Source organism: Acinetobacter sp. YH12254 (assembly GCF_013417415.1).
Lineage (GTDB): Bacteria > Pseudomonadota > Gammaproteobacteria > Pseudomonadales > Moraxellaceae > Acinetobacter > Acinetobacter pseudolwoffii.
In genome coordinates this window covers 115,344-173,014 of the sequence record NZ_VPEB01000002.1, presented here as the reverse complement: position 1 = coordinate 173,014, position 57,671 = coordinate 115,344, and the positions used below count along the sequence as shown (strand labels likewise).

At 43.6% G+C, this 57,671-nt stretch carries 59 protein-coding genes (2 of these 59 cut by a window edge); 46 read left to right on the top strand and 13 right to left on the bottom strand.

Annotated elements, in window-relative coordinates; translation table 11 throughout:
• The 29 genes from FTV29_RS02590 to FTV29_RS02450 all read left to right on the top strand — a co-directional run.
• Positions 1-547, top strand: the 3' portion of a protein-coding gene (locus FTV29_RS02590; RefSeq protein ID WP_180075021.1) for an aminoglycoside phosphotransferase family protein. It extends 467 nt beyond the left edge of the window; only the last 547 of its 1,014 coding nucleotides appear in the window; its start codon lies beyond the left edge, outside the window; the stop codon is at positions 545-547.
• The gene (gene murU / locus FTV29_RS02585; protein ID WP_005170373.1) at positions 548-1,237 is read left to right on the top strand and encodes an N-acetylmuramate alpha-1-phosphate uridylyltransferase MurU; all 690 of its coding nucleotides are present in this window, start codon (positions 548-550) and stop codon (positions 1,235-1,237) included.
• Positions 1,238-1,322: 85 nt separating this feature from the next.
• Positions 1,323-1,955, top strand: a complete 633-nt coding sequence (rsmG, locus tag FTV29_RS02580; protein WP_005097338.1) for a 16S rRNA (guanine(527)-N(7))-methyltransferase RsmG — start codon at positions 1,323-1,325, stop codon at positions 1,953-1,955.
• A 25-nt stretch (positions 1,956-1,980) separates the two neighbouring features.
• Positions 1,981-2,763, top strand: a complete 783-nt coding sequence (locus tag FTV29_RS02575) for a ParA family protein (protein WP_005170377.1) — start codon at positions 1,981-1,983, stop codon at positions 2,761-2,763.
• On the top strand, positions 2,760-3,647 hold the full coding sequence (locus FTV29_RS02570) for a ParB/RepB/Spo0J family partition protein (RefSeq protein WP_180075020.1): 888 nt from the start codon (positions 2,760-2,762) through the stop codon (positions 3,645-3,647). The genes FTV29_RS02575 and FTV29_RS02570 overlap by 4 nt, the downstream gene beginning before the upstream one ends.
• Before the next feature lie 33 nt (positions 3,648-3,680).
• Positions 3,681-4,319 (top strand): MotA/TolQ/ExbB proton channel family protein, encoded by a 639-nt coding sequence (locus FTV29_RS02565; RefSeq protein ID WP_005097334.1) that lies wholly within the window; start codon positions 3,681-3,683, stop codon positions 4,317-4,319.
• 10 nt (positions 4,320-4,329) lie between these two features.
• Entirely contained in the window at positions 4,330-4,752 is a 423-nt protein-coding gene (locus tag FTV29_RS02560) for a biopolymer transporter ExbD (RefSeq protein ID WP_004278885.1), read from the top strand.
• Positions 4,752-6,479 carry a lipid A export permease/ATP-binding protein MsbA gene (gene msbA, locus FTV29_RS02555; RefSeq protein WP_180075019.1) on the top strand — a complete coding sequence of 576 codons (1,728 nt, stop codon included), beginning with the start codon at positions 4,752-4,754 and terminating at the stop codon, positions 6,477-6,479. The genes FTV29_RS02560 and msbA overlap by 1 nt, the downstream gene beginning before the upstream one ends.
• A 3-nt stretch (positions 6,480-6,482) precedes the next feature.
• Positions 6,483-7,487, top strand: a complete 1,005-nt coding sequence (lpxK, locus tag FTV29_RS02550) for a tetraacyldisaccharide 4'-kinase (protein ID WP_180049101.1) — start codon at positions 6,483-6,485, stop codon at positions 7,485-7,487.
• A 12-nt stretch (positions 7,488-7,499) separates the two neighbouring features.
• Positions 7,500-8,261 (top strand): 3-deoxy-manno-octulosonate cytidylyltransferase, encoded by a 762-nt coding sequence (kdsB, locus tag FTV29_RS02545; protein ID WP_180075018.1) that lies wholly within the window; start codon positions 7,500-7,502, stop codon positions 8,259-8,261.
• Between the two features lie 14 nt (positions 8,262-8,275).
• Positions 8,276-9,256, top strand: a complete 981-nt coding sequence (locus tag FTV29_RS02540; RefSeq protein ID WP_180049099.1) for a DNA polymerase III subunit delta' C-terminal domain-containing protein — start codon at positions 8,276-8,278, stop codon at positions 9,254-9,256.
• A 15-nt stretch (positions 9,257-9,271) separates the two neighbouring features.
• A complete protein-coding gene (locus FTV29_RS02535) occupies positions 9,272-9,613 on the top strand; it encodes a PilZ domain-containing protein (protein WP_005170399.1) in 342 nt (113 codons plus the stop codon).
• Positions 9,614-9,640: 27 nt separating this feature from the next.
• Positions 9,641-10,414 (top strand): TatD family hydrolase, encoded by a 774-nt coding sequence (locus tag FTV29_RS02530; RefSeq protein ID WP_074383252.1) that lies wholly within the window; start codon positions 9,641-9,643, stop codon positions 10,412-10,414.
• A 40-nt stretch (positions 10,415-10,454) separates the two neighbouring features.
• Positions 10,455-11,069: a TetR/AcrR family transcriptional regulator gene (locus tag FTV29_RS02525; protein WP_004645466.1), complete on the top strand. Its 615-nt coding sequence runs from the start codon at positions 10,455-10,457 to the stop codon at positions 11,067-11,069.
• A 14-nt stretch (positions 11,070-11,083) separates the two neighbouring features.
• Positions 11,084-11,635: a type II secretion system protein gene (locus tag FTV29_RS02520; protein WP_100329620.1), complete on the top strand. Its 552-nt coding sequence runs from the start codon at positions 11,084-11,086 to the stop codon at positions 11,633-11,635.
• A 106-nt stretch (positions 11,636-11,741) separates the two neighbouring features.
• Positions 11,742-12,143, top strand: coding sequence for a type II secretion system minor pseudopilin GspI (gene gspI, locus FTV29_RS02515; RefSeq protein WP_252721253.1), 402 nt, complete (start codon positions 11,742-11,744; stop codon positions 12,141-12,143).
• The gene (gene gspJ / locus FTV29_RS02510) at positions 12,140-12,775 is read left to right on the top strand and encodes a type II secretion system minor pseudopilin GspJ (protein WP_005170411.1); all 636 of its coding nucleotides are present in this window, start codon (positions 12,140-12,142) and stop codon (positions 12,773-12,775) included. The genes gspI and gspJ overlap by 4 nt, the downstream gene beginning before the upstream one ends.
• 12 nt (positions 12,776-12,787) lie before the next feature.
• Positions 12,788-13,756, top strand: coding sequence for a type II secretion system minor pseudopilin GspK (gene gspK / locus FTV29_RS02505; protein WP_180075017.1), 969 nt, complete (start codon positions 12,788-12,790; stop codon positions 13,754-13,756).
• Positions 13,757-13,909: 153 nt separating this feature from the next.
• A complete protein-coding gene (locus FTV29_RS02500; protein WP_005097321.1) occupies positions 13,910-14,506 on the top strand; it encodes a 6-carboxytetrahydropterin synthase in 597 nt (198 codons plus the stop codon).
• Between the two features lie 46 nt (positions 14,507-14,552).
• Positions 14,553-15,266, top strand: coding sequence for a uracil-DNA glycosylase (gene ung, locus FTV29_RS02495; RefSeq protein ID WP_005170417.1), 714 nt, complete (start codon positions 14,553-14,555; stop codon positions 15,264-15,266).
• Positions 15,263-16,384, top strand: coding sequence for an enoyl-CoA hydratase/isomerase family protein (locus FTV29_RS02490; RefSeq protein WP_100355370.1), 1,122 nt, complete (start codon positions 15,263-15,265; stop codon positions 16,382-16,384). Before ung ends, FTV29_RS02490 begins: the two co-directional genes overlap by 4 nt.
• A 7-nt stretch (positions 16,385-16,391) precedes the next feature.
• Complete coding sequence (gene tadA / locus FTV29_RS02485; RefSeq protein WP_100358124.1) at positions 16,392-16,907, top strand: tRNA adenosine(34) deaminase TadA; 516 nt, start codon at positions 16,392-16,394, stop codon at positions 16,905-16,907.
• 55 nt (positions 16,908-16,962) lie between these two features.
• On the top strand, positions 16,963-17,394 hold the full coding sequence (locus tag FTV29_RS02480; RefSeq protein ID WP_005097315.1) for an SRPBCC family protein: 432 nt from the start codon (positions 16,963-16,965) through the stop codon (positions 17,392-17,394).
• A gap of 17 nt (positions 17,395-17,411) precedes the next feature.
• On the top strand, positions 17,412-18,095 hold the full coding sequence (gene cmk, locus FTV29_RS02475; RefSeq protein ID WP_005170422.1) for a (d)CMP kinase: 684 nt from the start codon (positions 17,412-17,414) through the stop codon (positions 18,093-18,095).
• A 110-nt stretch (positions 18,096-18,205) separates the two neighbouring features.
• Positions 18,206-19,885, top strand: coding sequence for a 30S ribosomal protein S1 (gene rpsA / locus FTV29_RS02470; protein ID WP_005097313.1), 1,680 nt, complete (start codon positions 18,206-18,208; stop codon positions 19,883-19,885).
• Positions 19,886-20,048: 163 nt separating this feature from the next.
• The gene (locus tag FTV29_RS02465) at positions 20,049-20,354 is read left to right on the top strand and encodes an integration host factor subunit beta (RefSeq protein WP_005097312.1); all 306 of its coding nucleotides are present in this window, start codon (positions 20,049-20,051) and stop codon (positions 20,352-20,354) included.
• A 23-nt stretch (positions 20,355-20,377) separates the two neighbouring features.
• The gene (locus tag FTV29_RS02460) at positions 20,378-20,737 is read left to right on the top strand and encodes a lipopolysaccharide assembly protein LapA domain-containing protein (protein ID WP_005097310.1); all 360 of its coding nucleotides are present in this window, start codon (positions 20,378-20,380) and stop codon (positions 20,735-20,737) included.
• Between the two features lie 36 nt (positions 20,738-20,773).
• A complete protein-coding gene (pyrF, locus tag FTV29_RS02455; RefSeq protein ID WP_005097309.1) occupies positions 20,774-21,454 on the top strand; it encodes an orotidine-5'-phosphate decarboxylase in 681 nt (226 codons plus the stop codon).
• A 405-nt stretch (positions 21,455-21,859) separates the two neighbouring features.
• Positions 21,860-22,087, top strand: coding sequence for a hypothetical protein (locus FTV29_RS02450; protein WP_180075016.1), 228 nt, complete (start codon positions 21,860-21,862; stop codon positions 22,085-22,087).
• A gap of 114 nt (positions 22,088-22,201) precedes the next feature.
• On the opposite strand, the gene FTV29_RS02445 is transcribed toward FTV29_RS02450, so the two are convergent.
• Both FTV29_RS02445 and FTV29_RS02440 read right to left on the bottom strand, forming a co-directional pair.
• Positions 22,202-23,110, bottom strand: a complete 909-nt coding sequence (locus FTV29_RS02445) for a lysine exporter LysO family protein (protein ID WP_180075015.1) — start codon at positions 23,108-23,110, stop codon at positions 22,202-22,204.
• Between the two features lie 68 nt (positions 23,111-23,178).
• Positions 23,179-24,678 (bottom strand): flavin-containing monooxygenase, encoded by a 1,500-nt coding sequence (locus FTV29_RS02440; RefSeq protein WP_373683598.1) that lies wholly within the window; start codon positions 24,676-24,678, stop codon positions 23,179-23,181.
• A gap of 141 nt (positions 24,679-24,819) precedes the next feature.
• On the opposite strand from FTV29_RS02440, the gene FTV29_RS02435 reads away from it, so the two are divergent.
• The 5 genes from FTV29_RS02435 (at position 24,820) to FTV29_RS02415 (ending at position 31,916) form a co-directional block, all read left to right on the top strand.
• Positions 24,820-25,827, top strand: a complete 1,008-nt coding sequence (locus FTV29_RS02435; protein WP_005097302.1) for an AraC family transcriptional regulator — start codon at positions 24,820-24,822, stop codon at positions 25,825-25,827.
• Positions 25,828-25,911: 84 nt separating this feature from the next.
• Entirely contained in the window at positions 25,912-27,057 is a 1,146-nt protein-coding gene (zapE, locus tag FTV29_RS02430; protein ID WP_005097301.1) for a cell division protein ZapE, read from the top strand.
• A 371-nt stretch (positions 27,058-27,428) separates the two neighbouring features.
• On the top strand, positions 27,429-29,594 hold the full coding sequence (locus FTV29_RS02425) for a malate synthase G (RefSeq protein WP_005097299.1): 2,166 nt from the start codon (positions 27,429-27,431) through the stop codon (positions 29,592-29,594).
• A gap of 127 nt (positions 29,595-29,721) precedes the next feature.
• Positions 29,722-31,170 carry an aldehyde dehydrogenase family protein gene (locus FTV29_RS02420; RefSeq protein ID WP_180075013.1) on the top strand — a complete coding sequence of 483 codons (1,449 nt, stop codon included), beginning with the start codon at positions 29,722-29,724 and terminating at the stop codon, positions 31,168-31,170.
• Between the two features lie 83 nt (positions 31,171-31,253).
• Positions 31,254-31,916, top strand: coding sequence for an SOS response-associated peptidase family protein (locus tag FTV29_RS02415; protein WP_180075012.1), 663 nt, complete (start codon positions 31,254-31,256; stop codon positions 31,914-31,916).
• Positions 31,917-31,992: 76 nt separating this feature from the next.
• Here the strand turns inward: FTV29_RS02415 and FTV29_RS02410 are convergent, their stop codons facing one another.
• Complete coding sequence (locus FTV29_RS02410; protein WP_005097294.1) at positions 31,993-32,457, bottom strand: MarR family winged helix-turn-helix transcriptional regulator; 465 nt, start codon at positions 32,455-32,457, stop codon at positions 31,993-31,995.
• 739 nt (positions 32,458-33,196) lie between these two features.
• Here FTV29_RS02410 and FTV29_RS02405 point away from each other — a divergent pair.
• Positions 33,197-34,720 (top strand): TerC family protein, encoded by a 1,524-nt coding sequence (locus tag FTV29_RS02405; RefSeq protein WP_005097293.1) that lies wholly within the window; start codon positions 33,197-33,199, stop codon positions 34,718-34,720.
• Between the two features lie 573 nt (positions 34,721-35,293).
• Here the strand turns inward: FTV29_RS02405 and thiM are convergent.
• The 3 genes from thiM to FTV29_RS02390 form a co-directional block, all read right to left on the bottom strand.
• Entirely contained in the window at positions 35,294-36,142 is an 849-nt protein-coding gene (gene thiM / locus FTV29_RS02400; RefSeq protein ID WP_180075011.1) for a hydroxyethylthiazole kinase, read from the bottom strand.
• A 32-nt stretch (positions 36,143-36,174) separates the two neighbouring features.
• A complete protein-coding gene (locus tag FTV29_RS02395; protein WP_180075010.1) occupies positions 36,175-37,335 on the bottom strand; it encodes a hypothetical protein in 1,161 nt (386 codons plus the stop codon).
• 160 nt (positions 37,336-37,495) lie between these two features.
• Positions 37,496-37,753: a hypothetical protein gene (locus FTV29_RS02390; RefSeq protein WP_180075009.1), complete on the bottom strand. Its 258-nt coding sequence runs from the start codon at positions 37,751-37,753 to the stop codon at positions 37,496-37,498.
• Positions 37,754-38,122: 369 nt separating this feature from the next.
• On the opposite strand from FTV29_RS02390, the gene pepN reads away from it, so the two are divergent.
• Positions 38,123-40,729 carry an aminopeptidase N gene (gene pepN / locus FTV29_RS02385; RefSeq protein ID WP_180075008.1) on the top strand — a complete coding sequence of 869 codons (2,607 nt, stop codon included), beginning with the start codon at positions 38,123-38,125 and terminating at the stop codon, positions 40,727-40,729.
• Between the two features lie 216 nt (positions 40,730-40,945).
• Positions 40,946-41,155 carry a hypothetical protein gene (locus tag FTV29_RS02380; protein WP_005097285.1) on the top strand — a complete coding sequence of 70 codons (210 nt, stop codon included), beginning with the start codon at positions 40,946-40,948 and terminating at the stop codon, positions 41,153-41,155.
• A 34-nt stretch (positions 41,156-41,189) separates the two neighbouring features.
• Here the strand turns inward: FTV29_RS02380 and FTV29_RS02375 are convergent, their stop codons facing one another.
• Together FTV29_RS02375 and FTV29_RS02370 are read right to left on the bottom strand one after the other, a co-directional pair.
• Positions 41,190-41,636 carry a universal stress protein gene (locus FTV29_RS02375; protein ID WP_180075007.1) on the bottom strand — a complete coding sequence of 149 codons (447 nt, stop codon included), beginning with the start codon at positions 41,634-41,636 and terminating at the stop codon, positions 41,190-41,192.
• Between the two features lie 135 nt (positions 41,637-41,771).
• Positions 41,772-42,215 (bottom strand): universal stress protein, encoded by a 444-nt coding sequence (locus tag FTV29_RS02370; protein ID WP_005170452.1) that lies wholly within the window; start codon positions 42,213-42,215, stop codon positions 41,772-41,774.
• Positions 42,216-42,530: 315 nt separating this feature from the next.
• Between FTV29_RS02370 and FTV29_RS02365 the strand changes: the two genes are divergently transcribed.
• Positions 42,531-43,481, top strand: coding sequence for an alpha/beta hydrolase (locus tag FTV29_RS02365; RefSeq protein WP_218946038.1), 951 nt, complete (start codon positions 42,531-42,533; stop codon positions 43,479-43,481).
• A gap of 84 nt (positions 43,482-43,565) precedes the next feature.
• On the top strand, positions 43,566-43,913 hold the full coding sequence (locus FTV29_RS02360) for an SMR family transporter (protein ID WP_005097280.1): 348 nt from the start codon (positions 43,566-43,568) through the stop codon (positions 43,911-43,913).
• A 59-nt stretch (positions 43,914-43,972) separates the two neighbouring features.
• Here FTV29_RS02360 and FTV29_RS02355 read toward each other — a convergent pair whose 3' ends face one another.
• From FTV29_RS02355 to FTV29_RS02340, 4 genes are all read right to left on the bottom strand, one after another.
• Positions 43,973-45,148, bottom strand: a complete 1,176-nt coding sequence (locus tag FTV29_RS02355; protein WP_180075005.1) for a benzoate/H(+) symporter BenE family transporter — start codon at positions 45,146-45,148, stop codon at positions 43,973-43,975.
• A 75-nt stretch (positions 45,149-45,223) separates the two neighbouring features.
• Positions 45,224-45,880: a leucine efflux protein LeuE gene (gene leuE / locus FTV29_RS02350; protein ID WP_180075004.1), complete on the bottom strand. Its 657-nt coding sequence runs from the start codon at positions 45,878-45,880 to the stop codon at positions 45,224-45,226.
• Positions 45,881-45,953: 73 nt separating this feature from the next.
• Positions 45,954-46,931 (bottom strand): transaldolase, encoded by a 978-nt coding sequence (gene tal, locus FTV29_RS02345; RefSeq protein WP_100535289.1) that lies wholly within the window; start codon positions 46,929-46,931, stop codon positions 45,954-45,956.
• An 89-nt stretch (positions 46,932-47,020) separates the two neighbouring features.
• Positions 47,021-47,911 carry a LysR family transcriptional regulator gene (locus FTV29_RS02340; protein ID WP_005170459.1) on the bottom strand — a complete coding sequence of 297 codons (891 nt, stop codon included), beginning with the start codon at positions 47,909-47,911 and terminating at the stop codon, positions 47,021-47,023.
• Between the two features lie 99 nt (positions 47,912-48,010).
• On the opposite strand from FTV29_RS02340, the gene aceI reads away from it, so the two are divergent.
• Complete coding sequence (gene aceI, locus FTV29_RS02335) at positions 48,011-48,442, top strand: chlorhexidine efflux PACE transporter AceI (protein ID WP_005097273.1); 432 nt, start codon at positions 48,011-48,013, stop codon at positions 48,440-48,442.
• A 173-nt stretch (positions 48,443-48,615) separates the two neighbouring features.
• A complete protein-coding gene (locus tag FTV29_RS02330) occupies positions 48,616-50,811 on the top strand; it encodes a beta-propeller fold lactonase family protein (RefSeq protein WP_180075003.1) in 2,196 nt (731 codons plus the stop codon).
• Positions 50,812-50,868: 57 nt separating this feature from the next.
• Here the strand turns inward: FTV29_RS02330 and FTV29_RS02325 are convergent, their stop codons facing one another.
• Positions 50,869-52,374 carry an acetyl-CoA C-acetyltransferase gene (locus tag FTV29_RS02325; protein ID WP_180075002.1) on the bottom strand — a complete coding sequence of 502 codons (1,506 nt, stop codon included), beginning with the start codon at positions 52,372-52,374 and terminating at the stop codon, positions 50,869-50,871.
• 240 nt (positions 52,375-52,614) lie between these two features.
• On the opposite strand from FTV29_RS02325, the gene FTV29_RS02320 reads away from it, so the two are divergent.
• The 5 genes from FTV29_RS02320 to dnaX all read left to right on the top strand — a co-directional run.
• Positions 52,615-54,006, top strand: a complete 1,392-nt coding sequence (locus FTV29_RS02320) for a 3-oxoacyl-ACP reductase (protein WP_005097268.1) — start codon at positions 52,615-52,617, stop codon at positions 54,004-54,006.
• Positions 54,007-54,154: 148 nt separating this feature from the next.
• On the top strand, positions 54,155-55,009 hold the full coding sequence (locus FTV29_RS02315; RefSeq protein ID WP_005170469.1) for a MaoC/PaaZ C-terminal domain-containing protein: 855 nt from the start codon (positions 54,155-54,157) through the stop codon (positions 55,007-55,009).
• Positions 55,010-55,080: 71 nt separating this feature from the next.
• Positions 55,081-56,334: a serine hydrolase gene (locus FTV29_RS02310; protein WP_005097266.1), complete on the top strand. Its 1,254-nt coding sequence runs from the start codon at positions 55,081-55,083 to the stop codon at positions 56,332-56,334.
• Positions 56,335-56,412: 78 nt separating this feature from the next.
• A complete protein-coding gene (locus FTV29_RS02305; RefSeq protein WP_034608473.1) occupies positions 56,413-56,856 on the top strand; it encodes a copper resistance protein NlpE N-terminal domain-containing protein in 444 nt (147 codons plus the stop codon).
• 133 nt (positions 56,857-56,989) lie between these two features.
• Positions 56,990-57,671 carry the 5' portion of a DNA polymerase III subunit gamma/tau gene (dnaX, locus tag FTV29_RS02300; protein ID WP_100355356.1) on the top strand. Its footprint extends 1,436 nt past the window's final position, so only the first 682 of its 2,118 coding nucleotides appear in the window; the start codon lies at positions 56,990-56,992; the stop codon falls past the right edge of the window.

The window sequence follows — 57,671 nt, the reverse complement described above, 5'->3', positions numbered from 1 at the left end:
GCCGACTGAATCAGAAAGTGCCTTGATCAAACGTAGCTTTGCGATTCTGGCCAATGCAGCGCTGGCGCAGCCACAAGTGATTGTGCATCGTGATTTTCATAGCCGTAATCTGATGAAAATTGACAATGAAACCGAACTCGGTGTGATTGATTTTCAGGATGCGGTGATTGGTGCGGATACCTACGATCTGATCTCGATTACCCGTGATGCTTATGTGCAATGGAATGCTGATCGTGTCTATCGCTGGTTTGAAGCCTTTTATAATTTATTGCCAGCCTCAGCCAAAGAAGACCGTGATTTTGAGCAGTTCAAGAAAGATGCCGATATGATAGCGATTCAACGTCATATCAAAATTCTGGGTATTTTTGTGCGTCTGTTTGAACGTGATGGTAAGTCCGGTTATTTAAAAGATTTACCACGGGTGATGTGGTATTTATTAGAAGAATCTAAACCTTATCCAGAATTGCAGCCTTTTATGCAGTTTATGCATGAAAAAGTGATGCCGGCTTTTGAAGCAAAATATGGTTCATATGAGGTGGCTGCCTAAATGAAAGCGATGATTTTAGCCGCAGGCCTCGGTAATCGTATGCGGCCTTTAACGCTGCATACCCCAAAGCCTTTGCTTGAAGTCGGTGGCAAGCCGCTGATTGTCTGGCATATCGAGAAACTGGCTGCGATTGGCGTCACTGAAATCGTGATCAATACTGCATGGCTCGGTGAAAAACTGGCACAAGCCCTGGGCGATGGCTCACAGTTTGGCGTAAAAATTCTGTGGTCACATGAAGGTGAAGGTCTGGAAACGGCAGGCGGGATCATTCATGCTTTGCCGCTTTTGGGTAATCAGCCTTTTATCCTATTAAATGGTGATGTCTGGACCACAATGGATTTTGCACCTTTATTAGATGTTGATCTGAACGATAATTTGGCACATCTGGTGTTGGTCGAGAATCCAGAACAACATCCAGAGGGTGATTTCACCCTTGCAGAAGGGAAGGCTTATACCTTCGATCAACAGGTCGAGGGTGAAAACCTGACTTTTAGCGGTGTATCCGTCATCAGTCCAAAAATGTTTGAAGGCTTAGAGGCTGGAAAGCGTCCTTTGGCACCTTTATTAAAGGCAGCGATGCTGAATCATCAAGTGGTTGCCTCTAAACTGGCAGGTATTTGGGTAGATGTCGGTACGCCTGAACGTTTAACGGCACTGGATTTGGCAATCCGTGAAGCTAAGTCTGTTTAAGTGAATATTCACTAAGCACTGCCTACTATGACAAGATATAGAAAACGGTATACTTCCACCTAACTTTTTCGAGCGTAGATTGTTTATGCACATGTTTTTTCAAGAACTAAAGCAGGGTAGCCAGGCTTTGGGTTTAGAGCTATCTGAAGAAGCTTTGAATTTATTACTCAAGTATCAGGACGCTTTGGTGCTGTGGAACAAAGCATATAATTTAACTGCGATCCGTGATCCGAAAGAAATGCTGGTCAAGCATCTGCTGGACAGTCTCAGCATTCTAAAAGATCTGCCAGCGGGCCGTCTGCTCGATATCGGTACGGGTGGCGGTATGCCGGGCATGATCATTGCTTTATGTCAGCCCGAGCGTGAATGTGTATTACTCGATTCAAACGGTAAAAAAATTCGTTTCCTGAAGCAGTTTATTGCCGATCTGAAACTTAAAAATGTCATTGCGGTGCAAACGCGTGTAGAAAATGAAGACAGCATTAACGAGCTGGGTCAATTTGATGTGATTACCAGTCGTGCGTTTGCATCTCTGACTGACTTTGTGGATGCCTCTAAACCGTATATGCATGAACAGACCATTATTGCCTCAATGAAAGGCTTAATTCCTGAAGATGAAGTCACTGCTTTAAAAAATGAATTTAGTTGTGAGATTATTGAACTTAAAGTTCCGCGCTTAGACGAACAGCGTCATTTACTGCTATTAAAACGTATTTAAGAATTTTAAAGGGATTGGGGGCAACATGGCACAAATTATTGCGATTGCAAACCAAAAAGGTGGTGTTGGTAAAACCACAACCGCAGTAAATTTGGCGGCATCTTTAGCTGTGTTAAAAAAGCGCGTTTTGCTGGTCGATATGGATTCGCAAGGCAATGCAACCATGGGGTCGGGCATTCAAAAGAATGACTTGCTCTATTCGGTCACCGATGTATTGCTGGGTGAAGTGCCGATTGAAACGGCGATCGCCAAGGCAGAGGTCGGTTATAAGGTTCTGGGTGCCAACCGTGATCTGGCTGGGGTTGAGCTGGCAATTGCAGATCAAGAAGGACGTGAATTCATCCTGCGTGATGCATTGCAAGAAGTCGAAAAGTCATTTGATTATATTATTGTTGATTGTGCGCCAAGTCTGAGCCTGATTACAGTGAATGCTTTGGCAGCGGTTGATGGTGTGCTGATTCCGATGCAGTGTGAATATTATGCACTGGAAGGTCTGGCTGATTTGACCCAGACCATCGATCGGATTCAGCAAGCATTGAATCCAGACCTGCAAATAGTCGGTGTATTACGTACCATGTATGATGCGCGTAATGCCTTGACCCGTGATGTCTCTGAAGAATTAGAACAATATTTCGGTAAAAAACTGTATGACACCGTGATTCCACGCAATATTCGTCTGGCTGAAGCACCAGCACACGGTTTGCCGGTGATTTATTTTGAAAAAAGCTCAAAGGGTGCAGTTGCTTACTTAAATCTGGCAGCTGAAGTATTAAAGAAAAGCAAAGTGAAAAAAGGAAGTAAAGCATGACCGTCAAGAAACGTGGACTCGCCAAAGGTCGTGGCTTGGATGCCTTGCTGGGATCAATTCAAAAAGAAAAATTACAGATGGAAGCCCAAGGCATTGATCATGGTCAGCTGAAACAGATCGATGTAAACTTGCTCAAGCGCGGTGAATACCAGCCACGCCGTTATATTAACGAGCAGGATTTGCAGGAACTGGCGGCATCGATTGAGAAGCATGGAATCATGCAGCCAATTGTGATCCGACCGGTTGATGATGAGCGCTATCCGTATGAAATTATTGCAGGTGAGCGTCGCTGGCGTGCGGCACAGTTGGCAGGTCTGACTGAAATTCCTGCGATTGTGCGCGAACTTCAGGATCAGGTCGCGATTGCATTGGCTCTGATTGAAAACATCCAACGTCAGGATCTGAATCCGATTGATCAGGCCATGGCTCTGCAACGTTTCCATGAGGAATTTGGTCTAAGCCATCAGGAAATTGCAGACACAGTCGGCAAGGCACGTACTACGGTCAGTAATTTACTTCGCCTGCTCAGTCTGGCTGAAGAAGTGAAAGACTTTATGCAGCAAGGCCTGCTGGATATGGGGCATGCGCGTGCGATTCTAACGCTGAAGGCAAAAGACCAGCTCAAAGTCGCTGATATCGTGATTGAAAAAAGCTTGTCTGTTCGTCAAACCGAGCAGTTAGTCCGTGATTTTAATGCACCTAAACAAGAAAAAGTAAAACAAGCGCTTGCACCGGATATTCAGCAATTGACCCAGCGCCTTTCAGAGCGTTTCAGTGCTGATGTGAAAATTGACTATAACAAACAAGGTAAAGGAAAATTAGTCATTAGTTATCATTCTTTAGAAGAGCTGGATGGCATTCTTTCTATTTTAGAAGATGAATAATTTATATATTTTTTTTATTGGGGAATAAATTAGATGTGGGAATTGGTTAAAGCGGGTGGCTGGCTCATGCTGCCACTGGTCTTGTGTTCTATCTTTATGTTGGCGATTTCGATCGAGCGCCTGATTCGCCTGAAGAGGAAAGCGGTACTTCCGTCTACACTTCTGATGAGTCCAGTGCAAAATGCATCACAAGTCATGCAAAAAATTCAACAAAGTACAGAATTGAAGCACAGTACTTTAGGCCGGGTATTTGCAGCCGGCTATGCCAGCAAGCCGCAGGGCGAACAGTATGCCCGTGCACAAATGGAAGTGATGGCATCACAGGAAATTGGTTATCTGGAAAAGAATATTAACTTTCTGGGAACCTTAAGTGCTGTGGCGCCATTGCTGGGTTTGTTGGGGACTGTGCTTGGGATTATCGAATCTTTTCTGATGATCGATGTGGGGACTGGGAGTGATCCGGTACTGATGATGCCAGGTATTTCCAAAGCCTTGATTACCACAGCAGCCGGGATGCTGATTGCGATTCCGGCACTTTTTGCCCATCGTTACTTCCAGCGACTGGTTCAGGAATATGTGGCGGAGCTTGAACAGCAGGCGACCTTGTTTCATGCGGATCTTTTTTATCGCAATATTGCAGATATAGACCAAGATATGCAAAAAGCCAGCTAGGAGGCGGATGATGAAATTCAAACGCAACCAGGTCGAAGATGTGCATATTAATCTGACCCCTATGATTGATTGTCTGCTGTTTATTCTGGTCTTTTTACTGTTATCGACAACATTTAGCCAAATGAGCCGTATGAACTTGACCTTACCAGATGCGCAGGGTGTTCCGCCTAAAAGTTATGATCAGAAAGTTGAAGTGATTGTGGATGCCAATGGTCATTATGCAGTCAATGGTCAATCCTTGGCCAGTAAAGAAGTCGCAGATTTAAATACTGCAATTAAACAGATTTCTAATGAACGCCGTGATTTAATGTTCGTCATTGCCGCTGACGCGAAAGCCAGCCATCAGGACGTGATTCGCGTTATGGATGTGGCCGGGCAGCTCGGCTTTGTCAATATTAATATCAGTACCAAAGTACCTACCCGAGGTTATTAGTGAAGCACGATTTTAAGGTCTATCTTCGCCTTTTAAGTTATTTAAAACCCTTTTGGGGCATCGGATTGCTTGTCCTGCTCGGTTTTTCTATTAATGCGGCTACAGAAGTCTCTGTGGCTAAATTACTGGAATATATCATTGAGGCCATTCAAGACAAAGACCAGAGTTTCACTTCACTTTTCCCATTTTTAGTGGTTGTCCTGATGTTCTTTCGTGGGCTGGGATTATTCATGGGGGGTTATTTTACTGCGGTGATTTCCCGTAATCTGGTGTTCAATATCCGTCAGGAAGTTTTTGCAAAACTGCTGCGTTTACCGTCTCAGTATTATCTGGACAATACCAGCGGGCATATTACTGCCAAGATCATGTATAACGTGGAACAGCTGACCGCTGCCTCAACAGAAGCGTTAAGAACCCTGTTGCAACAAGGTTTGATTACGATTGCACTATTAGGTTATCTGTTATATAGCAACTGGCGTCTGACCATGTGTATCCTGATTTTTGCACCCGTCATTGGCTATGTGATCAGTAAGGCAGCTAGACGGATGCGTAAATTGTCACAGCAAGTGCAAGATACCATGGGGGATGTCAACCATGTGGTTCAGGAAACGGTCAATGCCAACCTGATCGTCAAGGGTTTTGGCGGCCAAAGTTACGAGCAGGAACGCTTTAAGCAGAACTCGCTGGAAAACTTGCGTCGTGGCTTGAAAATGGTCGCTGTGCAGCAGTTGAACAGTCCTGTGGTTCAGCTGATCATGTCTATTTCACTCAGTATTGTCATGTTTATTGCCTTGCGTCCACAGATCCTTGGCGATACCTCTGCCGGTGAATTTGTGGCTTATATTACGGCTGCGGGCATGTTGGCAAGACCAATCAAGGCTTTAACCGATATCAATGAAAAAATTCAACGGGGTATGGCCGCAGCGCATTCGGTATTTGAATTGCTGGACATGCCCGAAGAAAAAAATACCGGGACTTTAAGCGATAGCTTAAAAGGTAATATTCAGTTTAAAGATGTCAACCTGTTTTATGATGATGGTCATCATGCCATTCGTGATTTTAATTTAGAGGTAAAAGCTGGTGAAACGGTTGCTCTGGTTGGGCGTTCCGGTGCCGGTAAAAGCTCACTGGTGAATTTGCTGGTACGTTATCAGGATACAACGTCAGGTCAGCTTCTACTGGATCAGAAACCGATTGAAGACTTTGAGCTGACTGCTTTGCGTACCCAGATTGCGATGGTGAATCAGCAAGTGGTGCTGTTTAATCGGACTGTGCGAGAAAATATTGCCTATGGTCAGCTCGAAGGTGCGACTGATGAAGACATTATTGCAGCAGCAAAAGCCGCTTATGCACATGATTTTATTATGGCTCTGCCAAAAGGTTATGATACCCAACTGGGTGCTCAAGGTTTAAATCTGTCTGGTGGTCAGCGTCAGCGCATCGCGATTGCACGTGCGATTTTGAAAAATGCCTCTATTCTGATTCTGGATGAAGCAACCAGTGCCCTGGATAATGAATCCGAATACTTTATTCAGCGTGCCTTTGATCAGGCCATGCAAGATCGTACAACCATTGTGATTGCACACCGTTTATCGACGATTGAAAATGCGGATCGTATTGTGGTCATGGATCAGGGGTGTATTGTCGAGCAAGGGACTCATGCAGAACTGATTGCATTGCATGGGGCTTATTATCAGCTGCATCAACGTAATTTTGAGGAACAATAAGTTATGGCATTGGCGCAAATCATTCAGGATGCTTGGAATGCACAGGCAAAGTGGCTGGTGGTGCTGCGTCCTTTGTCATGCTTGTATCGTTTAGGTTTTGTCAGCAATCGCTGGCTGTACCAGAAAGGGATCAAGACAAGCTATAGTGCTCCGGTTCCGGTCATGGTGATTGGCAATATCACTGTCGGTGGTAGTGGTAAAACCCCTTTGCTGATTCATCTGGTTGATTATTTAACTCAACAAGGTGTAAAAGTTGGGGTGATTAGCCGTGGTTATGGCGGCAAAGGTCCATTTCCGGCTTATGTGGATTTTAATACCTTGCCTGAGGTCGTCGGTGATGAGCCTGCCTTGATTGTACAGGCGACGGGCGTGCCGATGGCCGTAGGGCCAAACCGGCAAAAAAGTATTGAACTGTTACTGCAAAGACATCAGTTGGATCTGATTATTTGTGATGATGGTTTGCAGCACTGGGCTTTAAATCGTCAGATTGAATGGATTGTACTGGACAATAATCGCGGTCTGGGCAACCAAAAACTGCTTCCGGAAGGCTATCTGCGTGAACCGGTGACACGCTTGGAAACAGGAACGGTAATTGAACATTCGGCAAGTCCAAGTTCTGAGCTGTATATGCATCTGGCTGCATCACAGCCTTATCTACTCAATCAAGACAACAATAAAATCTTCGATTCTCAGTCGGCTTTTTATGCCGTGGTGGGAATCGGTTTTCCGCAACGCTTTTATCAGACCCTGAAAAATCTGGGCATAGAACAATTCCAGTGTCATGAATTTCCCGATCATCATGATTATGACATTGAGGATCTACAGTTTGATGATGCCAATCCGATCATTACCACGGAAAAAGACGCAGTCAAGATTATGGCATTACTGAAACAATATCCCGATTTTAAGCAGGATATCTGGGTGGTGCCAGTCGATGCAGTATTATCGCCAGCCTGCTATACGGTCTTGCAGCAACAGTTACAACAATACGGTATTCAAATTTCTTAAGGCTTATTCAGTATGAAACACATTGTTATTCCTGCACGTTTTGCCAGTTCACGTTTGCCGGGTAAACCCTTGCTGGACATTCATGGTCGTCCCATGATTCTGCGTGTGGTGGATCAAGCCAAAAAAGTACAAGGTTTTGATGATTTGTGTGTGGCGACCGATGATCAGCGTATTGCTGAGGTTTGTCGTGCCGAAGGTGTTGATGTGGTGATTACTTCGATGGATCATCCTTCTGGGACAGACCGCCTCAGTGAAGTAGCGCGGATCAAAGGCTGGGACAGTCACGATATTATTGTCAATGTGCAGGGTGATGAGCCTTTATTGCCGGCACAACTGGTGAAACAGGTGGCACAACTTCTAGAAGATCAACCGGATTCTTCGATGTCGACGCTATGTGAGCCGATTCATCAACTAGACGAATTTAAGCGTGACAGCATTGTTAAAGTGGTGATGTCCAAACATAATCAAGCTTTGTATTTTAGCCGTGCCACCATTCCTTATGACCGTGATGGCGCGAAACTGGCTGAAGCAAAACTGCATAATCAGGCCTATCGTCATTTAGGTTTATATGCTTACCGTGTAAAACTGCTTCAAGAATATGTCACTTGGGAGATGGGGGGTCTGGAAAAACTGGAATCCCTAGAGCAATTGCGGGTACTGGAAAATGGTCACCGTATTGCGATTGCCGTGGCTGAAGCCAATTTGCCACCGGGTGTGGATACTCAAGAAGATCTGGATCGATTGAATCAAATGGATCTTTCTCATTTTGCTTAAGAAGAGTTGAATACATGCCTTTTGATGTCAATGCACAGATTTATCCATGGCAGCAACAGGTTTGGGAAACGCTGACCGGACGTTTTCCCAAGCTTGGGCATGGTTTATTGTTTTATGGCAAAAAAGGCTGTGGCAAGGAGGCATTTAGCCAGCAGTTTCTGGCTTGGGTCTTGTGTCTGAATCGGCAGTCTTCTGGTGCATGTGGCGAATGTGGCAGTTGCCAATGGTTCAAGGCTGATACGCATCCCAATTATGTGCATATCAGCACCGACGAAGACAATAAAAAACAGAATGCCAAAATCAAGATTGAAAAGATTCGTGATCTGTTGCCTTTTGTGCAGCAGACCGTCGATGGCTGGCGAGTGATTGTAATTGAACCTGCGGAAGCCTTAAATATCTCCTCTGCCAATGCATTATTGAAAACGCTAGAAGAACCCGGTGACAATACGGTCATTATTTTGCTGGCAGATCATTATTTAAAATTGCCTGCAACGATACGGAGTCGCTTGCAGCATTTTGCCTTAGACCGGATTTCTGCAGAACAATTTAGTGATTATGTTCAGGCACAGTTGCCGGATGCAGGTTCTAGCCAGCAACAGTTATTGATGAACCTGTCCAATCAGATGCCCTTACAAGCACTCGAGGTTGCACAAAGTGCCTGGCTGCCACTGCGTCAGGAATTCCTGCAAGACTGGCAAAAACTGGTGATGCAAAAAAATATGCCGCTTGCAATTGCGACCAAATGGAACAAAAGCCTGAGCTTTGGTGAATTTGCTCCCATGTTTGAATACTTGTTGTCCGATTTAATTTGTGTCAAGCTCAATCAAACGGTGAAAAACATTGATCTTGAGTTTAATGTGCTTGCCGAACAATATTCATTAGCAGCACTTTTTAAAATTTATGAAGATTTTCAGCAAGCCAAGCAATATCTCGAGCAGAATGTTCAAAGCAATCTGGTTATTGATGAATTGTTTATCAAGCTGATGAATCTTTAATTAAGGGGAAATCACATGCAACCACGTATGGGCGGTATTATTCAGGCCAATATTCCTGATATTGAAACACTGTTTGCCAGCTATATGCCTTATGTATGGGGTGGTGGACTGTTTATTCCGTCCAAGCAGCCGGTCAAGCTGGGTGAAGAAGTTTTTGTATTGACCACTTTGCCTGAACAGACCCAGAAAATTCCTTTAACCGGTAAAGTGATCTGGGTCTCGCAAAAGCAGAATGGCATCAAGCCACAAGGCTTTGGCATCCAGTTAAGCGGTGAAAAGGGTGTTTATTTCAAAAATGAAGCAGATCGTCTGGTTGCAGGTCTTAAATCTGAAGGGCGTAAAAGTTACACTATGTAGTTCATTTAGCTGTGGTAGGAACGCATTGTGTTTGTAGATACCCATTGTCATTTAACGATGCTGGATTTAACGCCGTATAACGGTGATCTGGATCAGGCACTCGCACAGGCCCGTGAAGCGGGTGTATCCAGGTTCATGAGTATCTCGGTCGATCTGGATGATCATATCGCGCTGGCGAAAATTGCCGCGCGTCACCCGGATGTCGGTTATACCGTTGGGGTACATCCTTGCGAAGATGCTGCGACCATGGCGCGTGCCACGACCGAATATCTGGTCGAGCTGGCACAGCCTGAAAAAGTCTGGGCACTCGGTGAAACCGGTCTGGATTATTATCACAGTACAGATTTTGTCGAAGAACAAAAAGCCTGCTTTGCCCGTCATATCCATGCTTCGCAAATGACCAAGAAACCGGTGGTGGTACATACCCGTGCTGCCAAGCATGATACCGTGGATATTATCCGTGCGGAAAAATCCACGCATGGCATCTTGCATTGCTTTACTGAAGATTGGGAAACTGCCAAAGCGGTTTTAGACTGCGGTTATTATGTCTCATTTTCCGGGATTATCTCGTTTAAAAATGCCCAGGATCTGCGCGATGTGGCCAAACAGGTTCCGCTGGATCGTGTACTGATTGAAACCGATAGTCCTTATCTTGCGCCGATGCCATATCGTGGTAAATCTAACGAACCTAAATACGTTCCTTATGTAGCCAAAGCGCTTTGTGATGTATATGATAAGTCGCTAGAAGAAATGGCTTCTATCACAAAGCAGAACTTTGAAAATCTTCTAAATTTAAAGTAAATAAAGTTATATAAAGTACAAGAGAGTTTATAGGGTGAAGATGGATCGTCAGGCTCAGTTTCGAGCAAGAGAAACCTTGATTTTTCAAGTCGCAGAGCAGCTCCTGCTGGAAAATGGTGAAGCAGGAATGACGCTAGATGCGCTTGCTGCTGAACTTGATCTGGCCAAAGGGACACTCTATAAACATTTTCAGAGTAAAGATGAACTGTATATGTTGCTGATTATCCGTAATGAGCGCATGTTGCTGGAAATGATTCAGGATAGTGATAAAGCTTTTCCTGAACATCTGGCCTTCTTTATGTTGCACCATTTACATCATCCGGAACGTACGGTGCTGTTCCATCAGATTGAAGAACGTCTGTCGACGACTGGCGTGGGAATTCAGCATCTATTCAGTGAACTGTATCAGGTACGCAAACAGCGTTTACGCCTGATCATCCGCATGACGGAAAGTTATCTGGTTTCAATTCATAGCCGCATGTCGGTGCGTGACTATCTGGCGTCGATCTGGTCACTGACCCATGGCGCCGCTGCAATTCTCAATTCCAGTTTTTATCAGCGTTATCTGGGTTCACGCGATACCTTGCGCGTGGCCTATATCGATCAAGCACTGGCTTTGCCAAAGCAGGTGCATTCTGCCGAGCAGTTTGCCTAAGGTTAGAGCTTAGTATGATCAGATCATCTCACAGCGCAGTTCGTGGCTTTACCCTCATCGAATTGATGGTGGTGATTGTGATTATGGGAATCATGGCCTCACTGGTATTGCTGAATACCAGTGGTGTCGATCAGCGTAAGGCCATGCAGGCACGCGAGATTTTGTTATTAGACTTGCAGCGGGTCATGCGTGAGGCGAATGACCAGTCCAGAATACTGGCGCTTGATATGCAACCCGCGACCGATGTCTCGCCATTTCGTTATGGGATTGTAGAATATCGTTCAGCAGCGCAGACTGAACAGAACCTGCAAAATGAAAAATGGCAGAGTTATACAGAATTTAAATTACGTAAGCTGCCGGATCATGTGTCTTTTCGGATTCAGGGGCTAGAACAACAGCGTTATGCCCGTGCGCAAAATCGTGATCTGACGCAGGTGAATTCTCCGCAATTGATCTGGCTGGGGAATGGTGAGGTCAAGCCGGTACGGATTCAGTTCTTTTTAGAAGATCGTGAAGTCGGCTCTGCGATTGAGGTGGATCATCTGGGTAAAATCAATGAAATCTAGATCTTTCAAGCAAAGTGTGTGCTCCAGGCTGATCAAACCATTTAAATCGAGTGTTGATCGATTGCATTGTGGGCACTTCGAGCAGAGCTCTTGGTCTTGCGCAGCGGTGAAACAGCATTTCACTCATCGCAGCTCAGGCTTTACCTTGCTGGAAGTTATGGTTGCACTGGCAATTTTCGCCACCGCAGCCATGACGCTGACCAAAGTCGCGATGCAATATACCCAGTCAACCTCGAATGCCATTCTGCGCACCAAAGCACAGTTTGTTGCCCTGAACGAAGTGGCTCAAATGGAAATCAATCAGCAATGGATGGATGGTACGGCCTCCAAACAGCTGACCCAGCAAGGCGAAACCTGGCAAATTGACAAGCGCAGTGAACCGACGATCAGTCCCAATGTGCAGCGTATTGAACTACAGGTCAGTCTGGTCAATCAGGAGACTGGTCAAGTTGCATCCGGGATCAGCAGCTTGATGTTCTTTAATCATCGCATGAACAATACGCCATGAAGCCTAAAGGATTTACCCTGGTCGAATTATTGGTTGCCATTGCAATCTTTGCGGTACTGTCTGCTTTGGGCTGGAAAGTTTTTGATTATATTGTCAAAACCAAAGATCAAAATGCAGTACATGAACAGCGTCTAGGTCAGCTACAGGAAACCTATCAGCAAATTTTACGGGATACGGTACAGGCAGTCCCTTTAACGGCCAATATCAATAGTGATATTCAACCGGCTCTGGTTTTGCAAAATGGCCGTTTTAATTTTAGTAAAACTGGCGTGACTGATCCTCTGGAGGAGGGTATTTCGCCAGATGAACGCATTGAATATCAGTATCGGGCCGATGAACAAAAACTGTATCGACTGAAATATCGCAACCTGAATCAGACCGGTCGTGATCAACCTGAATCCAGTATTTTATTATCGGACGTTGAGCAATTTCAGGTTGTGGTGCTGAATCCAAATGAACTCACACAGTGGCCTGATTCTTCTATGGATTTAAATCAGCTAGAGCAGAAACAGCGCTTGCCCAAAGGCATTAAAATCAATTTAACCGTGAATGGCGTCAGCTATGAGTGGCTGTTTAGTTTATTAAATACGGACTTTTTGCTTGATAATCAGAATACAGGTCAACCCGGCTAAGAATCATAAAAAATGAAAATGAATAAACAGAGGCTGAAGCAGCAGCAGGGCATTGCACTGATTACCATTCTGGTGATGGTGGCATTGGCGACTATTCTGGCAGCCACGATTGCCCAGCGTCAGGCTGCAACTGCTGAAAGTACCGCCTATCTGATGCGGCAAAATCAGTCGCTGATGTATGCCAAAAGTGCCGAAGCCTTTTTTTCTGAATTACTGGTGGATGATGCTGAAAATGCCGCAGAGGTTGATCATCTACAGGAAACCTGGGCGCAGCCGATGCCGGCTTTTCCGGTCGATGACGGCTATGTTTCCGGAATCATCCAGGATGAATCGGGCAAGTTTAATTTAAATAGCCTGATCACTGCTGAAGATAGCGTCAATGAAAATGCCAAAGCATGGTTCGAGCTGATTTTAAAACGTGCAGGTTTGCCAGCGCAGCTCAGTGAAGCCGTAATTGACTGGCAGGATGAAAACGAGCTGGTGAGTGGAGGTATGGGTGCCGAATCTAATTATTATCAAGGCTTACCGAATGCCGCTTTACCGCCGAATGCAAAATTTCATAGCGTAGAGGAATTAAAGCTGGTACGTGGTTTTGAAGAAAATAAGTACAAACGGATAGCACCTTATCTGAGTGCTGCACCGATGCAGGAAAGTCCGGTCAATATTAATACAGCATCTGCTTTTCTTTTAGCCAGTATGGATGAAAAACTGGATGTGAATGCAGTACAACAATTGCTGGATCAGCGACAGGCCAATTTGGAACACTTTTCTAATGTGTCTGAGTTATGGTCACTCGAACCGTTTGCGCAAGTCGATGCTGCCAAGCGTAATCTGTTTAATCGCCTGCTCGGAGTGCAATCCAATTATTTTAAAGCTCAGATCGAAGTGGTCTTGAATGAACGCAAGCGCCAGTTCAGTAGTGATCTGGTTCGTCAGGACAAACAGGTATATGTGGCTTATCGCAGTATGGCACCCTTTTAGTCAGGGCTTATTCAGTTATACCGTCAGTCTAAATCTGAACAGCAGCTTGATCCCTTTTCCCTATCAGGCTGAACAGCAAAATTAATCCTCAAAGCTGTAGTTTTGCTTTATAATCAAAATCAATTCACCTATTTTTTGACGACATTACGGCATATGTTAATTCGTAAGTTATTTAAGTTTGAGAATGCTCATATTGTGCGTAACTGCACGTCAGATCGCTGTAAGCGTTCGATCCATGGCCATAGTTATAAAGTCGAGCTACTGTTAAAAGCCTCGAAATTAGATCATGGGCAGATGGTCTATGACTTTGGTCTGCTTAAAGGTGTGATTAAGGATTTCTTTGATTCTTTCGATCATGCGATCTGTTTCTGGCAAAATGACGACCCGGAATATATTCAGGCTTGCAAAACTTTCAGTGCGCGATGGGTGTCGTTACCGGTATCACCATCGGCAGAGCAGTTTTCACGTATCTTTTTCTTTCTGGCGCAACAAGTGCTGGCATCGACCGTGACTCAAAATGGCGAAGGTGATGTCGAAGTCTATTCTGTGATTATGCATGAAACCGATACCGGTTATGCACAAAGCTTTTTAGAAGATATTCAAAATGAACAGATGGGCATTCTGAGTCTGGATCAAATTGAGTTCTCTGAACAGGTGCAAGCTGAATGGACCGATCCGGACATGTTGAACAAGCTGAAACAGGGCACAGCATTTCATAACCCGACTGTAGATTTACAGGTACAGATTTAAAGTCTGCGTGACTTTAAATCCATTGACATAGATTTAGGATTGAAGAATGTCTTTAAATGAACAGCAACTGGCCAAACTGAATAAGGTTCAGTTGGATGAAAGCTGGAAATATGGATTGAGTGAGTTTTTACTCAGTGCGAAAATGGACGAATTAAAAGCTTTTCTGATTGAAGAAAAAAAAGCAGATAAAACAATTTATCCTCCCAATCATCTGATTTTTAATGCCTTGAATACCACGCCGCTCGATCGGGTTAAAGTGGTCATTTTAGGGCAAGATCCTTATCATGGCCCGAATCAGGCGCATGGATTAAGCTTTTCGGTGCAAAAAGGGGTTGCATTGCCGCCATCTTTGCGTAATATTTTTCACGAGTTACATGCGGATGTCGGAGTTGAACGACCAAAGCATGGTGACTTGACGCATTGGGCAGAGCAGGGTGTGCTTCTGTTAAATGCAGTACTGACTGTAGAGGCAGGTCAGCCGACCTCGCATCAAAAGCGCGGTTGGGAAGAATTCACTGATCACGTCATTGATGTTTTAAATGAGCAGCGTGAACATATTGTCTTTATTCTTTGGGGCGCATACGCACAGCGTAAAGGACAGCGCATCAATCAGGACAAGCATCTCGTGTTAAAGGCCGCACATCCATCGCCTTTGGCCGCAAACCGTGGTGGTTTTTTTGGTTGTAAAGTATTTTCAAAATCGAATAACTATCTCAAACAACATGGCATTGAGCCTATAGATTGGCAGCTGGACGCATGACATATTCTCCCCTTACTAAAACTTATCATCCGGATTTGATCGTTGAAGAAGCGCATAATGGCTGGCGTATCGTTCGTTTAAATCGTCCAAAGTCTTTGCATGCTCTGGATGAATCGATTGCTTCTGCACTTTTGGAAGTATTTCAGGATTTTCATACGGATGACAGCGTAAAAGCGATCTGGTTAGATTCAACCACACCGAAAGCATTCTGTGCCGGCGGCGATGTGCGTAAATTACGTCAACTGGTCATTAACGATGAAGTGGCGGCTGCCAATAAGTTTTTTGAACAGGAATATGCGCTGGATCTGTTATTGCATAATTATGCCAAACCGGTTTTGGTCTGGGGTGAAGGTTATGTGATGGGTGGGGGCCTTGGTCTGTTTATGGCGGCACCTTTCCGTTTAGTGACGCCGTATTCGCGTTTGGCGATGCCTGAAATCAATATCGGTTTATATCCCGATGTGGGAGCAACCCGTTTCCTGGCCGATCGGGGCGCGATTGGTTTATTTACCGGCTTGACCGGTTCAATCATGACCGCTGCAGGTGCTTATGGGATTGGCTGGGCAACACATATTTGTGATGCACAGCGTGATTCAGTTTTAGATAAAGTGATTAATATTGACTGGGATCATTATCCTGCCGGTGACTTCCGTGCCATTGATGACACTTTAAATAGTATGCATCGTCCGGTAGGGCCAGGACCACTGCAAAACTCTCTGGATGTGATTCATAGTGTTTGTCGTGGTGTCAACTTCGAGCATGATTATGAATCGATTATCGGTCTGAGTGATGCGCGCAGTGACTGGTTGCGTCAAGCCAGTGAAAATCTGCAAAAAGGTTCACCAACTACAGCTGCATTGACCTGGTTGCTCTGGCAATGGGGTAAACAGGTACATTCCTGGAATGAAATTTTTGAACTGGAAACCCAGATTTCTGACTGGAAAATCCGTCATCATGATTTCGTTGAGGGGGTACGCGCGCGTCTGGTGGATAAAGACCTTTCTCCTGCATGGAAAAAGGGTGCAGATATGAGCTTAAAAGGTATTTTGTCTGCAAACCCTCCGGTGACCAATATTGAAAGCTGGAATGCCTTGTTAAAACAGTATGGTGTGATTTAAGTCTTACATGTCCGAAACACAATTGAGTCATGAATACTGGATGCAGCTTGCCTATGCGCAGGCTGCACTTGCTGCCGCACAGGGCGAAATTCCGGTGGGTGCGATTATTGTTAGTCAGAATCAGATCATTGGTCAGGGCTTTAATGCGCCGATTTCCTTAAATGATCCGACCGCGCATGCCGAGATTGTGGCGCTGCGTGATGCCTGTCAAAATATCCAGAATTATCGACTACCTGACGATGCAGTGCTGTATGTAACCCTTGAGCCGTGCACCATGTGTGTTGGTGCTTTGGTACATTCACGGGTTTCACGGGTAGTATTTGGCGCATTTGAAGCGAAAGCGGGTTCACTGGTCAGTGCACGTCAATTATTTGAAACGGGCTATTATAATCATGTATTTTCCTTTGAAGCAGGCTGCATGCAGCAGCAATGCTCCGAACAGCTTAGTGCATTTTTCAAGTTGCGTCGTGAGCAGAAGCGGCAACTCAGGTTACAAGAAAAATTATTAAATACGCAGAAATAAATCTACTTTATCGCTAAAATTCCTTAGTTTCGAATCTATAATTTCAGGAAAAATAATGCATAGCATTCAAGTAAAAAAAGAATTTCCGGCATCGATTGATGAAGTCTTTGATTTAATGTCTAAGCATGCCACCTATAATATTGCCTTTGCGCCGATGCAGGTTGAACGAATCAAGGATTCTGCAGATGCTGAACATCCGGATGGACTAGGTTCGGTGCGTGCTATGGGGGTGGGGCCGCTCAAGCCGCTGAAAGAACAGATTACATTGTTTGAGCCGAATGCTCGTATTGAATATCAGATTATTAAAAATCCATTGATCAAGCATCATCTGGGGATTATCGAATTTGAAGCGCTGGCCGATGATAAAACCCTGGTCACCTATACGATTGAATTACAGGCGCGTGCGCCTTTTGTGAGTAAATTAATTCTTGCACAGTTACAGGCAGCGATTAAACTAGGCCTGACGAAACTCGCAAAATCTGTTTAAACAACAACGGGAAAGCAATGACAGTTCAAATTATTACCATTGATGGTCCAAGTGGGTCTGGCAAAGGCACGTTGGCAGCAAAACTGGCTGCACATTATCAGTTTCACTTATTGGATTCTGGCGCGCTCTACCGACTTTTGGGTTTGTCATTGCATCACCATGATTTACTGGATTTAATGGATATTAAGTTGCCAGAATGCGTACAAATCGCAACAAATCTGGATATCCAGTTTGTCAGTAGCGAAACCGGGGTGCAGGTGTACTTGGATGGCGAAGATGTTTCCCAGACCATTCGAACTGAACGCGTCGGAGAATTTGCTTCAAAAGTTGCTGCAATTCCTGAGCTTAGAATGGCAATGGTTTCACGTCAACATGCTTTTGCACAGGCACCTGGTCTGGTGGCAGATGGCCGCGATATGGCCACAAGTATCTTCCCGCAAGCTCAGGCTAAAATATATTTGACTGCATCGGCTGAATCGCGCGCGCAAAGACGTGTAAAGCAGTTGCAGGGTATGGGGCTGGATGTTAAAATAAACGATATTTTAGCTAATATCATCGCGCGTGATAAACGAGATATGGAACGCACTGTCGCTCCACTCAAGCCTGCCGACGATGCTTACATTATCGATAGTTCAAATTTGAACATTGATGAGGTATTCCAGTTGATGACCACTTATGTGGACCAGCAGTTAGCCAATTAACCTGATTTTATCAGCAAACGCATAGCTTGATCAGTTTTATATGGACTATGTAGATGCTTAATTAAACCGGCCTTGTCTGATCCAAGACCGCTGACTTTATCGGAAATATCATGACCGAATCTTTTGCAGCCCTCTTTGAAGCAAGTGAATTAAACCTCAACGTTGAAAAGGGTGCAGTTATCCAGGGCGTTGTAGTAAGCATTGACTCTGATTGGGTAACTGTTGACACTGGCCTTAAATCTGAAGGCGTTGTTGACCGTGCTGAGTTCTTAAATGAACAGCGCGAACTTGAAGTTCAAGTTGGCGACACTGTAGACGTAGTTGTTGAAGCGCTTGACAACGGTATGGGTCAAACTGTTCTTTCTCGCGAAAAAGCTAAACGCGCTGAGACTTGGACTAAACTTGAAAAAATCTTTGAAGACGGCGAAATCGTTACTGGTGTTATCTCTGGTAAAGTTAAAGGCGGTTTCACTGTTGACATCGGTCCAGTACGTGCGTTCCTTCCAGGTTCTTTAGTTGATACTCGTCCTATTCGTGATACGACTCACCTAGAAGGCAAAGAGTTAGAATTTAAAGTAATCAAACTTGACGCTAAACGTAACAACGTTGTTGTTTCACGTCGTGCTGTTATGGAAGCTGAATCTTCAGCTGACCGTGAAGCTCTTCTTGCTCAGCTTGAAGAAGGTCAAACTGTTACTGGTACGATCAAAAACCTTACTGACTACGGTGCATTCGTTGACCTTGGCGGTATTGACGGTCTTCTTCACATCACTGATATGGCTTGGAAACGCATCAAGCATCCTTCAGAAGTTGTTGAAGTGGGTCAAGAAGTTACTGTTAAAGTACTTAAGTTCGACCGCGAGCGTAACCGTGTTTCTCTAGGTCTTAAACAACTTGGCGAAGATCCATGGTTAGCGATCATGAACCGTTACCCTAAAGGTTCAATCGTTAAAGCGCGCGTAACTAACCTGACTGACTACGGTTGTTTCGCTGAAATTGCTGAAGGCGTTGAAGGTTTAGTACACGTTTCAGAAATGGATCACACGAACAAAAACATCCACCCATCTAAAGTTGTTCAGATCGGTGATGAAGTTGATGTTATGGTTCTTGAAGTTGATGAAGAGCGTCGTCGTATTTCTCTTGGTATCAAACAAACTCGTGCTAACCCATGGGAAGAGTTTGCTAAAGACCACGACAAAGGCGAAAAAGTTTCTGGTACGATCAAATCTATCACTGACTTTGGTATCTTCATCGGTTTACCAGGCGGTATCGACGGTCTAGTTCACTTGTCTGATATTTCTTGGAACGAACAAGGCGAAGAAGCGATTCGTCGTTACAAGAAAGGCGACACTGTTGAAGCGGTTATCCTTTCTGTAGACGCTGAAGGCAACCGTATCAGCCTTGGCATCAAGCAAATGAACAACGATCCGTTCAATGACTTCCTTGCTGCTAACGAACGCGGTGCGTTGGTTAAAGGTACTGTAACTGCAGTTGATGCGAAAGGCGCGACTGTTAAGTTGGCTGACGAAGTTGAAGCGACTCTGAAAGCATCTGAAATCAACCGCGATCGCGTTGAAGATGCAACTAAGTTCCTTGAAGTTGGTCAAGAAGTGGAAGCGAAGATCATCAACGTTGATCGTAAATCTCGCGCAATCAACTTGTCTATCAAAGCGAAAGACGAAGCTGAAGAGAAAGAAGCAGTTGCTAACTTGAAAACAGCGCCAGCTGCTGGTCAAGACAATGGTCCTAAGACGATTGGTGACCTGATCAAAGCTCAAATGGGCAACTAAGTAGACGTTTGAATTGTATTGTTAATGTAAGTTAACTAATACTTTTTATACAAATACTGTAAACGGTAGCGTAGTATTTAATTATTGCGCTACCGTTTTGTATTTAAACAGGTTATTATCGGGAAATAGATCCCAAGTAGCTTGATAATTAAAGAGGTCGCAGATGACTACTGAAGCACTTAATAAGTCTGACTTAATAGAGCGCATTGCATTAAAAAATCCGCATTTGGCCGAGCCTTTAGTGGAAGAAGCGGTTAAAATTATGATTGATCAAATGATAGAAGCTTTATCATCTGACAATCGTATCGAGATTCGCGGATTTGGTAGTTTTGCATTGCATCATCGTGAGCCACGCGTGGGTCGTAACCCTAAAACTGGTAAATCTGTAGAAGTGGCTGCAAAAGCAGTTCCGCACTTTAAGCCAGGTAAGGCCCTTCGTGATGCTGTAAACGAATCTGCAAATAAATAATTGTAAATATTTACGGGGTGTTCATGCGTTACGTTCTGGTCGTTCTTTTATTGGTGCTGTTTGGCTATTCATTGGCTTTGGTTTTGCAAAATGGTACCGAATTGTCCGTGGACTTGTTATTTACTCAAGTTCCTGCAATGCGTCTAGGATTATTGCTGCTCCTTACCCTATCTCTAGGCGTCGTATTAGGCCTGTTATTGGGCGTTCAAATCTTCCGGGTTTTCCAGACCAATTGGGAAATCAAGCGACTGCGTAAAGACATTGAACATCTGCGTAAGGAACAGTTGAATACAGCCAAGTTAATGGCCGCTGAAGCAGCAGCCCATACCCGGCATGAAAAAACTGTATTAGATATTACCAATGAAAATCAAAGCTCATTATAATGGGCTTATTTTTTGCCTATTTGAAGGGATAATCTCTTGAGTATCATTGTTGCACTAGATGCCAAAAGCCAATTTGATGCCTTAGCCATTGCAGAACAGCTAGATCCTGCCTTGTGTCGACTAAAAGTGGGCAAAGAGTTATTTACCCATGAAGGTCCAATCATTGTCAGAGCACTTCAAGATAAAGGTTTTGATGTATTTCTGGATCTGAAATTTCATGATATTCCAAATACGACTGCACAGGCAGTCTGCGCGGCAGCTGATTTGGGTGTATGGATGGTGAATGTACATGCATCTGGTGGCCGAAAAATGATGGAAACCTGTGTGGAGCGTTTACAAGCAGGCAACTATAAAACTCAACTCATTGCTGTGACAGTGCTGACTTCAATGGGTCGTGAAGACCTCAAAGATATTGGTCTGGATATTGAGCCAAATGAGCATGTCAAGCGTCTGGCTCAACTGACCAAAAACAGTGGCCTGGACGGGGTGGTGTGTTCAGCTCAAGAAGCAAAAATGTTACGTGAAACATTAGGCCAAGACTTTGCTTTGGTAACACCCGGTATTCGTCCTGAAGGCTCAAATGCCGATGATCAGAAGCGTATTGTGACACCGAAACAGGCGATGCTGGATGGTTCGACTCATCTGGTGATTGGCCGTCCCATTACCCAGTCTAAGAATATGCGTCAGACTTTAAAAGATATTTTGGCAACGCTTTAATATGGTTTGAATGACAAAAAGCCTTTCAGTCGAAATAATGCTGATCAGTTAAGGAGTTTAGAAATAGACTCTTTAATTTTTTAGTCATTCACGTCGGAGTATTAATGTTATAAATCAAATTCTTGTAAATTATTTGTTACTTTGGTTTCGCCCAAAGTAACCAAAGGCATTTGTCATCCGCAAAACTCGTCAGCCACCATCGACTAGTAAATTTGTCGCAGAAACAATCATTTTTAAATGTAGTCCTGCCTCAAACAGTTGCGGATGACTTTTCTATCTATCAGATATAATCATGAATTTGAAAAAGAAAATGCTAATCAATTCCTTAACTGACTGGCATTATTTCAGTCGAAAGGCTTTTTTTATATATTGAAAAAAATGGTTATAAAATAAAAAGGAAAAATGATGACTTCATCTGAACCACAATTAGAAAAAGAACATAATGACGTGATTCAACATGTTCAACAGGCGGAACAGCTTAGGCAACAAGAACAGCAACAACAGCAGGCAAGCTCAGCAGATTGGACAACGGGGATCGATGTGGTCAGTTTGGCATCTGATGCCATCAGCCTTGCTTCGGATGTTATTGAAACAGTAGGCGATGCCTTAAGTGATATTGATTTAAGTTTTTAGTCAGCCCTTCTTGCTTGTGCTTCGTTTTAAAATCCTGCTTTAGAACTTAGTCAGGAAGGAGAGTTCCTCTTTAGAAAAGAGAGATTTAGGGAGATTGAGAAAGCAATAAAGCAATTAAATCGCTGCCAGTACACTCACCATGACTGGTGCTAACAGTGACAAAATAAATCCACTTACCATAGCATGCGGAATAAAGTCATGCCCGCAAGCCTGCTTAACCATCGGTAAAGTCACATCCATTGCAGTTGCACCTGCTGCGGAAATGGCAGATCTTGGATATCTCCAGCCCATACAATACATCAGTAAGATGGCAAAAATTTCTCTAAACAGGTCATTCATTAGTGCAATGCTGCCGAGTTCTGCATTTCGAAGCTCGGTCACGACAACGCCTGACATTGAGTAAAATCCATAGCCTTGTGACAGCATGATCAAATCTTTCAGGCCAATCTGTGTGTTCCAGAATGAATACAGCATAACTGCGAATAATGAACCGAAGATACAACCGATTGGAACCAGAAGAATTTTGATATTTAACCAAGAACGATCCAGTGGCGAATAAGCCAGATCTAAACCAATGAAAAACATAAATATCAGTAACAAATGCCAGGTGCTAATGTGTAAGGACAGATCAAACAGACTCAAGCCAGCATGTAAAAAGTATCCGCCTGCGAGTGCCAAAAAAGCATAACTCATATTCACTAAGGATTTAATTACCAGATCAAGGGATACTCTGCCTGAACTGGGAAGAAAACCAGCCCACTTGAACAGCAAATAGCAAATAGCAAAAGCACCGAGTGATGTCAGAAAGGCAATGCTGATGGATGTACTCAGAATCTGTAGGGGATGCTGTAATTCATCCACAAGCTGTGAGAATTCAAAGGAAATCGCAATCAGTAACACATAGCTAAAATAAGGTAAGAGCTTGAAACAGATTTTAATCATCGATACTGGAATCCGTTTCGCCAAAGCAAAACCGAGTGCCAAACAGAGAAGAAGCTGAAAGATGAGCCAAAGCGATTGCATAAGTTTAATAGATTGAAAAAATTATCTTTAAATTATGCCATCGCTTGATGCTAGATGGTGAAAAGCTTTTAGCTAACTTTATTGAATAATCGATAATCTACGGTATTGGGTTTCTTGGTTTTCAGCCAGTATTTCCAGGTATAAGTCGGCCATAGGGCAAAATTCTTGCCACCTTCCTGCTGATACCAGCTGACACAGCCAGATTGCCATACGGTCTGTTCAAACATATGTTGCACCTGCTGATTAAATGTATCTTGCGCCTGCTCTTTGACCATAATGGCATCGCTATGTGATTGATCGACCCGCTGCATGAGCTGCAAGATATAGTCAACTTGTGCCTCAATCATAAAAATCACAGAGTTGTGTGCCAATAGGGTATTTGGGCCCAGTAATTGAAACAGGCTTGGGAAACCTTTCATGCAAATTCCATAATAACTTTCAGCCCCCTGTTTCCAGACCTCATTGAGCTGTAGATTATCCAGCCCAGTACATTGAAAATTCTTCATATAGATGCGTGGATCGGTAATGAACCCGGTGCCATAAATCAGACAGTCAATTGGCCGCTCCTGACCATCCTGGGTAATGATGCTATTTTCAGTGAGTTCCTGAATCTTTTCAGTCACCAGTTCTACATTCCTGCGGTTAAAAGTCGGGAAATAGCTATTGGAAACCAGAATACGTTTACAACCCATGATGTAATCCGGAGTGAGTTTTTGAGCTAACTCAGGATCTTTAATCTGGTATTTGATGAACAGTTCTGCCAGTTTCTGGGTGTATTTCATGATTCCGGGTTTAACGATGGGGATGACCCGCGATTCATTTGACCAATATAAGCGGGCACGGTGCAGTTTTCGGAACCAGTCATATTTTTCAAATAGTGTCTTTTCGAGAGGGTGATAGACACGTTCATCGCGAGGAATGATCCAGGCTGCAGTACGTTGCATGACATAGAGTTGTTTGCATTGTGGGGCAATTTCCGGAACATATTGAATGGCGCTGCCACCTGTGCCAATCGATGCGACATTTTTGCCATTTAAATCATAAGTATGATCCCATTGTGCAGAATGAAAGACTTTCCCTTGAAACTTCTCAATACCGGGGATAGGTGGAATCTGGGGAATGTGCAAAGGCCCTGAAGCAAATATGACAAATTGGGCTTCCAGGATACTTTGATCTTGTAACTGCAATTGCCACAGACAGCGCTCTGCCTGGTAATGCGCTGAAAGGACTTCAGTATTTAAGCGGCAGAAAGCACGTAGCTTATAATCGTTTACCAGATCCTGAATATAGGAAAATATCTCGGGTGCTTCGGCATAGCGTTTTGACCAGTTACTTTTCGGAGCGAATGAGAGGGAATATAAATGTGACTGCACATCACAGGCTGCGCCAGGGTACTGGTTGTCTCGCCAGGTTCCACCAAATTCATGGCCTTTTTCCAGCAGAATAAAATCATGGATGCCTTGCTGCTGTAAACGTATTGCCATGGCAATACCGCCAAAACCGGCGCCAATAATGGCGACTTTGGTAAAGGGTGGCGAGCGGGTGGCACTTGTATTTTCCAGCATCATTGCATTCCTTGCTTATTTTAATAAGAGATTATTATCATCATTCACTGATAAAAGATTAGACCTAAAATTGATCTAAACGGCAATAGCAGTACACTTATTTTTATAGTACAACTAAGACTATCACATTGTATTTGTATGGTTATGAAACGTTCTGTTCTCAGTCTGATGTATTTGATTCAAGGTATGCGCAAGGCGGGCATAGACGTCGATCAGAAGCTGCAAAACATTGGACTGCGTGTCGATGCCTTTGATCCTGGCTCGATTATTCATCCGAGTCTGGAACATGATGTACTTAAGGTCGTAGGGCAGGAAATCGAAGCTGAACAGGGATTATTGATTGGCCAGCATTATGCATTGGCAGGTTATGGTCCGTTGTTGATGTTACTGGTTACCAGTCCGACGGTACGTGATGCGCTGCATCAGGTGATCCGCTTTCAACAGTTGACGCATTTGACAGGACAATTGGGTTTGCAACAAAGCGAGCATCATAGCGCGTTGTGTTATCGACCGAAAAATCTGGAAGATGGTCTGGGTGTGTTGCTGGCACAGGCGGAGATTTCGGGAACTTTCAAGTTTATCCGTGATATCTACAAAATGATGGGCCTGTCCAAACCTGATTTACGGATCGAGTTACCATTTGCCCATCCGCAAGAGCCGAATACCTTAAAGGTCTATCATGATTATTATGGGACACAGGTTCAGTTCGATGCACCAAGTGCGGCATTCTGGTTTGATGAAGCAGTTCTGGATATTAAAATTCCGTCTGCAGATACGGTGACCTTTGCGCTGTATGAAGCCAAGTGTTTTGCTGAATTGCAACGTTTGCAACAGGATGAGCAGACACCGACAGTGGTGCAGCGCGTTCAGGATTATCTGGAAATACAAAGTGGTTTGATGCCGAGCATGGCCGAAACTGCGCAGGCGCTAAATATTCCGGAGCGAACCTTGCGGCATCAGTTACAGCAGTGTGATACCAGTTATAAACAGATTCGCGAAGACATTATTAAAGATAAGGCTTTGCGATTGATTGAATATAAACAGTATTCAATTGAAATGATTGCAGAGTTGTTGGGCTATTCCGAGCCGGCTGCTTTTAACCATGCCTTTAAACGCTGGTTTGGGCAAAGCCCTCGGCAATATGTGAAATAGCCTAAGCTTGTTTATGCCAAAGTGTTATAGTGTGTTGATTAAACTCCGCTATAATTAAATTGATCCCAAATAGTACGAAACTCTATGTCCGATTTTAATTCACAGCACAGCACCGCCTTTAGTCCGATTTCTCCTGCAGAACGTTATGCACAAGCAATATCTTCGGGACAGTTTATGCCTGATGATGCACAGGCAATGGCAGTACATGAACTGAATCGTGTCTGGCTGGAATTGATTCAGCGTTTTAAGGCCTCGAAAAAAGCCTTTCGCCGTTTTCGCCGTCAGACTTCTCCCAATGGCGTGTATATGTGGGGTGGTGTGGGTCGTGGCAAAACCTGGTTAATGGATCAGTTTTATGATTCGATTCCATTTCGCCGTAAAACCCGGATGCATTTTCACCACTTTATGCAGCATGTGCATCGTGAATTAAATAAGCTCTCTGGGCAGCGTAATCCGCTGGATCTGGTCGCGGATCAGATTTATAAAGACGCGGTGATTATCTGTTTCGATGAGTTCTTTGTATCCAATGTCACCGATGCCATGATTCTGAGTGATCTGTTCCAGAAACTGTTTGAACGCGGGATTACTTTGGTTGCAACTTCGAACATTGCCCCAGATGGTTTGTATAAAAACGGGATTCATCGTGACCGTTTCCTGCCGACGATTGAACTGGTCAAGAAAAACTGTGTGGTGTTAAACGTCGATGCCGGCGTCGATTACCGTTTACGCGTATTAAAACAGGCGCAGTTATTCAAATTCCCATTAACCCATGATCATAAAAACTGGATTGCGCAACGTTTCAGTGCTTTGACTCAGACGCAAACCTGCTCTGAAGAGCCGATTATCATCAATAACCGTATTGTGGAAACTGTGTCACATACCGAAGATGTATTGTGGTGCGAGTTTTCTGAGCTGTGTCTAAAACCACGTAGCCCGGCTGACTTTATTGAAATTGCCAATATTTATAATACGGTTTTAGTCAGTAATGTGCCGCACCTGACCGATTTCCTCAATGATGGGACGCGCCGTTTTATTTATCTGGTCGATGAGTTCTATGACCGTGGTGTCAAACTGTTATTGACCTCGGAAGACAATATTATTGATATTTACCAAGGTGAAAAACTGGTCTTTGAAATTGAACGGACGCGTTCACGTTTACTGGAAATGCAGTCGGATGAATATCTGAATTCTGAACATCGTCAGATTCAGAAAACTATCTCGAGTGAGTAGGAAGCAGAATAAAAACGCTGGTCATTGACTGGCGCTTTTTTATAAAAATAAGCAGGTAATTGATCGACAACTAGGGCCAAACATGGCTTAATCTTGATCTAAATATGATCGTGTATAACTAGAATGCATAATTTTTACTCGAAAATCTGAACTTAAGTCTAATTTCTACATTTCGAAAACTTTATACACTGTCATTAGGGTATTTAGCAGAATGATATCTCAATGCGGCTGAGCGACGTCTGATATGTTTATGAGGGTACTCATATTATGAAAAATGCTCAGTATTTAGCAATTTGATAATACTATTCAGCTAGATTTTAATCGGTATACTAGAATCTCTTGTATAAAAAGTAGCAATATCAGGAAAGACAATGACTGCACGTATTCAAAAAGGCAAGTTAGCGATTGCTAAAGAACTTTACGATTTTATCGAAAATGAAGCACTACCAGGTTCTGGTTTGGATAGTGAAACTTACTGGAAAAACTTTGAACAAGTCGTTGTTGATCTTAGCCCTAAAAATAAAGCACTTTTGGCTAAGCGTGATGACATTCAAGCGAAAATCGATGAATGGCACCGCAATAACACATTTGAATTACAAGCTTACAAAGCTTTCTTGACTGAAATTGGCTACTTGTTACCAGAAGTAGAAGATTTTCAAATCAGCACTGAAAATGTAGACGAAGAAATTGCCGTATTGGCCGGCCCACAGCTGGTGGTACCGGTACGTAATGCACGTTACTGCCTCAACGCAGCCAACGCACGTTGGGGTTCTCTCTACGATGCACTTTATGGTTTCGACGTGATCTCTGAAGAAGATGGCGCGGAAAAAGGTAAAGGCTATAACCCGAAACGTGGTGAGAAAGTTGTCGCATTTGCGAAAAACTTCCTTGACGAAACTTTCCCATTGGCACAAGGTTCGCACGCAGACGCAACTCAATATGCAGTTGATGGCAACGCACTGGTTGTAACATTAAAAGATGGTTCTACAACGACTGTTGCGGATAGCGCTAAATTTGTTGGCTTCAATGGCGAAGCGTCAGCACCGACTGAAATCGTATTTAAAAATAACGGTCTGCACGTTATTGTGCAAATTGATGCAACGAGCCCGATTGGCCAGACTGATGCCGCTGGCGTAAAAGACGTAGTTCTTGAAGCTGCGGTTACCACCATTCAGGATTTGGAAGACTCGATTGCAGCGGTTGATGCTGAAGAAAAAGTGGAAGGCTATCGTAACTGGTTAGGTCTGATGAAAGGCACTTTAGAAGAGTCCATTCAGAAAAATGGTAAAACAGTTACCCGTACACTGAATGCAGACCGTACTTTCAAAAATGTGGAAGGTGGTGAAACCAAGGTTCATGGTCGTTCATTGATGTTGCTGCGTAATGTCGGTCATTTGATGACAAACCCTGCCATTTTGGTCGATGGTGCAGAGATTTTTGAGGGCATCATGGATGCCTTGATTACACCATTGTTGTCTTTTGCCGACATCAAAGGTGAAAATACCATCAAGAACTCGCGTCAAGGTTCAATGTATATCGTTAAACCAAAAATGCATGGTCCTGAAGAAGTGGCATTTGCCGTTGAATTGTTTGAACGTGCGGAACAGGTACTGGGTTTGCCTGCAAAAACTTTAAAAATCGGGATTATGGATGAAGAGCGCCGTACTTCTGTAAACCTGAAGAACTGTATTGCACAAGCCAAAGACCGTACTATTTTCATCAATACAGGCTTCATGGACCGTACCGGTGACGAAATCCATACCTTTATGGAAGCAGGCCCATTCGTACGTAAAGGCGAAGTCAAAGGTCAGATCTGGTTCCCGGCTTATGAAAACCGTAACGTGATGATCGGTCTGCAAGCAGGTTTACGTGGCAAAGCGCAAATCGGTAAAGGCATGTGGCCAAAACCAGACATGTTGCTCGACATGTATAAAACCAAAACTGAACATCCGGAAGCAGGTGCGAGCTGTGCATGGGTGCCATCACCAACAGGTGCGGTAATTCACGCGATTCACTATCATCAGATTAATGTTGCGGATCGTCAGCAAGAGTTATTGGCAACTGAAGCCTTGTCACTAGATGACTTGTTAACGCCACCATTAGCAACAGACACTAACTGGTCTGAAGAAGAGAAAACCAAAGAACTTGAAAATAACTGTCAGGGGATCTTGGGCTATGTAGTTCGCTGGGTAGACTTAGGTGTAGGTTGTTCTAAAGTACTCGACATCAACGATGTCGGTTTAATGGAAGACCGTGCGACTTTACGTATCTCTTCGCAGCACGTGGCGAACTGGTTGCGTCATGGTGTGGTAAGCCATGAGCAAGTAGAAGAAGTGATGCAGCGTATGGCGAAAATTGTAGATCAGCAAAATGCCAATGATCCGTTGTATACGCCAATGTCTGCAGACTTTGCCAACAATATTGCATTCCAGGCAGCGTCTGACCTGATCTTTAAAGGTGGTGAACAGCCATCAGGTTATACCGAGCCACTTTTACATGCAGCACGTTTAAAGTTAAAAGGTTATACAGGTGACTAATCCCGTCTAACTTAAAAAAGCCTCTTCGGAGGCTTTTTTATTGTCTAATGGTAAGCGGTTGTCTTTCTGACTAGAAATTTTTCAGCTGAACTCTTAAAGTGGAGCAAAGCTTGCGAGGAACAATAAAATGATGACGGTATATCAGGACTTAGACCAGCAGTTTATTCATGGTCAGTGGCAACATGGAACTTCAACCAAAATCATAAAAAATATCAATCCTTTTACCCAAACCGAAATTATGAGTCTTGCAGCTGCCAGCTCTGTCGATGTAGACAGTGCGTATACGGCAGCAGAACAGGCTTTTCAACAGGGTGTTTTGAATTCCATTGGAGTCCGTAAAACAGTATTGCAAAATTTAATTAATATTATTCAGCAGCGCCGTGCAGAAATCATTGACTGGCTGATTATTGAATCAGGCAGTACGCGCATTAAAGCCGGCCTTGAAATGGATGCTGCCTTGGGGATTATTCAGGAAAGTCTGGCATTTCCAGATCAGCTGAAAACTGAACAGCTCGAAAGCAAAGATCCAGTACGGAAAAGTTTGGTCTTGCGTAAACCTTTAGGCGTGATTGCAGTCATCAGTCCATGGAACTTTCCATTTCATCTGTCCTTGCGTTCAGTGGCGACAGCGATTGCCTGTGGTAATACGGTTGTCTTGAAACCAGCCAGTGATACGCCGGTGACTGGCGGTACATTAATCGGGAAATTATTTGAAGAAGCCGGTTTGCCTCCAGGTGCATTGAATATTGTTGCTGGTGCTGGCAGTGAAATCGGGGATTATTTTGTCGAGCATTCAGTACCAAAAATGATTTCATTTACCGGCTCGACTGAAGTGGGGAAAAGTGTCGGCAGTAAAGCTCTGGCCAGTTCCAGAATCAAACGTTTGGCACTGGAACTGGGCGGCAATGCACCCTTGGTGATTCTGGATGATGCCGACCTTGATCTGGCGGTTGAACTGACCTTGATGGGGCGTTTTATGCATCAGGGACAAATTTGCATGAGCACCAATCGGGTCGTTATCGATGCATCTATTCATGATGCTTATGTGGATAAGCTTCTGGATCGGGTCAAAATGATTCCAGTGGGCGATCCGAATCTGGAAGATACCATCATCGGGCCGATCATTAATCGGAGTCAGGTCAAAAAGCATCAACAGATCATTCAGACAGGCAGCGAGCAGGGCGCACAGCTGGTATATGAGGGCGGAATTGAAGGAAATCTGGTCTATCCGCATATTTTCATTAACGTCGCAGCCGATTCTGATTTAGCACAACAAGAAAGCTTCGGTCCGATTTTACCGATCTTAAAAGCACGTGATGAGGCCCATGCTTTAAATCTGACCAATGCAACAGAGTTCGGTTTGTCCAGTGCAGTCTGTACATCAAATATCGAACGCGGCAGCGCTTTTGCGGCACAACTGGATATTGGCATGACCCATATTAACGGGATCAGTGTTGCAGATCAGTCTAATGCACCCTTTGGCGGCGAGAAAAACTCAGGACTCGGACGTTTTAATGGTCGCTGGATTTTTGAGGAGTTTACCCGGACACACTGGTTGACCATACCGAATTCATGATACTCAAATCTATATCAATATTACAGGTTTGGCTCAAACATCAGGTTATAATCGAGTGGTCGAATGATTTACATTAATCCGCCATGTGTGCCAACTTTAAACCTTTAAGCTTAGAACAATTGCATAATCTGGGGTTGCCCGAAATTCCCTTTGAATATCCGGAAGAGGTCTATCCCAATTATGCTACACCGCTGTTATTTCATTCAGCTCAAGGACTGGAATGGCGGTCGGTAAATTTTGGCCTGATTCCAAAATGGGCAGAAGATAAAAGTATAGCTACCAAGACCTATAACGCCAGAAATGAAACTTTATTGCAAAAGCCAACCTTTGCTGAAGCCACTGCCAAATGTCATTTTGGGGTCATTCCTGTTGCCGAGTTTTATGAGTCCAAATATTTTGACAATAAACCACAGCGTTGGGGTGTAAGACGTCAAGATGGTCAGGCGACTTTTATTGCGGCAGTATATGAGATTACACGAGTACAAGGGGAAATTGTACGATCTGCCAGCATGATTACGATGGATGCCATTGACCATCCGATGATGAAAGAATTTCATGAGCCTGGAAACATCAAACGTTCGGTGATCGTAATTCCGCATGAGCGACTACAAGAATGGCTGACACTGAGTCATCCGGATATTCGGAGTTTTGTACACGGCTTTCCGGAAGAAGAGTTTGAATGTTCACATGTTCCCAAAGAAAAAATCAAAAAAGCCAGCCCACAACTGAACTTTTTTGATTCTTAGAAAGCTCCGGTGAATTATTTATTATTGAAAGTATGCCAATTCGCCAGCGTCTATTTAAAAATAAAAAGTAGGACTTTTAACGAGCCAGATTTTTAAAAATATGACGTAAACTTTCCATGGTTTTTTCAATTTGCAAAGGCGTCAAGCCTTCAAATGACTGCTCTAGTACTATATTGGTCAGATCATTGATCTTATGTGTCATTTGCATGCCTTTTTCGGTCAAAAATACCCGGGTAATTCGTGCATCATCTTCACATGAATAAGTCTCAACCAGACCTTCATCTTTTAAGCGATAAACGATTTTAGTGGTGGTCGACATTTTAGATACGACCATCTCTGATAAGTCGGATACACTCGCATGCGGTTTGGATTTTAAGGCAAGAAGGATACGGCGGCGCGAATTGTCTACACCATATTTTTTAAGTGCGTGATCGACATTAAGTACATATTGAGCATGAACCTGAGTAACCCAATAATAGGGAAAGTTTTCTAAATTAAATTCTTCCGTACACGGTAAAAATTTTGCATATTTCTTAGTCATGAAATGTTCCTTGTATTTATTTTTCTAGGGCCCGTCCATTTTATGAAAAAGTTTATGCATGTTTCAACCTTTATTTTAAAAATGTTAAAGAGATTGCACTTTTTAGTTTTTCTTAATAGCCCCAGAAGTCGAGCAGTTCTGCATATGCGCTGATTTGGGACAGAGAATGGCCATTTTAAATCGGATGAAAGGCAATAATATTTTGTGTAAAATTAATACTTAATTGTATATTTCTGAGGCGGAATCATTTTCCGCAATCGTTTGTCATTCGACAGCATGATTCGCTTATCGGCCAAAATGCAATCACTCTGATTTTAATCAACCAGACAATTTTGCTGATGGATCTATGCAGTTATGCGGAGGAATTTCCCCATCAAAAAATTCAAGCCCTATTTTAACTGATTGCTTTTTTAATCGGTATATATTTGATGGCTGAATTTTTAGTTCACTTTAAAAGTGGTTGAGCTAATGAATGGTAATTACTGCATATTTTTAATTAAAGTAAAATAATTTGTGAAGAAAAAATTAAGTTTAATGCGTTTTATACACACTGATTAATGAAAAAAGTCTAAGGAAAATCATAATCATGTAATTTTTTTATAAATTAATATATTACAAAATACTCAGTTTATGCATAATGGAATGGTCTTAAGTTACATAGGTTAAATTTAATGGATCCCTCGCCGTGCGTTGATCTTCCATCTCTATTTCTAGCTTACTCGAACGGGGTAGTTCTCTAATGGAATTTTTATTAGATCCCGGAATTTGGGTAGGTTTAATTACTCTTATTATTCTTGAAATCGTTTTAGGTATTGATAACCTAGTCTTTATTGCCATTCTGGCTGAAAAACTTCCTCCTGAACAACGTGATAAAGCTCGTGTCATCGGTCTTTCACTCGCATTATTGATGCGTCTGGGCCTGTTGTTTGCCATTGCTTGGCTGGTCACTTTGACTCAGCCGTTGATCACCCTGTTTGACTGGACCTTCTCCGGTCGGGACTTGATCTTGTTATTTGGTGGCTTGTTCTTGGTGTATAAGGCCGTCACAGAGTTACATGAAAAGATAGAAGGTAAGCCTGAAGTCAAATTGACCACTAAGGTGGTTTATGCAAGTTTCACTGCTGTTGTTGCCCAAATTGTGGTTTTAGATGCTGTATTCTCTTTAGATTCAGTGATTACTGCAATTGGGATGGTCGACAATATTTACGTCATGATGGCTGCAATGATTGTTGCGATGGGTGTAATGCTACTGGCATCGAAACCATTGACCAGTTTTGTAAACCGTCATCCAACCGTGGTGATTCTGTGTCTAAGCTTCCTGCTTTTGATTGGTATCAGTCTGATTGCAGAAGGTTTTGGTTTCCACATTCCAAAAGGCTATATCTACTCGGGTATTGGTGTCGCGATCTTGATCGAAGCGTTCAACCAGTTCGGCCAGCGTAATGCAGCAAAGCATGAATCTAAGATTCCTTTGCGCCATCGTACGGCTGATTCTATTTTGAAGTTAATGGGCGGCAAGCTGGAAACCACTGATACTGACAAAAATGAAGCTCAAGAAGCCTTTGCAGATGAAGAACGTTACATGATTGGCGGGGTATTGACCCTTGCAGAGCGTTCAGTCGCTTCGATCATGACACCGCGCAGTCAGATTTCATGGGTCGATCTAGAGGATAGCCCGGAACAGATCCGTGAAAGAATTCTATCTGTTCCCCACAGCCTGTTTCCGGTATGTCGTGGCAGCCTGGATAAGGTGATTAGCATCGTACGTGCCAAGGAATTACTGGATGTGCTGGAAGAACCAGAAGAGTTAAAAGCCCTGATCAAACGCCATCGTCCAATTTATATCTTTGAAAAGATGAAAGTTATTGATGCGATCAATACTTTGCGTACCTCTAAAGGCTCTTTGGTCTTGGTGAGCGACGAGTTTGGTAATGTACAGGGTCTGATCTCACCACTAGATGTATTTGAAGCCATTGCCGGTGAGTTCCCGGATGCAGACGAACAACTTGATTTGGTCAGAATTGACGATTCCCACTGGATCGCTTCAGGTATGCTGGATCTGTATCAGCTTGAGCTTGAACTCGGCATGATTGATCTGATTGATGAAGATGCTGGTTATATCAGTGTTGCGGGTCTGATTCTGGATAAAACCAACAGTGTGGTCGAAGTCGGTACTGAATTGGATTATCAAGGTGTACAGTTCAAAGTCACTGAAATTGAAAGCAATCGTATCAAATCAGTCAGTATTCATTACGCGGCTTAAACACTTGCTTTGTTCAAATCTTGAAGGTCAGTTGCTCTAGTGGCAGCTGACTTTTTTAATGCATCTTTTCTCAATTGTCCTTATTAAAACAAAGTGAGGTCATTGTTCAGACAGATTTTTTATCATTCGATGCAGACTATCCTTCAAGTTGGATATTGAGCTGAATGGCTTGATATTGCACTAGAGTTTTAAGTCTAAAAGCCAGATTCGTAATGCAGCATAAGCAGAATCACATACTGGATATTGATCAATAGAGCCTGTTAATTAAAGCTTAAAAGTAACATTCAAATCCTGCTGGATAATTAAATTATAATTCACATGATTTTAGTTGGGTCATGCAAAAACAGATCAAACAAAATTTTGATCTCTTTGGCGGAAATCGGTAGATAAATTACATTAAGTTATATGAAGCCTGTTCAGTTAACCACCGATTATGCTCAAAATAGTTTCGGCGTAGGATTCAGAAACAACCTATCTCTTCAGAAATTAGTAGAAAATGTGAGCGATGTACAGCTAAAAGTGGGGTGTCAGGTCTATGCAAACCTGCAAACACCCCTTAAAGCTGCTATCAAACTAAACTGCTCCCGGCAAAATTTGAAAGTTGGCGTATTGTCGAATGCTTTCAGTATTAAGTTGATGGACTTCATCCAGAAAAGCCACATTAAAACGGCCAAGCTGTGGCGCACGTTCAAAAGCCCGTTGACCTGCAATTGCAAAATGCACATGTGCAGCGAGTGCCGCGATTGCGGGAGAACTTACAGCACTATAGGCTGCAATCAGTGCACCAAGTGCACAACCGGTGGCCGTGACTCGCGGTTGTAAATATGATCCGCCTGATACCTGTATTACCGGATAATCTCTGGAAATGATGTAATCAGATTCACCGGAAATCGCGACACAGTCACAATGCGCCAATAAGCTTTGTGCCTGTAAATAAACATCGGCACTATTGATGGTACTGTCTACACCTTTGGATTCGATCCGCTTGCCAGCCAAAGCACCAATTTCAGAGGCATTGCCCCGTAAAATTGTCGGATGGGAATTGAGCAACTGATCTACCGTATTCGAGCGCCAATGCAGTACCGATCCATAACCAACCGGATCCAGTACCCATGGTTTTTTCAGACGATGTGCCGTTTCCGCAGCAATGTGCATGGCCTGTACTTGTTCGGTGGTCGGCGTACCCAGGTTGAGATTGATCGCAGCTGCAATTTTGGCAAAGCTTTCGGCCTCAAAAGGATTATCGATCATGGCGGGGGAAGCATTGGCAGCCAGCACCACATTGGCCACATAATTACTGGCCACGGCATTGGTCATGATATGCACCAATGGCTGATGTTGCTGTAACTTTAACCATGCCTCGCAGATTTGATCCAGAAGCGTGTGCTGTAGTGCTTGCGTAGAAGTATTCATAATGATCATCTGTCAAAAAGTAATCTAAGTCGTATCTTCGCTCAGCGGGTAAAATAATGGTCCTGATGCTTACAGCTACGGCAGAACAGGCTGACATAGTCACTGGCATCATAATCCACCGAAAGCTCCTGTGAGCCGCAGTGCATACAACGTTTCTGCGAATAAAATTTCAGGCGCGGTTCAATTTTATGCCATGAGCGCCAGACCGGCTGAAAGAAAATATTCTCATCATAACCCAGGAAGCGATAAAACAGGATTTCACTCATCTTGCTGAAGGCCAGTTGTGGCGGGCGTGGCAGGGTAGAGGTTTCCCATTTTTCCGTGACAGAACGTTCCCGATACTGTTGTAAGGTTTTTTTCAGCAGATTGGTATTAATAAAATTTTCATTGCGTGGCTTAAGCGCTTTTTGCTTATATAGATATTCCAGGGCGGTCTGTACCAGATAATAAATCTGTCCCACTGCCAAGACATCTAAAAGGCGATAGCAAAAGGTCTGAAAGCTCTGATTTCCGGCAATCTGCACATTCCAGCTACGACAGTAAAATTGCGCAAACTGAATGATCTCCTCATATAGCAGACAATACAGGGCATCTTTGACTTCATCTGCACTTTTAAAGGGCACACCTTGACTCAGGTTCTGATAAAACCAGTTGCGTAGTTGCTGGGTAATGCTGAACAGGCTCGGTTCAGAATAGCCATCCAGACGTACATTAATATAATAGTGCTGATTTTCCTGTTGAACATCTTTGGGAATTAAAATCTGTTCTCTGAGCATATTTTTGATCAGACCATGTTGAAACAGATAGTTCGGACTGATGGAAAAATAGCGAATATGATGCCAGTCGATATATTCGCGGTGCTGGCTATATTCCTGTACTTGTTCATCTAAAATCGAAAGTAAAAACAGTTTATTGATAAAACTGAGCTGATTGAGCTCAGGAACCGGCCGGTCCTGTTTTTTATGATAGAGACGATTTTCCTGTAAACGGACTTCCTTGAGCATGCGTTTACGCTGCGCCAGACATCGTTCACAATAACAATTGTGCTTTTGATCAGAATAAAGCTGATGCTGGCAATGGCTGCATTCATGATAGCTCAGTTCCTGATCATATTGCTCTGCCTCAATCCAATACATCGATGCCTTACACAGCGGGCAGTGGGTACTTTCATCAAGCTGTTTTTGCAGAACACTGAATACCATGGTCGCGGGCAACTCTAGAATGGACGGGCATTTGATTATACACGGCTGATGAGATGCAAACGTAGTGGACGGGTGCAATTTTTCTAAATCAAAAATAGTCATCCAAACAGGAGAAGAGCTACCGAAGTAGCTCTGATTTTAAAACATGAAATAATGCTTTTTAAACCGGGCAGGGTAAGCTTTCGTCCTGTTCCCCGCGGTGTTTGGCATGAATCAAGGCCTGCACCTTTTTAGATGGAACTTTCCTGGCACCGAGTGCATCGTAGCTATTGAGAATGGCCGTGACTTCATGCGACTGAAGCGGAATGCCTTCACAGCTCATCAAAAGTGCAATGACTTTATGGTCAATGTTCGCCTGATCCAGAGTTTGCAGCATTTTAATATTTTCCATTCGTACAATATGTTTTTTTAGATACATGGCTCACCTCATGCTTATCATTATTGTTTCATTTTAAATGTGGAATTAAGTGTGAAAAAACACAGTTTAAGGCTAGCAAGAAATGTGCTCGTTTTTTAATCTGGACTTGTGAATTGTTATTTAAAGCTAGATATATATTTAAAATCAATAATTTATATAAATGTAAGAAATCATGATTGTGGTGATTTAGTTGGCATAGATTTTTCTTAAGTCCAGTCGAGTGCTGCGCAATTAGGCAAAAACGCATTGAAAGTGGTGCGTGCAATGCCCATATTAGAGCGAACAATACAAATGCACAGACAGCGTTTAAAACTTGGCGTATGATTTTGACATGAACAATGTCGAACAAGATAAAGATTAGGACAGGACATGAATATTGCGGCAAACCCGGTGATCGAAGCGGATCAAACCATTTATTTAAAAGACTATCAAAAACCTTCCTTTGTTGTCGATTCTATCGACCTGAATATTCAAGTCTATGCAGATCATACGCTGGTCAGCAGCAAACTGGAGATGCAGCGTCAGACTGCTGGCGATCTGGTTTTGCTTGGCCGCGATCTGGAACTGCAATCGATCCGGTTAAATGGTCAAACCCTGAATGCAACTGACTACAGTCTTGATGCTGAACAACTGGTCATTGCCAATGCGCCTGATCAAGTGTCGCTTGAAATTGTGGTTAAAATCCATCCTGAAAGTAATACTATGCTGGAAGGTTTATATCAGGCCAGTTCAGATCTGTTTGTGACCCAAAATGAACCAGAAGGGTTCCGTAAAATTACTTTCTATCCAGACCGTCCTGATGTGTTGTCGGTCTTTACCACACGTGTAGAGGCAGACAAGAAATATCCGGTCTTGCTCGCAAATGGTAACCTGCTAGAAACCGGTGAAGTGGATGAAAATCGTCACTATGCCGTGTGGCAGGATCCGACCAAGAAACCGAGCTATTTGTTCGCCTGTGTCATTGGTGACTTGGCAGTGATGAAAGATTCCTATGTCACATCGGAAGGCCGCAATGTAGCTCTGGAAATCTACGCAGAAGAAAAAGATATTCCAAAATGCAAGATCGCCATGGAAGCGCTCAAACATTCTATGCGCTGGGATGAAGAGCATTATGGTCTGCCTTATGATCTGGATAATTACATGATTGTGGCGACCAGTGCATTCAACATGGGTGCCATGGAAAATAAAGGTCTGAATATCTTCAATACTTCATGCGTGCTAGCCGATGAAGAGTACACCACTGATGCCGCCATCATGCGGGTGCAGTCAGTCATTGCGCATGAATATTTTCATAACTGGACCGGTAACCGGATTACCTGTCGTGACTGGTTCCAGCTGTGTTTGAAAGAAGGCCTGACTGTATTCCGTGACCAATCTTTCTCGGAAGATTTACAGTCGGCTGCGGTACAACGTATTGATGATGTAGCAGTTCTGAAAGCACATCAGTTCCCGGAAGATTCAGGGCCGCTATCACATCCGCCGCGTCCAGATCATTTTGTCGAAATTAACAACTTCTATACCGCAACCGTGTATGAAAAAGGGGCGGAAATTAACCGCATGATGGCGACCTTGCTGGGCAAGGAAAAATTCCGCCAAGGTACCGATGAGTATTTCCGCCGTCATGATGGTCAGGCGGTAACGGTGGAAGACTGGGTGGCCGCGCTCACCGCAGGTTCAGGGGTGGATCTATCCAACTTCCTGACCTGGTATAACCAGCCGGGTACACCGAAACTTGAAGTAAAAGCCGAATATGATATTGAAATGCAAACTTATCGTCTTAGCTTGAAGCAAAGCCTGAAAACCCATGCCAAATATCCGAATCTGAAAGCGGTACCTATTCCAGTGGCTTTGGCGCTGTTTGATGCCGAAACCGGTGAGCAGTTAAAGTTGAACTCTGAAGCACTCTTTGAAAATGGCGTGAAAGATGGGGTATATCTGTTTGATCAGGAACAAGCCACGATTGAATTTAGCGGCATAAGCAGCAAACCGGTGGTGTCCTTGTTGCGTAATTTTTCTGCGCCAGTCAATCTGGACTTTGACTATTCAGAACAAGAATTGGCCTTCCTGCTGCAATATGAGACCAATGGTTTTAACCAGTGGCAAGCCACTCAAACGTTATTAGAGCGTATCTTGCTAGATGATCAGCCTGCGGATATTTATATCGCGGCGATGTTGAATACCTTGCCGGGTGTGATTGAAAAAGATCCGCTGTTGGCATCACGTCTGTTTGATGTGCCGTCTGAAGGTTATTTGGGCAGCCGTATTGATCAGGACTATAATCCGGTCATGATTCAGGAAAAGCGTGAGGCTTTGCTGCATACGCTGGCACGTGCCTTTGGTGAAACAGCCAAAGAGACGTATCTTGATCTGGATCCTGATCTGCAATCTGAATTCTCGCAAGCGATGGGTGTACGTGCTTTAAGAAACATCATGTTGACGATGATCGCCCGTCAGGGAGATGCATCTGCCTTTGATTTGGCTTATGAGCAATATCACACAGGTAATATGTCTGAACGTTTGGGCGCCCTGAAAGTTCTGGTCTGGAACGATGCACCACAAGCAGAAGAAGCTTTGGCAGACTTTTATAGCCGCTTTGAAGACGAAGCTCTGTCTTTAGATCAATGGTTTATGGTGCAGGCAGCGCATCCAAAAGCAACCGATGCAACCATTGCCTATCTGACCCAGCATCCTGATTATGATCTGGCTGTACCAAACCGGATCCGTGCTGTGAGCGGCGGTCTGAATGCCAATCCGGTGAATACCTGGAGCTTTGGTGTGCAGCATTTTATTGGTCTGGCGAAATATCTAGATCAGAAAAACCCAATTGTGGGCTCACGTCTGCTGCAAGTATTGTCACGCTGGTACACCCTTGCTGAGCCGCAACGCAGTGAAGTCAAGGCGCAACTTGAAGTATTGAAGCCACTGGTCAAATCTAAAAATGTGTCTGAGACATTAAATAGTATGCTAAGTATATAAAATTCAGTCTCTATCAAAAAACCGGATCATCAAGATCCGGTTTTTTATCTGTTTTGATTTTAAATGGCCGGTTTAGATACATTTGAAATACGCTGATGCACTATGTGGCAACCAAAGCGTGTACAGTATTGCTATACGGACAAGAGTACTGATTTATTAAGCTGTAAGCAGGGTAAAAGGATCTTAGAGATCCACTTACTGGAGGTCATTTAAGATATGTTAGTGAAAATTGAAGATGGTTTTTATTTAAATAGCCAGCATATTATTGCCGTACATGTCAGCAAGAATCCTGAAAATGGCTTACTTGAAATCTCGATTCAATATACACCTCATTCTGTTCAGCAGGTCGGGGAATACAAGAAAGTATTTCAAAGCCAGCTTGATGCAGAAATCTTCTTGAGTGAGCTGAATCAAAAGCTTCGCTAAAAGCCTGCTCAGCTCAGGCTTTCATCAATACCTGTTATTGTCTGACCACCAGTACTGGAATATCAGAAAGTGCCAGCACATTTTGCGCCACACTACCCAGCATGAGTTTTTGCAAACCTTTACGGCCATGTGAACCCATAATAATGACATCAGTCGGTGATTCATTTGCAGCCTGTAAGATTCCTTCTGAAGGTGCCATACCATGCAGGATTTTTGTCGTGACCTGTATGCCTTCACGAACAAAGCTATGTTTCAGGTCATTTAAGCGATCAAGCGCATTTTGTTCTGCATGCATAAAGTAATCTGTGACTGCTGGAGCAACTTTATAAAAATCTACGCCCTTAAAAGGGTCAACCGCAATGACACTGAGTAAGGTGACATGGCTATGAAATACTTTGGCCAGTTCGAGGGCATGTTCTGCGGCAGCATAGGAAATCGAGGACTCATCGAGTGCTACGAGAAGATGATCATAATTATTCATGGTGCTTCCTGATATTTATTATTGCAGTAAGGAGAATAGGGTTTGGGTGGGTGAATCTCCATAACGTACGGTTTGGTTTGAAATCAAATATAGAAAACCGGGTAATGCGCACCTTGAAGATGCGCAAAGCTTTGATTATTTTTTCACGATCAGAACCGGAATTTCACTGGCACCTAAAACATCCTGTGCAAAGCTGCCCAGAATCATTTTCTGGAAGCCTTTACGGCCATGAGAACCCATAACAATCAGATCTGCTTTTACTTCATCAGCAGTTTTGGCAATGTGTTCGGCATTGACCAGACCTGTGACGATCCGTGACTGAGCTTCAATACCTTCAGTCGCTGCAATCGCAGTGGCTTCTTTCAGGGCATTTTTGGCATTGGCATGCGCCTGTACAAAATATTCCTTCATGATAGATGAGCTGTAATAGAAATCAGCTTCAGTAAAAGGATCTTCTGCAATTAGGCTGATCAGGGAAAGCTGGCCACCAAATGCTTTGGCAATTTTTGCAGCATGTCGTACTGCGGAAAAAGAAATTTCTGAGCCGTCTACCGGAACTAAAATATGCTGATAGGCCATGATTTTTTTACTCCAAATGTTTATTGTTCGCTTCTGATTCATTGATAGCACAGTGACTCTACAGGTGCAATTGCAAAACCTAAAAAAATGAAAAAACTCATTAAATTACAACTATTATTCACATAAAACTGTAAAGAAATGGGCAAATAAATCCGAGCAAAAAACTGGGGATTTTCACCTCTGCTGCCAGAACGAACTGGATTAAGTTTTTGGTTTTTGAGCATTTCAGTTAAACTGCCTGCGCTTGATTTTTATCAATATAGGGAAATTGAAATTGTGAGATATATCGCGGTAAATCTTGTGCTGGTCAGCTCGATGATGTTAGCGGGCTGTCAGAATACCGTACAAAATAGCAGGCTAATTGCCAGTGCCTTCAATATGACCACGGGCCTACAACAAAAAGTGATGGATCGTTATGCTCCTGAAACTGTTCGGGTACAGAACAATATCGTGTACCAGCCGCTACAGGATTTAAGCTTCGATCTATATCAACCGCAGAATATTCAGAATCTAGGCCCGAGACCGACCATTGTCTGGATTCATGGCGGTGGCTGGATTTCAGGTTCCAAGGCACATGCCCGCGGCTATTTTAAGCTATTGGCGGCGCAAGGCTATAACGTGATTTCTGTACAATATCAGTTTGCGCCGCAGGTGACTTATCCGAGTCAACTTCAGCAAATTAATCAGGCGTTGGCATTTATCAACACGCATGCCGAGAACTATCACATTGATGCAGCACAACTGTATTTAGCCGGAGATTCTGCCGGTGCCAATCTGGCCAGTCATTATGCCGCGTTGTTGACCAATCCAGAGTTTTCACAACAATCCAATTTCAGTCCAAATATTCAGCCAATGCAGCTCAAAGGCTTGATTTTGCATTGTGGTATTTACGATCTACAGGCCTTTGTGCAAAAAGCACCGGATGAAATCAAAATGGTCGAATGGGGCGTTTATAATCTGGTACAGGCTTATACGGGCGACCAGAAAGATGATGTCGAATTTTTAAAGCAGATTTCCCCGATCCAGCATATTTCAAATGCTTATCCGCCGGTGTTCATCAGTGGCGGTAATAAAGATTTTTTGACCGATACTCAATCCTTACCTTTTGTAGAGACACTCAAGGCCCGGAATATTGCAGTGACCGAGGTATTTTATCCGGAATCTAAAGCCTGGCTGATTCATGAATACCAGTTTTTTATGGGCAAAAAAGAGAGTCAGCAAACCTTTATTCGCACCCTTGATTTTCTGCACCAGCATTCATTGTAAAATAAGCATTATTTAAAGTTTAATTTTCTATTTTAATTGGCTTGTTATTCAAAGCATGAACACTGAAATTTTGGAGATGGAAAAATGAATCCTGTATCGTGGGCCTACCTGTTACTGGCACTGGCGATTGTCGCCGAAGTCACAGGCTCTACATTTTTAGTAAAATCTGAAGGCTTTAGCAAATTATGGCCGTCTTTGGCAGTCGTGGTTTTATTCTGTATTGCATTTTATTTATTGTCCCAAGTGATTAAAGTCATTCCATTGGGAATCGCTTATGCCATCTGGGCCGGTGTGGGAATTGTTCTGACTGCAATTGTGGGCTATGTACTTTTCAAGCAGACGCTCGATGTGCCTGCACTTATTGGCATTGCACTGATTATTTCCGGTGTACTCGTCATCAACCTTTTTTCCCAGACCGCAGGACATTCATAAAAGGCAGACATGATCGCTGCCCTTATTTGTCATTTTATTCTAATGATCAGTCATCAATTTTAAGTGACTTGAGGCTTGAGCTTAAATAGAAAATAGACCATTAATCCCAGTAGTAAGCCCCAAAAGGCTGAACCAATCCCGAAAAACTGAATATTGGATGCGCTGAATAAAAAGGTCATCAGTGCCGCTTCACGTTCATGGCTTTGCTGAAAAGCCAGCGCGATGTTATGCCCAATGGTGCCGAATAAGGCAATTCCGGCCAGAATAGTAATCAGGATTGCTGGAAATGCCATCAGGACACTGGTCAAGGTCGCTGCAAATAGTCCCATCAAAATATAAAACAGCCCACAACTCATGCCTGCAATATAGCGTTTCTGTGGGTCGGGATGAGCTTGAGTATCCAGACTCACTGCCGCACTGATCGCAGCAAGATTGACACTAAAGCAGCCAAAAGGTGCCAGTATCGCCTGACTTATACCGGTCCAGCCTAAAATACCGTTTACCTTGGGTGGATAGCCATAGCTTTTAATTACTGCCAGTCCGGGTAGATATTGCGAAGCCAGATTGATCACCAACAGTGGTAAAGCCAGCCCTAGAACAGCTTGTAGACTAAATTCAGGTTGGATCCAGACCGGCTGGGCCATACTCCAGTTTAAACTCGGGATTGTAAAATCGATAAAGAAAGGGCAGAGCGCAATTGCGGTAAATACGGTAATCACGATGCTATAGCGTGTGCTGATTTTTTTTGAGATCAGATAAATGGCCAGGACACTGAGTACAAATTTCCAGGACTGTTGCAGGCTACCAAATACTGAAATACCAAATTTTAGCAATACTCCAGCCAGCATGGCACTGGTTAAACTTTGTGGAATAAAATGAAAAATACGCTCAAAAATTCCTAAGAATCCCAGCGCAGCAGTCAACAGTCCACAAATCAGAAACGCACCAATCGCTTCACCGAGGCTGTAATGACCCGCAGACGCAATGATCAAAGCCAGTCCCGCCGTTGACCAGGCAGTAGAAACAGGATACTGATATTTCCAGGACAGCCACACACCAGAGATACCTATGCCGATTCCCAGTGCCCATAACCAGGAACTGATTTGTGTCGCATTGGCACCTAAGCTTTGTGCAGCTTCAATCACCAGTACAGCAGAAACACTAATGCCAATCAGGCAGGTAATCAGGCCGGCAATGACCGCAGTAAGAGACAGATCTTGTAATAGTTTTGGCATCGTCCATGACACAATTTTAAAAAGCGTTTAAATCATACGCTTTTCACGTATTTAGACAATATCTGTTTCAAGCTTTTATAAGGTAGAGCTGGCTAGCTTCATCCCAAAACCACAGAATAAAATGCCGACTATGGCCACACAACTGGCTGTCAGTTTGTAATGCTGGTTGAAATAGGAGGCCAGTTTTACCCCTGAGAAAATCAGAATGGACAGATAGGTCATGCTAATCAATTGCAAGATCAAAGCCAATAGAATGAAAGTCAATGCCGGATAAGGATAGCGAGGATCAACAAATTGCACAAAAAATGACAGATAAAACAGAATCGCTTTTGGATTTAAAATACTGATGGTCAATGCAGTACGAAATGGCTGAATAGACGAAGCTTTAGCATCAGCCGCATTCATCTGCGGAATCGTCACTTTTTCTGTTGGACGAATGGTTTTATAGGCGGAAATTAATAACTTCATCCCCAGATAACTCAGGTAGATGGCGCCGATAATCTTCAAAATAATAAACAGGATTGGAAAAGCATGCAATAAAGATGCAGCCCCCAAAGCAGTACATAAAATCAGAATCATGTCACCGGTATACACTCCCAGAGCACCTAAATAACCTGTCTTGATACCAAAACGTGAGGCAATGGACATGACATAAAGGGAATTGGGGCCGGGCAAGAGCACAATTAAGGTGGTACCAATGATAAAGGTACTGAGATCTGTAATACCAAACACGAAGAATTCGCACAAGAAAAAGCCGATGCGGCATTATAGCAACATCGGCTGGTAAAATTTCTAAGATTTTAGCTTAGCTTTCAACGGGATTGAGAAAGGTTTGACCTAATAGCGCAGCCAGTTGCTCACGCGCTTTGATGAAACCCTGAATACCGCCTTGTAACAGTTCACTGGCCATTTGATCCTGCTTCAGCTGTTCCAGAAATGCTGCCTGACTGATCGGACTCAGTTCACCCTGCACAGTAATAGCTGTCGCTGAAAGTTGCGGCTGAACTTCACGTTGATCATGGTTCAGTTCTGCCAGTAGATTTGGTGCAACGGTAAGAAGGTCACAACCGCTCAAGCCCAAGACCTGATCGATACTGCGGAAGCTGGCACCCATAATTTCGGTTTGAATGCCATGGGCTTTATAAAACTCATAAATACTTTTAACCGATAACACGCCAGGATCTTTTTCGATTGGATAAGCATCCACACCTTCAGCCTTCTTGTACCAGTCCAGAATCCGGCCAACAAAAGGTGAAATTAAAGTAACTTTGGCATCAGCGCAGGCATGGGCCTGATGCTGGCCAAATAACAGGGTCAGGTTGGTATGAATGCCTTCTTCTTCTAAGGTTCTTGCGGCCTGAATGCCTTCCCAGGTTGATGCAATCTTGATCAGGATGCGATCGGAGTCAATCCCATACTGCGCATATAGTGCCAGTAACTCTTTGGCTTTTGCGATGGTGGCAGCAGTATCAAAAGACAGGGACGCATCGACTTCAGTCGAAACACGCCCTTCAATTAATTTCAAGATTTCAACGCCGAATTTGACGGTCAAAATATCAATGGTACGTTCAATTAGGGCATCATCCGCATAGCCTTCCTGCTGCGCCTGCTGATAGGCCGCTTCAATCAGGGCCTTGTTCTCAACTTGACTGGCCGCTGCTGTAATCAGTGATGGATTGGTGGTTGCATCCAGAGGACGAAATTTTTCAATTGCGCTCAAGTCACTGCTATCCGCCACAATTGTGGTCAAGTTTTTTAATTGGTCTAATGCGGTTAATGTCATTACGATCTAGTTCTATGGTTATTGCTTATGCATACTTTTATATCATAAACCCTGTATTTACCAAGTAGACTGAAGTGGTGTTTCTGTGATTATTTGCTACTTTTACGCTGATTTCGCAGATGATTAATCAAAAAATGAGCAGCTGTGCCCAAGTTGCTTTCCCGACTCCAGACCAGATCGATAAAATATTCAAACTTTGGGGTGAAATCGAGCAGATTCAGCACTTGCAGATTTTGCTGTAAATTCGGCTGTTTTTTTAGCATTTCCTGCGGGAGAACACCCCAACCCAAACCCTGTTGAATCATGCTACAGGCAGAATGATGATTGTCAGTGCGCCAGTAATGACGGGAATATAATAATTCAGGTTTAATATTACGGTCACGGCTCGCCACCACAATTTGACGGCTATTTAGAATTTGTTCAAAGCTGACCTGATCGTATTGACTCAGTACATGCTGCTTGGCTGCGACAGGAATCAAGACTTCACGCTTTAATTCCACAAACTGTTCACGTGCATCGAGTTGTTCCCGCTCAAACATTAATGCCAGTTGTGCGCTACCATCCAAGAGCATCTGTTGCGCATCTTCCTGAGGTGCACCAAAGACATTAATCTGAAGCTCGGGAAATTGCTGTTCCACCAGAACGACATAATCAGTCCAGCGCGTATGCAGTAATTCAGAAACGATGACGATATTCAGTTCAGACTCCAGGCCTGAACTTAGGGCAAGCGCATGCTGTTTCCACTGATTCATTTCGATTAACAGCTGTTCTGTTCTTTCATACAGTGTCTGTGCCTGCTCCGTTGGCACAGGTTCACGCCCAATACGCTGGAACAGTTGCAGATTCAGATCAATTTCTAAATTCGCAATTGACATGCTAATGGCAGAGGGAACTTTTCCCAATTTTCGTGCAGCTGCAGAGAATGAACCGGTTTCCATCACAGTTTTAAATACAGTGAGTTGTTCCTGATTAATATTCATGTAATCTTATCTATCAATTTTATTGAAATATTCTAACTCGATTAATCAGTTTAAAGAACATAATATGCGCGATTATTGATAAAAAACCGAGTAATGAAAATGTTGATTTCCAAAAGACGACTTGTGCATGCGCTTAGCTATGAAGTCATCCTGTTGGTGATCATTGCGATAGCTTTGAGTCTTATTTTTAATATGCCGCTAGAAGTCACAGGTGTACTGGGAATTGTGATGGCCGTGACCTCTGTCATCTGGAATATGCTGTTTAATCATTATTTCGAAAAATTTGAAGCGAAACGTCAACTGAAACGAACGATTCGAGTGCGTATTTTACATGCGATTGGCTTTGAAGGTGGTTTAATGCTCGCCACCATTCCAATGGTGGCCTATGCGATGAACATGGGGCTATGGCAGGCGATTGTGCTCGATTTTAGCCTGACCCTGTGTATTCTGGTATATACCTTCATTTTTCAGTGGTGTTATGATTCGATAGAAGAAATGCTTGGATATCAGCCTGAGCATCGAAAAATATAATAAGAAAAGCATAGAAAAAAATAAAGCACAGCTAATGTTACTTGTGCTTTATGTGGGGAATCTAGTAAACAGCAGTATTTCTTTGACACATAGCACACTTATTCGACTTTGTATTCATCTTAAACCCCTTTATAAGAGCAGAAGTTTTTATGCATTTGCATCTAAGGGGAATTATGAAGTTAAAATATAGCTTGTTGAGTTTAAGCATTGCCTTACTCATGACTGCTTGTGGCGGTGGTGGTGGTGAGAATGACAGCCATGCATCTAAGCCTGGGTCAGGTACGGTTGGCTCTAATCCATCAACAGGAAATAATGCTCAATTTACCAAAATTTCAGAATTTAAAGTCTTGGATGTGGGTTCGGAACTTACTGCTCAAGATTTCGGTTTAAGTACATGGAATCCTACAGCCCTGGTACGAACTGGTGATGTATTGTATATCGCCAATAGCCAATCAGAATCAAAAATTTTACGTTATGATTTAAAACAAAAACGTGCGCTGAGTGCAATTGACCCATTAAAAATTGAAGGCTTAGCAAAAAAATGGGACAGTCTTGCAGATATCGAAATCCATGCAGAACGCTTATATGTGGCCAGTTATGGTTCTAACCGTGTCGATATTCTAGATATTTCACAGCCTCAACCGAGCTTTGTGATGGCGCTAGGAACTGGCGTTTGGTGGGGCGATACAGTGAACCATGCTTTAGTTCACAGTAATGCTGTTACCGCAGATGACCGCTATATCTATGTCCCCGATATCGAAGGTCGTATTAATGTCTGGCGTCAAAGCGATGCTATTGCACAAAACCATTTAAAAGCGAAAAAGTTTGCTCGGCTCAGTCTTCCTGATTGTGGTCGTAACTGTAATGCACGTATGGAAGTCATGCGAGATCATCTGTATACCAGCCTTCCAAACGGTAAAACTTATGTGCATGACATTAACCAAATTCGTGAAAATGACACTCACATTGCACCTATTTTGACAGAGTCAAATCTTGCGACCCTTTTACACCGTCATGATGACGGTACTGTGTATACCGCAAGGAATGATGGTTCGATAGCAACATATCCTACTCAGGAATTTGGCTTAAAATCAATTCTGCCAAAGCACAATATCGACCAATTCAAAAAATATATCCTGAAAGGGCAAGCTGAAAGCAGTCATATCGAAAGAGCAGGTGATGTTGCGGTGTATGGCCAACAGTTGATTCATTTGTCTAATCAAAGGGTTAAGCTCTTGCCAATGGTCACATTACAGCAAAATAAGACCAAACAGCTGAGTTCTGCATTATTGTTGACTGAATCTAAAGCACAAAATCAAACACTTGTATTGCAAGATGGTGAATCTTGGGAGGCGCTGACCAATAGTGCTGAACGTCATGTGTATATGAATCGGATTTTATCGGCAGAGCTGAGTAGCAACGCTTTAACGCTTAAAAGTTATAGCGCTGTTCCTGTTCGAAATTTACAAATTCGCGCCAAAATCCGTCATTCAGATGATTGGGTTATACTTGCAGATTTAGATGAGCTTACGCCATTTTCCACTGCAAAATTTAATATTAAATTGAATGATCAATCCCGCTTCCCGCTTGCAGATGGCAGTGGTTCAATTCAGTTGGCAGGTTTAAGTCAGACCACGCTGATACCAAGTGATATTTTCGATTTACATGTGACTTCTGAAACAGACGAGCATGTGAAAAAGCTCAATAAAATTCAGGCAAAATGGAAAATCTATTTTGGTAAATATGACGAACCAGGCAAATGGTGTCGAGTAACGCCTGTCTATGCGCGTGAATGGGTCATCATGATGACGAACTTAGCATATATGCTCAGTACCCCTGAATTTGAAAACCTCTGGTTTAATCATAAAGCAGTGATGGGCCATGATTTCTTTGGTAATGCAGGTCAAGTCGATGGGCCAAACGGTATTTATATGCCTGAAGACTATGTTCGTATCTACAAAGAGATTTTAAATCGTAACGAGATTAATCTTGGTATTACCAATATAGGTGGTGGTCTTGGTGGCGGTACCGTGCTGGGTGTCGATACTTGGCTATTCTATGGTCACTATCGTTTATCAGGTTTTCGTATTATTGCGCATGAATTCGGACATCATTGGGGGGGACATAATAGCGCATGGGCGATGTCATCACATGGCTTCGAGCCGATGGTGGATTGGTTGAACTTCTACTTCCAGCGCCGTCCTGGTTCACTGCCTTATATGGATCCAAATGTTAACGCATTCCACCTCACTCCCGATGCAGCGCTGTGCCAGGGGGTTAATCAAAACATTGTGAGGGGTGTAGCATCAACAGCACCTTGGAATAAAGTTGACGAATACTTTAAAAATAATCCAATGCCAATACAGTAGGTAAAAGGTATAAAAAAGCTCCTCAATCGAGGAGCTTTTTTGAATCAAGGTAGCAGCTTATTTTTCAATAATCGCTGTAACACCCTGACCACCGGCAGCACAGATCGATACCAGTACACGACCTGAACCTTTTTGAGCAATCAGTTTGGCTGCCGTCGCAATAATACGACCACCAGTTGCTGCAAAGGGATGACCGGCTGCAAGTGATGAGCCTTTCACGTTCAGTTTTGCACGGTCAATTGAACCGAGTGGCGCATCCAGACCTAAACGCTCTTTACAGAATGCTGGATCTTCCCATGCCTTTAAAGTAGACAGCACTTGAGAAGCAAATGCTTCATGAATTTCATAATAGTCGAAGTCCTGAAGTTTTAGGCCCGCACGTTCCAGCATGCGAGGAACAGCATAAGCAGGTGCCATCAATAAACCTTCTTTCTTCTCGACGAAATCAACTGCTGCAGTTTCCTGAAAAGTCAGATAAGCCAAAACTTCATGACCATTGGCTTTTGCCCATTCTTCAGACGCTAGCAGAACGCAAGAAGCACCATCTGTCAGTGGGGTAGAGTTACCCGCAGTCATGGTACGCGCATCGCCCTTACCAAACGCAGGTTTAAGCTTCGCCAGTTTCTCGACTGAAGAATCAGCACGCAGGTTATTGTCACGCTCTAAACCCAGGAATGGCGTGATCAGATCATCAAAGAAACCTTCTTCATAAGCTGCTGCCATTTTCTGGTGTGAAGATGCAGCAAGTTCATCTTGCGCTTCACGGGAAATACCCCATTCCAGTGTGGTAATCGCCTGATGATCACCCATAGACAAGCCAGTACGTGGCTCACCATTTTTAGGTGCGTCCATCAATTCTTTGACATTAATTTTGGTCAAGGCTTTTAAACGGTCTTTGGCAGTTTTGGCAATGTTCAATTCAAGCAGCGCTTTACGCAAGCCGTCACCCAATGCAATGGGCGCATCAGAGGTGGTATCTACACCACCGGCGATTCCTACTTCAATTTGGCCCAGTGCAATCTTGTTTGCCACTAAAAATGCAGCTTGTAAACCCGTACCACACGCCTGCTGGATATCATAAGCTGGGGTTTCTGGTGCCAGTGCCGTATCCAGAACACATTCACGAGTCAGGTTAAAGTCACGGCTATGCTTCAGGACAGCACCTGCAACCACTTCACCGACACGTTGACCTTGCAGATTAAAGCGCTCTACCAGACCATTTAATGCTGCGGTCAGCATGTCCGAGTTAGAGGCAGTAAAATAGGCACCATTCGAACGTGCAAATGGAATACGGTTGCCACCAAGAATAGCAACGCGGCGAACTGTGTTTTGGCTCATATTATTATCCTGTTGAACAGAAGGCTGTGTTTTTGAAACTGAATCTGTTTGAGTTGATGTCGTCTGACTGCTACTGCTCGCTGTACGACGGGTACGCGGAGTTTTAGCTGCAGCAGCGGCTGTATCCGTGTTTTTAGTGCTACGCTTAGCACGCGTTGATGATTTTGACACAGCTGGAGATGCGGAATTCTCGACTGCTGGATTTTCTTGAGTTGTTTTGCTCATAAGGCTTTTCCAAGCAAATTGATCGTCTTCTTGTGGCTTACATTAGCATAGATGAGTATATGCTGTATTGACTACAATGACATTGCAGACTGCGCTCAGGTCAAGTCATCTGCCAGATATCTCAAGTATGATTGGGTAGAATCTGGTAGATCTATTGCAATATAAGTATCTGGCATTATATTGAAGTTAAAGGATAACTTTAGATCGATCAAAAATTAATTTGTATGAGAGATAATAAACATGACTGATCAGTACCAAAATTTCGCAAAATCTCCTATTGGTAAATTTGTCATTAAAAATCTGGGCCTGCCATCCCCAATTTCCCTAGACCGTTTCGAGTCTGCAACGCCAGTGGTAAAAGGCGCTGTGTTATTCGGTGCTGCACCTGCGAGTGTATTGACCGGTTCGATTGCTCAGGTGCTGGCAAATATTCATGCCAATAGCTATGCAGGCAATAATGCGGAACTGCAACAGGCAGCGGCGAAATCGGGTCTGAACCTGAATGCATTTAATACTGGCGATAAAGAATCCAAGTTTAAAGTGGTTATTTTTGATGCTTCTGGTATTGAAAATTCAGAGCAGTTGAAATCACTTTATGAATTCTTTAATCCGATTGCGCGTCAGATTCAAAGTTCTGGTCGTGTGGTCGTGATCGGCACAACACCTGAATCTGCAAAATCTGTGAGTCAGGCCATTGCACAACGTGCGCTCGAAGGTTTTGTCAAATCTGTGGGCAAAGAATTTAAAAAGGGTATTGCAGCCAACCTGATTTATGTCGATGCAGGTGCCGAAGCCAATCTTGAGTCTGTGCTACGTTTTGCAATTTCTCCACGCTCTGCCTATGTGTCTGGTCAGGTTATTCGTGTATCGGCAGCAGCACAAGTAGACTTGGACTGGAGTAAGCCACTGGCAGGAAAAACGGCAGTAGTAACTGGAGCAAGCCGTGGTATTGGTGAGGCGATTGCTCATGTGCTGGCACGTGATGGCGCACATGTGATTTGTCTGGATGTCCCACAACAGCAGGCAGATCTGGATCGTGTCGCTGGTGAAATTGGCGGCTCTACACTAGCGATTGACATTACTGCAGCCGATGCGGGTGAGAAAATCAAACAGGCGGCAGCGGCGCAGGGTGGTCTGGATATTATCGTGCATAATGCAGGGATTACCCGCGACAAGACTTTGGCCAATATGAAGCCTGAGCTTTGGGATCTGGTCATTAACATCAACCTGTCAGCAATTGAACGCGTCAATGATTACTTGCTCTGCAACGATGGTCTAAATGCAAATGGCCGTATTATCTGTGTATCTTCTATTTCAGGTATTGCAGGTAATCTGGGTCAAACCAACTATGCAGCCTCTAAAGCAGGTGTGATTGGTGTGGTGAAATTCACAGCACCGACATTAAAAAATGGTATAACCATTAATGCTGTGGCACCGGGTTTTATTGAAACGCAAATGACAGCAGCAATTCCATTTGCCATCCGTGAAGCTGGACGCCGTATGAATTCCATGAGTCAGGGTGGTCATCCTGTTGATGTGGCAGAAGCGATTGCGATGTTTGCCTCGACTGCCTCTTCAGGTTTGAATGGCAATGTGGTGCGTGTGTGTGGTCAGAGCCTGTTAGGGGCTTAATTTAGAATCCCCCTAAATCCCTCTTTGCAAAAGAGGGGACTACTCCTCCCTTTGTTAAAGGGAGGTTGGGAGGGATTTATTTAAAAAGATATTCTTCCTTCTTTTAAAAAGAAGGACGTCATAAAGATAAATATTCCAAAGGTTCAGTATGAATACTCGCCATTTTAGTCAACTTCCAAAACCTTATTTAGCCTATCCAAAAGTGATTCAGGGCTTGATTTTTAAAAAGCCAAAAGCTGAAAAAGTTCTACCGCAAGTTGAATATGTGGTGGATTCATTCAAGGTCGATCAAAAGCATCTGAAAGCCTATAATGAAGTTTGTGGTTTTAAAAATAATGGCTATATTCCAGCCATTTATCTAACAGTTCTTTCACAAAGCCTGCAAATGCATATGATGACGGCTGAAGCTTTTCCTTTTCCGGTTCTCGGTCTGGTGCATATCCGCAATCAGGTCAAACAGTATCGTAAAATCGGAGTCAATGAATCTCTCACATTGTCTTGCAAGTTTGGTGAATTGCAGCCGCATGATAAAGGTGTACAGTTTGATTTCATCACCACAGTAAAAGTCGGTGATGAAGTGGTGGTGGAAGCCTTGACCACTTATCTGTCCCGTCAAAAGAGTAAAGGCAAAGCTGCAGCCAAAATCGTCGAAAACAAGACACCCGATTATGAGCTGAATGCTGAATGGGAAATTCTAGAAAATACGGGTCGCCGTTATGCCATGACATCCGGCGACTTTAACCTGATTCATATTCATGCCCTAATGGCTAAGGCATTCGGATTTAAACAGGCGATTGCGCATGGTATGTGGACCAAGGCTAAAGCTTTGTCCAGCCTGGCATTGCCCGATGCCTATGAAGCAGATGTCTGGTTTAAACTGCCCTTATATCTGCCTTCCAAAGTGCAATTCTTAACCGCGAAAGCAGCTAATGATACGGAAATCCTGATTCGTAATAGCAAAAATCAGAAGCCGCATGTCACAGGAACTGTGACCGCAATTTAAAGTACGATAAAAGCCTGAACCTGATTTAGGCTTTTTTGTTTTTAAGAAATCAATATTCTATGGATAGAATGATGCAGCCACTCAAAGATTATTTATTTGCGGATACAGCCCATTACCAAGGAACGGTAAATGAAAATTTCCGTGACCTTGCCCGTCAGTTTAGTCGCCTACAGCATGCTCGCACAGAGCAGGGTGGTGCGGCACTTGTTGTCTATTTTCAGGGACAAAAAGTCGTCGATATTTATACCGGGAAAAAATCGGAATCTGAGGCTTGGCAAACCGATACCATGTCGCTGTGTTATTCGACGGGCAAAGGTGTGCTGGCGACACTGGCACATATTCTGGCCAGTCAGGGCCTGGTTGATTATGACCAGCCTGTTGCAGAATATTGGCCTGAATTTGCGCAAAACGGTAAAGAAAATATTACTCTGGCGCATATGCTGAGTCATCAAAGCGGATTGTTTGATATCCGTAATATCATTGCCGACGCCACTGAAATGGCCGACTGGCCGCAGATGCTAGACCGAATTGCCGCGGCTGAACCACGTTTTCAAGTTGCAACAGATGCGGCCTATCAACCGCTGACCTTTGGCTGGCAGGTCGGTGGTGCATTAGAAAAAGCGACAGCTAAAACTTTAACTGAACTGATGCAGGCATATCTGGTTCAGCCTTTGATGTTGAATGGTGCTTATTTCAGTGTGCCGACCAATGAATTAGCTCGGGTAGCACTGCCGATTTTTAAAGCTAAAGCAGCCAAGTCTCAATCGCAGCCTGCGAAAAAAACAGGATCAAGAAAACCGAATCTGATGGAGCGGGCTTTGATTTGGAGTGGACAAGATCCGCAGGATTTTCAGGATGCGATGATTCCCAAAGGAATGAGGAATTTCAGTTTCTTTAGTGAGCAAGGCCTGCAAGCAATCATTCCATCCGCCAATGGAGTATTTACCGCAGAGAGTCTGGCAAAAATTTATGCCATGCTGGCCAACCGCGGCGAATGGCAAGGACAGCAATTGATCTCGCCTGAAGTTTTTCAGCGTCTCAGTCAGATTCAATGCAAAAAACGCGATCGAGTCATGCCTTTGCCGATGCACTGGCGATTGGGTTATCATCGGGTGCTTACTTTAGGTAAAGCTTCGCAAGGTTTTGGTCATATGGGCTTTAATGGTTCGGGAGCCTGGTGTGACCCTGAGCGCAATTTAAGTTTTGCCTATACCCATAATTTCCCGACAGGTTCATTGACCGGAGATTATCGTCTGTGGGGTTTGACACAGGAAACCTTACGCTGTGCTGATGCCGTCCTGACTGGACGTAAAGGTTGGCGCTAAATATCCCTGATTGGGGAGTTTAGTAAAGTCCTTAAAATATGTTATTTTGGCGTGACTCCCAGTCTGTGGTATGAAGTGATGAAAAAAGTGCTGATGATTCCTCTGGTCGCAAGCAGTGCCTTGTTTGGCTGCCAGGATCAAAACCAATCGACGGCAAATACTGCTATTGAGGCTAAAGCTCAGATTCCTGCCTGGGTCGGGAATTATCAGGGCACCACACCCTGTATGGGATGTTTTTCAAGTTGTGACGATTGTCCGGGTATGGCTGTTGCTTTGAGCTTGCATGATGATCGGACTTTTACGTTATCACGTGAAAGCTTGAGTGGGCATAACCCGATTGAAACCATTACTGGGCCGATTCGTTTTCAGGATGATACGCAACAAAAGATTGAACTGCTGAATGTCGATACCCGCAATCTGGTTTATGTGGATCTGAAAAAGCAGGTTCTGGAAATTCGTGAAGATCAAACAGGCAAACGCTACCAGATGCAAAGTGACTTTATCCTGTTTGAATCGGTCTGATTTTAAGAAAATATATGTTTTATATCCCTTTTTCAATGATTTTGATCAAGGGATTTTTATTGTTTATAAACCGGCATTCATTTCACTATTTACTAAAAAAACAGTATGCTTAGACCTGTAAAAAGGAGCATACATGTATCAAGTACTTGCGCGAAAATACCGTCCTCGTAATTTTAATGAATTGGTGGGGCAAAACCATGTTTCACGTGCTTTAACCAGCGCGCTCGAACGTGGCCGTTTGCACCATGCCTATTTGTTTACAGGAACGCGTGGTGTCGGAAAAACCACGATTGCACGTATTTTGGCGAAGTGCTTGAACTGTGAGACCGGTATCACCTCGACACCGTGTGAAGTCTGTGCGACTTGTAGCGCCGTCAACGAAGGACGCTTTATCGATTTGATCGAAATCGATGCGGCCTCACGCACCAAGGTTGAAGATACTCGCGAGCTGCTCGACAATGTGCCTTATGCACCGACTCAAGGTCGTTTTAAAGTTTACCTGATTGATGAAGTGCACATGCTGTCCACGCATTCTTTCAATGCTTTATTAAAGACTCTGGAAGAGCCACCTGCGCACGTCAAGTTCCTGTTTGCTACGACCGACCCACAAAAGCTGCCAATTACCGTAATTTCACGCTGTTTGCAGTTTACTTTGCGCCCATTGGCTGTTGATGAAATTACCGAGCATCTGGCCCAGATTTTAGGCCAAGAAAGTATTCAGTCGGATCAGGATGCCATCTGGCAAATTGCCGAATCTGCTCAAGGTTCTTTGCGTGATGCCTTGTCTCTGACCGATCAGGCGATTGCCTATGGTC

Coding starts and splice junctions, on each gene's coding strand:
- gspJ (WP_005170411.1), top strand. CDS start 12,140: ATGAAGCCTAAAGGATTTACCCTGGTCGAATTATTGGTTGCCATTGCA.
- FTV29_RS02575 (WP_005170377.1), top strand. CDS start 1,981: ATGGCACAAATTATTGCGATTGCAAACCAAAAAGGTGGTGTTGGTAAA.
- FTV29_RS02540 (WP_180049099.1), top strand. CDS start 8,276: ATGCCTTTTGATGTCAATGCACAGATTTATCCATGGCAGCAACAGGTT.
- FTV29_RS02565 (WP_005097334.1), top strand. CDS start 3,681: ATGTGGGAATTGGTTAAAGCGGGTGGCTGGCTCATGCTGCCACTGGTC.
- FTV29_RS02415 (WP_180075012.1), top strand. CDS start 31,254: ATGTGTGCCAACTTTAAACCTTTAAGCTTAGAACAATTGCATAATCTG.
- FTV29_RS02405 (WP_005097293.1), top strand. CDS start 33,197: ATGGAATTTTTATTAGATCCCGGAATTTGGGTAGGTTTAATTACTCTT.
- tal (WP_100535289.1), bottom strand. CDS start 46,931: ATGACATTAACCGCATTAGACCAATTAAAAAACTTGACCACAATTGTG.
- ung (WP_005170417.1), top strand. CDS start 14,553: ATGTCTTTAAATGAACAGCAACTGGCCAAACTGAATAAGGTTCAGTTG.
- FTV29_RS02525 (WP_004645466.1), top strand. CDS start 10,455: ATGGATCGTCAGGCTCAGTTTCGAGCAAGAGAAACCTTGATTTTTCAA.
- tadA (WP_100358124.1), top strand. CDS start 16,392: ATGTCCGAAACACAATTGAGTCATGAATACTGGATGCAGCTTGCCTAT.
- rpsA (WP_005097313.1), top strand. CDS start 18,206: ATGACCGAATCTTTTGCAGCCCTCTTTGAAGCAAGTGAATTAAACCTC.
- FTV29_RS02340 (WP_005170459.1), bottom strand. CDS start 47,911: ATGAATATTAATCAGGAACAACTCACTGTATTTAAAACTGTGATGGAA.
- FTV29_RS02355 (WP_180075005.1), bottom strand. CDS start 45,148: ATGCCAAAACTATTACAAGATCTGTCTCTTACTGCGGTCATTGCCGGC.
- FTV29_RS02480 (WP_005097315.1), top strand. CDS start 16,963: ATGCATAGCATTCAAGTAAAAAAAGAATTTCCGGCATCGATTGATGAA.
- FTV29_RS02375 (WP_180075007.1), bottom strand. CDS start 41,636: ATGAATAATTATGATCATCTTCTCGTAGCACTCGATGAGTCCTCGATT.
- rsmG (WP_005097338.1), top strand. CDS start 1,323: ATGCACATGTTTTTTCAAGAACTAAAGCAGGGTAGCCAGGCTTTGGGT.
- FTV29_RS02365 (WP_218946038.1), top strand. CDS start 42,531: ATGATGTTAGCGGGCTGTCAGAATACCGTACAAAATAGCAGGCTAATT.
- FTV29_RS02410 (WP_005097294.1), bottom strand. CDS start 32,457: ATGACTAAGAAATATGCAAAATTTTTACCGTGTACGGAAGAATTTAAT.
- kdsB (WP_180075018.1), top strand. CDS start 7,500: ATGAAACACATTGTTATTCCTGCACGTTTTGCCAGTTCACGTTTGCCG.
- FTV29_RS02330 (WP_180075003.1), top strand. CDS start 48,616: ATGAAGTTAAAATATAGCTTGTTGAGTTTAAGCATTGCCTTACTCATG.
- FTV29_RS02305 (WP_034608473.1), top strand. CDS start 56,413: ATGAAAAAAGTGCTGATGATTCCTCTGGTCGCAAGCAGTGCCTTGTTT.
- FTV29_RS02450 (WP_180075016.1), top strand. CDS start 21,860: ATGACTTCATCTGAACCACAATTAGAAAAAGAACATAATGACGTGATT.
- FTV29_RS02490 (WP_100355370.1), top strand. CDS start 15,263: ATGACATATTCTCCCCTTACTAAAACTTATCATCCGGATTTGATCGTT.
- FTV29_RS02570 (WP_180075020.1), top strand. CDS start 2,760: ATGACCGTCAAGAAACGTGGACTCGCCAAAGGTCGTGGCTTGGATGCC.
- murU (WP_005170373.1), top strand. CDS start 548: ATGAAAGCGATGATTTTAGCCGCAGGCCTCGGTAATCGTATGCGGCCT.
- lpxK (WP_180049101.1), top strand. CDS start 6,483: ATGGCATTGGCGCAAATCATTCAGGATGCTTGGAATGCACAGGCAAAG.
- FTV29_RS02435 (WP_005097302.1), top strand. CDS start 24,820: ATGAAACGTTCTGTTCTCAGTCTGATGTATTTGATTCAAGGTATGCGC.
- FTV29_RS02440 (WP_373683598.1), bottom strand. CDS start 24,678: ATGATGCTGGAAAATACAAGTGCCACCCGCTCGCCACCCTTTACCAAA.
- aceI (WP_005097273.1), top strand. CDS start 48,011: ATGTTGATTTCCAAAAGACGACTTGTGCATGCGCTTAGCTATGAAGTC.
- FTV29_RS02395 (WP_180075010.1), bottom strand. CDS start 37,335: ATGGTATTCAGTGTTCTGCAAAAACAGCTTGATGAAAGTACCCACTGC.
- FTV29_RS02425 (WP_005097299.1), top strand. CDS start 27,429: ATGACTGCACGTATTCAAAAAGGCAAGTTAGCGATTGCTAAAGAACTT.
- gspK (WP_180075017.1), top strand. CDS start 12,788: ATGAAAATGAATAAACAGAGGCTGAAGCAGCAGCAGGGCATTGCACTG.
- FTV29_RS02465 (WP_005097312.1), top strand. CDS start 20,049: ATGACTACTGAAGCACTTAATAAGTCTGACTTAATAGAGCGCATTGCA.
- FTV29_RS02390 (WP_180075009.1), bottom strand. CDS start 37,753: ATGTATCTAAAAAAACATATTGTACGAATGGAAAATATTAAAATGCTG.
- FTV29_RS02535 (WP_005170399.1), top strand. CDS start 9,272: ATGCAACCACGTATGGGCGGTATTATTCAGGCCAATATTCCTGATATT.
- zapE (WP_005097301.1), top strand. CDS start 25,912: ATGTCCGATTTTAATTCACAGCACAGCACCGCCTTTAGTCCGATTTCT.
- FTV29_RS02360 (WP_005097280.1), top strand. CDS start 43,566: ATGAATCCTGTATCGTGGGCCTACCTGTTACTGGCACTGGCGATTGTC.
- pepN (WP_180075008.1), top strand. CDS start 38,123: ATGAATATTGCGGCAAACCCGGTGATCGAAGCGGATCAAACCATTTAT.
- FTV29_RS02560 (WP_004278885.1), top strand. CDS start 4,330: ATGAAATTCAAACGCAACCAGGTCGAAGATGTGCATATTAATCTGACC.
- FTV29_RS02320 (WP_005097268.1), top strand. CDS start 52,615: ATGACTGATCAGTACCAAAATTTCGCAAAATCTCCTATTGGTAAATTT.
- FTV29_RS02315 (WP_005170469.1), top strand. CDS start 54,155: ATGAATACTCGCCATTTTAGTCAACTTCCAAAACCTTATTTAGCCTAT.
- cmk (WP_005170422.1), top strand. CDS start 17,412: ATGACAGTTCAAATTATTACCATTGATGGTCCAAGTGGGTCTGGCAAA.
- FTV29_RS02520 (WP_100329620.1), top strand. CDS start 11,084: ATGATCAGATCATCTCACAGCGCAGTTCGTGGCTTTACCCTCATCGAA.
- FTV29_RS02420 (WP_180075013.1), top strand. CDS start 29,722: ATGATGACGGTATATCAGGACTTAGACCAGCAGTTTATTCATGGTCAG.
- FTV29_RS02460 (WP_005097310.1), top strand. CDS start 20,378: ATGCGTTACGTTCTGGTCGTTCTTTTATTGGTGCTGTTTGGCTATTCA.
- FTV29_RS02380 (WP_005097285.1), top strand. CDS start 40,946: ATGTTAGTGAAAATTGAAGATGGTTTTTATTTAAATAGCCAGCATATT.
- FTV29_RS02325 (WP_180075002.1), bottom strand. CDS start 52,374: ATGAGCAAAACAACTCAAGAAAATCCAGCAGTCGAGAATTCCGCATCT.
- thiM (WP_180075011.1), bottom strand. CDS start 36,142: ATGATCATTATGAATACTTCTACGCAAGCACTACAGCACACGCTTCTG.
- FTV29_RS02445 (WP_180075015.1), bottom strand. CDS start 23,110: ATGCAATCGCTTTGGCTCATCTTTCAGCTTCTTCTCTGTTTGGCACTC.
- FTV29_RS02500 (WP_005097321.1), top strand. CDS start 13,910: ATGTTAATTCGTAAGTTATTTAAGTTTGAGAATGCTCATATTGTGCGT.
- FTV29_RS02310 (WP_005097266.1), top strand. CDS start 55,081: ATGCAGCCACTCAAAGATTATTTATTTGCGGATACAGCCCATTACCAA.
- FTV29_RS02370 (WP_005170452.1), bottom strand. CDS start 42,215: ATGGCCTATCAGCATATTTTAGTTCCGGTAGACGGCTCAGAAATTTCT.